This is a genomic window from Methylobacterium sp. E-041, assembly GCF_022829665.1.
Taxonomy (GTDB): Bacteria; Pseudomonadota; Alphaproteobacteria; order Rhizobiales; family Beijerinckiaceae; genus Methylobacterium.
The window spans coordinates 1-54505 of record NZ_JAKSYQ010000076.1 but is presented as its reverse complement, the minus strand read 5'-3'; the positions used below and the strand labels follow the sequence as shown (position 1 = coordinate 54505).

The window sequence follows — 54505 nt, the reverse complement described above, 5'->3', positions numbered from 1 at the left end:
TGGCTCCGGCCGGGCGAGATGCTCGACGGGCTCGGCATGGCCGAGACGACGCCGGGGCCGCTGATCATGGTCACGCAGTTCGTCGGCTTCCTCGCCGCGTTCCGCAATCCGGGCAGCCTGCCGCCGCTGCTCGCCGGCACGCTCGGGGGCCTGCTCACCACCTGGGTCACCTTCGCGCCGTGCTTCCTCTGGATCTTCGTCGGCGCGCCCTACGTCGAGCGCCTGCGCGGCGACCGGGCGCTGGCCGGCGCGCTCTCGGCGATCACGGCGGCGGTGGTCGGGGTGATCCTGAACCTCGCGGTCTGGTTCGCGCTGCACACGCTGTTCGCCCGCCTCGAACCCGTCGCCCTCGGGCCGATCCGCCTCGAGCTTCCGGTGCTCGCGAGCCTGAATCCGTGGGCGCTCGTCCTCGCCGTCGCGGCGCTCGTCGCCGTGTTCCGGCTCAAGGCCGGCGTGATCCCGACGCTGGCGGCCTGCGCGGCGGCCGGCATCCTCCTGCACCTCGCCGGCCTGGTCGGATAGGCTGCGCGCGCGTCGTCGGGAACCGCGCCGCTGCGAAGGCGGCGACGCGGCTCAGGTTCACGTGCGCCGGCGATCACCAGCGATGATGCCAGCCGCCGTGGTGGCCGCCCCATCCGCGATGGCCGCCCCATCCGCGGTGCCAGCTGCCCCAGCCGACGTGACGGTGGCCGCCCCAGCGATGCCAGCGCGGGCCGTAGGCGAAGCGCCGGTAGCCGTAGAAGGCGGGGCGATGCACGAAGCGACGGTAGACGAACGGCCGGTAGCCGAAGTTCGGGCGGCAATAGCCGTAGAACCCGCGGTGGAATCCGGGGCCGCAGCCGTCGCGGGCCTCGGCGGCGCCGGCGCTCGCGCCGACGAGGCCGAGGGCGACGATTCCCGCCGCGACCGGGGTGGTGATGAACGATGCCTTCATGGAATCCTCCTGTGACGGGTGAGGGCCGGCGGCACGCCGCCGGCATCGGTCGTTCGTGACGGGTCGTCAGAAGCGGTTCGGCCGGCAGCGTCGGCCGGCCGGGCCGATGTGGAAGCCCGGCGGGCACGAGCGGCCGCGGACGTAGCCGCCGGCCTGCCCGCCGGGTCGGCAGCCGCCGTAGGGTCCGCGATGGCCGAACGGGCCGCAGCCGCCGTAGACCTGGACGATGGTCGCGTCCGGGCCGGCGAGCCCGGCGAGGGGAAGCGCCGAGGCCGGGGCGGCCGCGGCCAGGGTGCCGGCCAAGCTGCCGGCGAGGATGCAGGCGCCGAGACGTCGTCTCACCATTCGAGTCTCCTGGACATGGAAGGCGCGGCCCGTCCGGCCGCACCGGGATCTTCCGGGTTCGAACCCCGGAAACGGGGGATCAGGCGAGGAGGTCGCGCATCGGCGCGACGCCTCCGCTGCCCGGGAAGACGGTGTCGGCCAGCGCCCGGTCGGGGAGGCCGAGATGGTCGCGCAGGACGCCCTTCAGCACGGCGCGCAGGTCCGTGGTCGGGCGCAGGTCGCGGCCCTCGAGCAGGGCCGCGGGTGCGAGGCCCGGCCAGTCGGCGACGACCCGCCCGCCGGCCACCGCGCCGCCGGCGAGGAAGGCGGCCGCCGCGGTGCCGTGGTCGGTCCCGTCGGTGCCGTTGGCGTGCGCGGTGCGGCCGAACTCGGTGGCGACCGCGACCACGGTGTCGCCCCAGGCGGGGCCGAGCTCCGCCTTCAGCGCCGCCAGCGCGTCGTCGAGCGCCTTGAGGAGGTGGGCGAGGCGGCCCGAGGCCGGCCCCTCCGCGGCATGGGTGTCCCAGCCGTCGAGCGCCAGGGTCGCGATCCGCGGCCCGTCGGGGCGGGCGAGCATCCGCCCCGCCGCCGCGGCCAGGGTGGCGTAGATGCGGCCGGGACCGCCGACCGCTTGCCCCCCCTCCGGCAGCATCGCGTCGAGACGGTTGCTTTCGGCCAGCGCCGCCAGCAGGGCCGGATCGCGCTCGCCGTAGAGACGCTCCAGCCGCATCACCGTGTCGTCGAGCGGCGCGCGCAGGTTGCCGGGCGACCAGCTCATCACCGGGGCGGGCCCGCGCATCACCAGGGGCACCGTCGCGCCGCAGGCGAAGAGGTCGCGCCCGCGGGCCGGGCCGGCGGACGGCAGCAGGGCGGCCGCGCGATTGAGCCAGCCGGTCCCGCTGCCGTTCGGGCTCGGGGTGCCGTTCTCCAGGACGTCCTGCCCGTCGAAATGCGAACGCTCGCGATAGGGCGTCGCCACCGCGTGCAGCATCAAGGCCTCGCGGGCATCGAACAGCCCCTTGAGGAACGGCAGGTTCGGGTTGAGGCCGAACAGGCCGCCGAGCGGCAGCGCCGCGCCGGCGCCCGACGCCGGCAGCGCCAGCGGGCCGCGCAAGGCGGCATAGGCCGGATCGCCGATCGCCGGGAGGAAGGCGAGACCGTCGAGCGCGCCGCGCAGGATCACGAAGACGAAGCGCGGGTCGCGGGTCGCGGCCGAAGCGATCCGCGGCATCAGGCCGGCGGCCGCGAGCGTCGAGCCGGCGGCGAGCAGGCCGCGACGGGTCGGCAGGCTGCCGCAGGTCGGTGGGTTGAGCCGCATCGCGCTATCTCCGCTGGAATTCCGGGCTCATCAGGAGTAGGGCGAGGCCCTGCGCCCCGGTCTCGGCCCGGGCGATCTCGCGCCGGGTCGGCGCGGAGAGCAGCGGACCGAACGCGTCCTCGGCGAGCGCGACCGGGTTGCCGGCGGGCGGCGCCCGCTCGCAGGCCTCCGCGGCCCAATCGATCCGGGCCTTGAAGGCGTGCGGCGCGAGCCATTCGGCGGCGGCGTCCGGCCAGCCGCGGGGGCTCGGCGGAGCGAAGGTGCGCTGCCCGAAGGCGGCGAGCGCCCGCGGCACGCGGCCGTCGCGTCGGTCGGCACTGGGGACGAGCCGGAGCGCGCTCAGCACGAACTCGTAGGGCGTCTTGAACTTGCGCGGCGCCGGCTCCCACGCCTCCGGCGTCGCGACCAGCGCGGCGGCCATCGCGGCGAGATCGCCGTCGCCGTCGCGATAGGCGGCGGCGAGCCGCGCCACCGCGCTCTCGGGCGGATCGTCGGCGATGAAGTGGGTCGCGAGCTTGCGGGCGAGATGGCGGGCCGTCGCCGGATGGCGCGCGAGCGCGTCCAGCACCGCGTCGCCCTGCTCCAGGCCGCCCGGTTCGTAGGTCCGGCCGAGGATCGTCGCCGGGCCGGGCTCGTGCCGGCTCGCGGCGAACAGGAAGCGCCCGGCATCCGGCCGGTCGGCCCGCGGCGGCACCCAGCCCCGGCCGGTGAGAACCCCGGCCAGCGCCGTGACGTCGGCCTGGCCGTAGCCGCCGTCGACGCCGAGCGTGTGCAGCTCCAGCGTCTCGCGGGCGAGGTTCTCGTTGAGGCCGAGGCCGCGCCGTGCCCCGGCCGGCGAGCCGGGGCCGACGGAGCGCTGATTGTCGAGGTAGACCAGCATCGCCGGGTGGCGCTGCACCGCCCGGAGCATGTCGGCGAAGCGCCCGAGCACGTGCGGGCGGATCGCCTCGCGCTCGAAAGCGCCGGCCAGCACGCGGACCGGCCCCTTGTCGCTCGAGACCGCGAAGTGGTTGGCGAAGAAAAGCGCCAGCCGCTCGACGAAGCCGGCCTCCGTCGCCGCGCCGTGCGCGAGCCGGGCCTCGACCTCGGCGCGCTCGATGGTTCGCCGGACCTGCCCGGGGTCGGCGGACGGCGGAGGCGCGGGCTGGGGGGGCGCAGCCGGCATCGAAGCGGGTTCGGCCGCCGCCCGGTCCCGCTTGGCGTTCCGGGCCTGCGCGAGGCTGCGAGCCGCCGCATCGGACGGCAGGAGCGCGGGATCGTCGATCAGGGCCGCCGCGGGCTGGGACAGCTGCGCGGCGAGCCATCCGCGGGGATCGCCGGCGATGCGGGCGGTCTCGCCCGGCCGTGCGCCGATCCCGAACCTGTTGAGTGCAAGGACCGCATCCGTGGTCATCGCTTCGATCCCTCGCGGCGCGCCGAACCGGCGGCCTGGATCGGACCTTCGCGCCCGCCTGTCGCGCAACGATCCCAGGTTCGAAGACTTTCTTGCCGAGCTGTCGCAGGCCCGGCGGGCGGTTACATCTTGCGACGTTGTTTCCGCGCGGTCCGGCCGGCCCGGCCGCTAGGATCGGCCGGCGGAAGGCCCGACGACGAAGGCTCGACGACATGGACGCTGCCCACCTGCTGGTCGTCGACGACCACCGCGACATCCGCGATCCGCTGGCCGCCTACCTGCGCCGGCACGACCTGCGGGTGAGCGTGGCGGCCGACGCCGCGGCGGCGCGGGCGATCCTCGGCACCAGCGCCATCGACCTCGTCGTCCTCGACGTGATGATGCCCGGCGAGGACGGGCTCTCGCTCTGTCGCCACATCCGCGAGGTGCACGACACGCCGGTGATCCTGCTGACGGCGATGGCCGAGCAGACCGACCGCATCGTCGGGCTGGAGATCGGCGCGGACGACTACGTGACCAAGCCGTTCGACCCGCGGGAGCTGCTCGCCCGGGTGAAGAACCTGCTGCGCCGGGCCGCCGCCCTGCCGCGCGAGCGCGCCGAACCCGGCGCGCGGCGCCTCGCCTTCGACCGCTGGATCCTAGATAGCGACCGGCGCGAGCTCGTCGACGGGGCGGGCGAGGCGGTCGTGCTCAGCACTGCGGAGTTCCGCCTGCTCGCCGCGCTGGTGCGGCGCCCGCGGGTGGTGCTGTCGCGCGACCAGCTCCTCGACCTGACGAGCGGCCGCACCGCCCAGGCCTTCGACCGCAGCATCGACAACCAGGTGAGCCGGCTTCGGCGCAAGCTCGAGCGCGACCCGACCCATCCCGAGCTGCTCAAGACGGTGTGGGGCGGCGGCTACGTTTTCGCCACCGACGTGCGGGAGGTCCGGTGAGCCGCCTCGTGCCGCGCTCGCTCGTCTGGCGGCTGGCGCTGCTCCTGGTGCTGGCGGTGGTGGCCGCGCAGGCCGCGGCCTTCGCGATGTTCGCGAGCGAGGCGACCCGCGTCGGGCGCGCCGCCGGCCGCACCCAGGTGATCGACCGCATCGCCATCCTCGTCCGCCTGCTCGATACGGTGCCGGCGGACGCGGTCCCAGGCACCATCGCGGCCTTCAACTCGCCCAGGCACCACTTCTCGATCGGCCCGGCGAGCCTCGTCCCCGACGGGGCGATGGACGCCGACGAGGCCCGGCTGGCGCACGGCCTCGACCGCCGCCTGCAGGCGGATGCGACCGAGGCGCGCCTGCTCCTGGTCAAGCGCGACTCGGTCAGGCGCGACGTCGCCGACGTCGCCGACGACGCGCCGGCCGAGGGGCGCCGGGCCAAGCCGGAGGCGCTCCAGGTCTCGGTGCACCTCGCCGACGGGCGCTGGCTCAACGGCGAGGCGCCGGTCGCGCTGCCGACGCCGCCCTGGATGCGCATCGGCCTGTTCCAGATCGCCGCCAGCGTCGTCGCCGTGCTCGCCGTGGTCGGTCTCGGGCTGCGCGGGGTGGTCGGGCCGGTGACAGCCCTGGCGCAGGCCGCCGAGGAGGCCGGGCGCGGCACGATGGTCGCGCCGTTGCCGGAATCGGGCCCCGCGGAACTGCGGACGATGACGATCGCCTTCAACCGGATGCAGGCACGGCTCCGGGCCTACGTCAACGATCGCACCCGGATGCTCGCCGCCGTCAGCCACGACCTGCGCACGCCGATCGCCTCGCTGTGGTTGCGCGCGGAGATGGTGGAGGACGAGGACCTCCGCGCCGGCATGGTGCGGACGCTGGGCGACATGAAGCGGATGGTGGAGGCGACGCTGTCCTTCGCCCGCGACGACGCCGCCTCGCAGGCGAGCGGCCCCCTCGACCTCGCCGAGCTCGCCCGCACGCTGGCCTCGGACCACGCCGCGCTCGGCCGCGACGTCACCCTGTCGGCCCCAGAAGCCCTTCCCTTCGCCGGCCGGCCCGACGCCCTGAGGCGGGCGCTCGACAACCTCGTCGAGAATGCGGTCCGCTACGGGCGACGCGCGCGCCTCGCGCTCGATCGCGACGGCGCGGACGTGCGCATCCGGGTCGAGGACGACGGGCCGGGCATCCCTGCCGACCGGGTCGAGGCAATGTTCGAGCCTTTCGCCCGGCTCGACGATTCGCGCAGCGACGAGACCGGCGGCACCGGCCTCGGGCTCGCCATCGCGCGCTCGGCGATCCGCGCGCATGGCGGCGAGATCCGGCTGCACAACCTGCCGCAAGGGGGCCTGCGCGCGGAGGTCGTCCTGCCCGGGGCGGGACGCTGACGCCGGTCGCGGCGTTCAGCCGGTCTCCGGCGCCGCGCGCATGAAACCGAAGTCGCAGCCCGCGTCGGCCTGCTCGACCGTCTCGTAGAGCAGGCGCGCGTAGCCGCGGGCGGCCCAGGCCGGGCGCTCGGCCGGACCTGCGTCGGACCGGCGCCGCTCCAGCTCGGCGTCGTCCACCAGGAGATCGATGCGACGGGCCGCCGTGTCGAGGCGGATGCGGTCGCCGGTGCGGACGAGCCCGAGCGGGCCGCCGTCGGCCGATTCCGGGGTGACGTGCAGCACGATCGTGCCGAAGGCGGTGCCGCTCATCCGCGCATCGGAGATGCGGACCATGTCCTTCACCCCGGCGGCGAGGATCTTCTTCGGGATCGGCAGGTAGCCGGCCTCGGGCATGCCGGGCGCGCCCTTGGGGCCCGCATTCTGCAGGACGAGCACGTCGTCGGGGCCGACGTCGAGGTCGGGGTCGTCGATCCGCGCGGTCATGTCGGGGATCGAGGCGAACACCACCGCGCGGCCCTCGTGCTGCAGCAGCGCCGGGCTCGCGGCGCTGTGCTTGATCACGGCGCCCCGCGGCGCGAGGTTGCCGCGCAGCACCGCCATCGCGCCCAGCGGCTTGATCGGGTTGTCCCGCGACCGGATCACCGTCTGGCCCGGGACGTCCTCGGCCGCCGCGGCCACGTCGCGGAGCGTCCCGCCGGCCACCGTCCCGGCGTCGAGGTCGATCAGGTCCCCAAGCTGCGCCATCAGCTTCGGGACGCCGCCGGCATGGTGGAAATGCTCCATGTAGTGGTCGCCGGACGGCTTCAGGTCGACCAGCACCGGCACCGCACGGCCGAGCCGGTCGAAGGCGTCGAGGTCGATTCCGTGCGGCGTGCGGTTGGCGATGGCGGTGAGGTGGATCAGCCCGTTGGTCGAGCCGCCGATCGCCTGGAGCACCACCTGCGCGTTGCGGAACGCGTCCGGCGTCAGGAGCTCGCTCGGGCGGGGACCGCCCAAGACCGCCATCTCGGCGGCGCGCCGGCCGCTGGCCTCGGCGAGGCGGATGCGCTCGGCGTGCGGCGCGGGGATCGTCGCCGACATCGGCAGCGACAGGCCGAGCGCCTCGGCGATGCAGGCCATGGTGCTGGCCGTGCCCATCACCATGCAGGTGCCGACGGAGGGCGCGAGCCGGCCCTCGACGGCGGCGATCTCGGCCTCGTCGAGCTGGCCGGCGCGGTGCGCGCTCCAGAGCCGGCGGCAATCGGTGCAGGCGCCCAAAACCTCGCCCTTGTGGTGGCCCACCACCATCGGCCCGGTCGGGATCACCACCGTCGGCAGGTCGGCGCTGGCCGCGGCCATGATCTGAGCCGGAAGCGTCTTGTCGCAGCCGCCGATGACGATCACCGCGTCCATCGGCTGGGCGCGGATCATCTCCTCGGTCTCCATCGCCATCAGGTTGCGCAGGAACATCGAGGTCGGGTGCGCGAAGCTCTCGTGGATCGAGATGGTGGGGAACACCATCGGCATCGCGCCGGCGAGCATGACACCGCGCTTGGCCGCCTCGATCAGCGCCGGCACGTTGCCGTGGCATGGATTGAAGTCGCTGGCCGTGTTGGTGATGCCGACGATCGGCCGGTCGAGGGCGTCGTCGGAATAGCCCGCCGCCTTGATGAAGGCCTTGCGCAGGAACAGCGAGAACCCGGCATCGCCGTAGCTGGTGAGACCCTTTCGCAGACCCTTGCTCATCGTGCCGTTCCTCGCTCCGATCCAGGTTCACACACTCGGCGGCTCGCTTTCGGATCGGGGGCCGCCCGGCTCCCTCTCCCATGGGGAGAGGGTTGAAGTGAGAGGCGTGACCTCTCCGGAGGCTCACGCCCCTCATCCTGTCCTTCTCCCCCATGGGAGAAGGGACCCGCGCGATGTCACGGCTCCCAAGCGCCGTGTGCGCCCGCCTCCGCGCGCGCACCGCCAGCCGTCAGCGTTCCAGCGCGGCCGGGTTCACGAGGTTCCGCGGCCGCTCGCCGGACAGGATCCTGAGCATCTCCTCCACCGCCCCGAGGCCCATCGCGCGCAGGCTCGTGGCGGTGGTTCCGGCGACGTGCGGCGTCAGCAGCAGGTTCGGGCAGGCGTGGAGCGGATGGTCGGGCGCCAGCGGCTGATGCTCGAACACGTCGAGCGCCGCGCCGCCGAGCCGGCCCGCGTTCAGCGCCGCCACCACCGCGTCGGTCACGACGATCGGCCCGCGGGCGACGTTGATCAGCACCGCACCCGGGCGCATCCGCCCGATCACCGCGGCGTCGACCAGCCCGCGCGTGGCGTCGGTGAGCGGGCAGGCAATCACCACCGCGTCGCTGCCCGAGAACAGCGTCGCGACGTCCACCGGCTCGACGAGCCCGCCATGGTCCGATGCGGTCCGCGACGCCCCGAGCACGCGCAGGCCGAAGCCGTGGCGGGCGATTCCCGCGACGCGGCGGCCGATCTCGCCCATCCCGAGGATGCCGAGCGTGGTGCCGCCGATCTCGGCGAGGTCGTTGGCGCGGGTCTTGGCCGCGAGCCAGCCGTCCCGGCGCAGCCCGGCATCGACGTCGGCGAGCCGCCGCCGCAGGGCGAGGAGGGCGGAGAGGACGTACTCGGCCACCGCCCCGGTGTTGCTGCCGGGCAGGTTCGCCACCGGGATCCCGCGGGCGGTGGCGGCCGCCAGCGGCACGAAGTCCAGCCCGACGCCGTGGCGGACGATGCCGCGAAGCTTCGGCGCGTGGTCGAGGATGTCGTCGGGCAGCTGCGCGCGCACGATCATCCCGGCGGCGTCGGGGGCGAGCGCACGCAGGGAGGACGCCGCCGTGTCGGGGGCGACGACGACGCGGGCATGGGGCGCCAGCATCGCGACCGCGTCGGGGTGGATCGGGTTGGTGAGGAGGACGAGGGGCAGAGGGGTCAAGGAACGGCCTTTCTCGCCTTGGGCAACTCAGCCCGTGAAGCGCGCCAGCGTGACCGCCGTGTCGCCGTAGGTCCGCCGTTCCAGGTCCGTGAACCCCGCCGGCAGAGCGACGACCGCGTCGGCGGATTCCTCGATCACCACCAGGGCGTCGGGCGTCAACCAGCCGCCCTGCGCGGCCGCCGTCAGCGCTGCGGGCGCCAGGTCGCGGCCGTAGGGCGGATCGCAGAACACCAGGGAGAAGCGACCGGTGGTGCCCGAGAGGCCGAGCTTGGTCGCGTCCCGCCGGAACAGGCGGGTGCGCCCCTCGGCGCCGAACTGCTCGATGTTCTCGCGGATGACGCCGCGCGCCTCCGCCCCCTCGTCGACCAGCAGCGCGTAGGCCGCGCCGCGGGACAGGGCCTCGAAGCTCAGCGCGCCGGTGCCGGCGAACAGGTCGAGGATGCGGGCGCCCGGCACCGCGTCGTCGTAGGCGTGGGCCAGAACGTTGAACAACGCCTCCCGCAGGCGGTCCGAGGTCGGGCGGATCGCGTCGGAGCGCGGGGTGGCGAGGCGCCGGCCGCGCCAATCCCCGCCGACGATCCTCACCGCCCGCCGCGGCCGGGCGGACGGCCGCCGCCGGGCCGGCCGCCGGGCTTCGCACCGAACCCGCCGGACGGCTTGCCCCCGAACCCGCCGGGCTTGCCGCCCGCCGGACGACCGGCCCCGCCGCCGGGTCGGCCCTGGCCGCCCTTGAACCCGCCCTCGCCGCGCGGCTTGAAGCTGCCCTCGACGCGGCCCTTGTAGCCGGTCTCGCGCTCGCCGCCGGGCTTGCCGCCGAAGCCGCCCGACGGCTTTCCGCCGAAGCCGCCGGGCTTCGCACCGAATCCGCCGGGCTTGCCGCCGAACCCGCCGGGTCGATCGCCCGGCTGCCCGGCCGGCTTCTTGCCCTGGTAGCCGCGCCCCTCCGGGCGGGCGCCCTCGGCGCGGCCGCCGTCCCGGCGCTCACCCTGGTACCCGCGCGATTCACCGCGGTCGCCGCGCGGGCGCTCGCCGGTCTCCTGCCCGCGGAACCCCGTGCCGCGATCGCTGCGCGGGGGCCCGCGATCCGCGCCCTCGTTGAAGCGCGGGGTGTAGGGCCGCTCCGGGCGGGCGCCCGCGTCGCGGTCGTCGCGCCGGCGCTGCGGCTTCGCGCCGTTCTCGTCGCGGGCGTAGCGGCGCTGCGGCTGCGCCTCCTCGGCGGGCGCCGGGCTCGCCGACAGCCGCTCGACGAGGACGCGCCGGTCGCCGGTGTTGATCGCCCCGACGCGCTCGCGCCCGCGGCTCTCGGCGGCCGCCGCCCGCTCGGCCTTCGGGTCGGCGCCGCGGCGCGGCACCTTGAAGGGCCGGAAGCCCTCCGGATTGTCGGATTCGCCGGCGCGCCAGACGGACCGGCGCGGACCGGCGCCCATGCCGCCGGTGGGCACGCGGGCCGGCGCGGCCGGGCGCACCGGGCGCCCGCCGGAGGGCGCGCGGCCGCGGGGCGCCTCGTCCCGGCGCGAGCGCTCGGCCTGGGCCTCCTTCTTCGGCCCGCCGAAGGGCGCGATCGGCTCGCGCACCGGGCTCTCGAAGTCGACGCCGGCCTGGCTCGCGAGGCCCTTGCCGAGCTGCTCCTTCAGAACCTTGGTCTTGATCTCCTCGGTCAGCCCGACCTCGAGGTCGCCGAGCTGGAACGGCCCGAACGACAGCCGGATCAGCCGGTTCACCGACAGGCCGAGATGCTCGAGGATGCGCTTGACCTCGCGGTTCTTGCCCTCGCGCAGGCCGAGCGTCAGCCAGACGTTGTCGCCGCTGGCGCGATCGAGGGTCGCCTCGACCGGGCCGTATTCCATGCCGTCGATGGTCACGCCCTTGCGCAGCTGGTCGAGCTCCATCTGCGTGATGTCGCCGAAGGCACGCACGCGGTAGCGGCGCAGCCAGCCGGTATCGGGATGGGCGATCACCTTGGCGAGGCCGCCGTCGTTGGTCAGCAGCAGCAGGCCTTCGGTGTTGATGTCGAGGCGGCCGATGGCGACGACGCGCGGCATCTCCTCGGGCATCACCTCGAACACGGTCTGGCGCCCTTCCGGGTCGCGCGCCGTGGTGACGAGGCCGCGCGGCTTGTGGAAGATCCAGAGCCGGGTGCGCTCGCGCGTCGGCAGCGGCTCGCCGTCGACGGTGATGGCGTCGGAATCCGTCACGTTGATCGCCGGCGTGTCGAGCACGCGGCCGTTCAGCGTGATGCGGCCTTCCGCGATCATCGCCTCGACGTCGCGGCGCGAGGCGATGCCGGCGCGGGCGATCGCCTTGGCGATGCGCTCGCCCTCGTAGGTCTCGGGCGCAGCGGGGGCGGCCTTCGCCGGCGCGGTCTCGGGGGCCGCGATCTCGGAAGCCGTGGCCTCCGGCGCGGCGGCCTCGAGATCCTCGAGCTCGGCCTCATCGACGGGGGCCGACGCTGCCGGGGTCGGCTCGGCCGCGGCCGGGCGGCGGCGCAGGGGGGCGTCGCCGCCGCGCTCCTTCGAAACCTTCTCCTTGGCCGGGCGCTCGTTGGCGTGCCGGTCCTTGGGTCGGTCGCGGGCCACGCGCTCCCGCGGCGCCTCGTCGTCCGCGGACCGGACGTTGGCGTCGGTGGCCGGGCTCCAAGGCTCTTGACGGGAAGGCTCGTCCTGAGAGGCCGCCTCACGGCGTGCGGGCTCGGCGTTCGCCGGGGTCTCGGGCGCCTGCGTCGTCTCGGGACCGCGGACGGGCTCGTCCGCGGAGGGGGTGGTCGGATTGTCGCTCATCGGCAAGCCCATAACAGAGCGGGCCCCGCCGCGCGAGACGGATCGTCGCTCAGGGGCGTCCGGCCAGCAGGCCGAGCCCGAAGCCGACGAAGATCGCACCGGTGGCCCGGTCGAACAGGCGCCGCAGCGCAGGCCTGGCGAGATGGCGCGCGAGCTGCCGGCCGCCGAGGGCGTAGACGGCATACCAGAACGCCTCGGCGGCGGCGAAGGTCGCGACCAGGATCGTCAGCTGCAACCCCTGATCCGCGGCGGGATCGATGAATTGCGGCAGGAACGCCGCCGCGAACAGCAGGAGCTTCGGGTTGCTCGCCCCGATCAGGAACCCGCCCCGGAACAGGCCGCCGGCGGAGGGGGCGATCGGTCCCGTTCCGACCTGCGGCACCCCGCCGGCCCCGCGCCACGCCTGAATCCCGAGGAGGACCAGGTATGCGACGCCGGCATAGCGCAGCCCTGCGAACAGGTTGGGCGAGGCGGCGAGCACGGCGCCCAGCCCCGTCGCCGAGGCTCAGAGCACCAGCACCACGGCCGACAGGCACCCGGCCATGGCGAACAGGCTGGCTCCGAGGCCGAAGCGAAGGCTGCGCGTCATCACGTGCAGCATGTTCGGGCCGGGGGTGCCGGAAAGCAGGAAGACGGCGCAGAGGAAGAGCGCCCAGGTTTGGGGATTCATGGACCGGACAGGGTGAGGTGAGGGCACCTGAGGCTACGCCCGCACGCGTTCCAATGCACCCCGGCACGCGAGAAGGGCGGCCCGATCCGGGCCGCCCTTCTCACAACGCAGAACTAGTCCGGCCGGTCAGAGCCGCGGCGCGCGTCCGCGCATCACGCCGAACACGGCGGAGACCAGGAACAGGGCGATGGCCACGAAGAAGACGATCTTGGCCGCCTCCATCGCCGTCCCGGCGATGCCGCCGAAGCCGAGGAGCGCCGCGACCAACGCGACCACGAGAAAGGTGATGGCCCAACCGATCATGCAGACCTCCTGGAAACGAATGCGTTGATGCAAGGCCGGGGGACGCACCGACCGGCCGACCGAACCCCGATGCGGAACGAAACCCGCATCCGCACCGGGGGATGCGTTGCTGCGAGGCTTACTTGCCGACGGCCGACTTCACGTCGCCCTTGACGCCTTCGGCCTTGCCCTTGGCTTCCTGCGCGGCGCCGTCGGCCTTCAGGTTCGCGTTGTCCGTCGCGTTGCCGATGCCCTGCTTGGCCTTGCCGACCGCCTCGTTGGCGGCGCCCTTGATCTTGTCGGTGGTGCTGCTCATCGCCGGCTCCTCATCCTGAATGCGGCCGTGCCGCGTTGGATGAGAAACGGCCGGCCCCAGCTGAATGTTCCGCCGATTAACATTGATCGGATTGGGGTCGATGTGTCGGCCGGTGCGGCGCGCTTTGCGGCGGCGGTGCCGGCGGCTAGGAACGTCCTCGTGCCCGACTCGATCCCTCCCGCGAAGACGTCGCCGTTCGATCTCGCCTTCTCCGCGGCGCGCCGCGCGGCGGAGGCCGGCGAGGTGCCGGTCGGTGCCGTCATCGTGCGCGGCGGCGTCGTGCTGGCGGTGGCGCACAACCGGCCGCGGGCGCTGAACGATCCGACGGCGCATGCGGAGATCCTGGCGATCCGCGCCGCCTGCGCCGCCCTCGGCGACGACCGGCTGCCGGGCTGCGACCTCTACGTGACCCTGGAGCCGTGCCCGATGTGCGCGGGCGCGATCGGCTTCGCGCGGATCCGGCGGCTCTATTACGGCGCCGCCGACCCCAAGGGCGGCGGGGTCGAGAACGGCGCCCGCGTGTTCAATCATCCGACCTGCCACCACGCGCCGGATGTGTATGGCGGCTTCCGCGAGGACGAGGCGGCGGCATTGCTGCGCGCCTTCTTCCGCGAGCGGCGGGACTGACCCGTCGCCCCTGCGCGCGAACCGGCCCCGCCCGCCCGACGTTGCCCCGTCGGACAACCCGGAAGCCGCCTCCATGAGACCGACCTATCATCGCGCCCTGATCGTCGGGGCCGGCTCGGGCCTCAGCGCGGCGCTCGCCCGGCAACTCGCCGCCGACGGCCTGCGGGTTGGGCTGGCGGCCCGCGACGTCGGCAAGCTCGACGCGCTCGCCCGCGAGACCGGCGCGGCGGTCCACGCCTGCGACGCGAGCCGGCCGGACGACGTCGAGGCGCTGTTTGCCGCGATCGAGCCGGCGCTCGGCGGCCCGCCGGACGTGGTGGTCTACAACGCCAGCGGGCGCGTGCGCGGCGCGATCGCGGAGCTCGACCCGGCGGCCGTCGCCCAGGCGCTCGCCGTCTCGGCCTTCGGCGGGTTCCTGGTGGCGCAGGCGGCCGCCCGGCGCATGCTGCCGGCCCGGCACGGCGCGATCCTGCTCACCGGGGCCTCGGCGAGCGTGAAGGGGTTCGCCGGCTCGTCGGCCTTCGCCATGGGCAAGTTCGCCCTGCGCGGCCTGGCCCAGAGCCTGTCGCGCGAGCTGCAGCCCCAGGGCATCCACGTGGCCCACTTCGTCATCGACGGCGCGATCCGGAACCCGGCCCGCGCGCCCGAGGCGCCGGATGCCCCCGACAGCCACCTCGACCCGGAGGCCATCGCCCGCAGCTACCGCGACGTGCTGCGCCAGGATCGCAGCGCCTGGACCCAGGAGCTGGAGCTGCGCCCCTGGGTCGAGCGGTTCTGAGAGACCTGCGGCCTCACCCGTGCCGCAGGTCGCCCACCGGCGCCGGCGGGGGCCGGAAAGGTTGCGCGGTCGCGGGGATCTTGAACGGCAGGACGTTCGAGGGACGCTCGTCCGCGACCGGGGGCGACGGCCGCCGGCGGCCCAACCGGAGGATCAGGCCGACCACGAGCCGGCTGCAGCCGCGCGCGGCGTGACGCTGCGCCCGGCTTCGCGTCCAGATCGGAAAATCCTGGCGGTTTCGCATGTCGGGCTCCCTCGTCAGGCTCGGACACGAGAGAACACCGCGATTCCGATGACCCGCACATCACCCGTTTGGGGGATGCCCCCGGCGATCGGTAAACGGCCGCGATGGGTCGGCTCAGGCCGGGTCCGGGCGCGCGGCGACGGCCTCGATCTCGACGAGGTAGCCGTGGTGCAGGCCCGGCACCGGCACCACGGCGCGGGCGGGGCGGGCCGCGCCGAACATCTCCGCGTAGATCCGATCGAAGGCCGGCCAGTTCTCGACGCCGACCAGGTAGGCGGTGACCTTGAGCACGCGCTCCGGGCCGCATCCGGCCGCGCCGAGGATGGCGAGCACGTTGGCCAGCGCCTGCCGGGCCTGCTCCTCGAACGGGCGGTCGAAGGTATGGCTGCCGTCGGGGCGGGGCCCGAGCTGGCCCGAGACGAAGACGAGGTCGCGCCATGCCGTCGCCTGGGCATAGTGCCCGGCGGGCTCCGGCACGGCCTTCGTCGCGATGCGCTCGATCGGATCTGTCATGGGGAGGATCACCAGCCGGCGATGCGGGGCCACGTGGCGGAGACGCGCCCGGCGGCGTCGAGCACGTGGTAGCTTCCGTGCTGCGCGGCGGTGGCGCAGGCATGGTTGGGCAGGATGCGCAGGCGCGCGCCCAAGGCAAGGTCCGGCAGCGCGGCTGCGGATCCGGGGCGGAGGGCGACGATGCCGTGCTCCTGGTTGGCGTCGCGCACGATCAGGTCGGGGTAGGGCGTCCCCGCCGGATCGCAGACGATCCCGTAGCCCTGGTCGACGGCTTGGCGCGCGGTGCCGCGGTCGCGCGACAGCGCCATCCATCCGGCGTCGACGATGATCCAGCCCTTCGCGCGCTGGTGCCCGATCACCGTCGCCAGCACCGACAGGACGATGTCCCCGGTTGCGCAGGTGCCGATGCCGGCCTGGAACAGGTCGCCGAACATGAAGACGCCGGCCCGCACTTCGGTCACGCCGTCGAGCGCCTCGGCGAACCGCGCGGTCGGGGTCGAGCCGATGCTGACCACGGGGCAGGGGAGGCCGGCGGCCCGCAGGTGCCCGGCCGCCGCGACGCCGGCCGCGCGCTCGGCCTCCGCCGCCGCCGCGATCCGCTCAGGCTCGCTCAGGCCGTAGCTGTCGCCGGCATGCAGCAGCGCCCCGCGCAGCACCGCGCCCCCGGCGACGAGGACGCGGCCGATCGCCGTCAGCGTCCCGGCGTCGTCCGGCGCGACCCCCGAGCGGTGCCCGTCGGCGTCGACCTCGATCAGGACGGGCAGGGGCGCGCAGACGGGATCGCGGTTGGCCGCCACCCACGCCGCGACGGCCTCGGCCTGCGCCACGCTGTCGAGGATGATCGCGAGGTCGGCCCCGTATTGCCGGCGGATGCCGCCGACCCGATCGAGCTTCTGCGGCGCGATGCCGACGCCGTAGGTGAGGTCGGTCACGCCGCCCTCGGCGAAGTAGGCGGCCTCGCGCAGCGTCGAGACCATGGCCGGCCCGCGCGGGCCGGTCATCGCGCGGCGCGCCACGTCGAGGGACTTCGCCGTCTTGAGATGGGGCCGGAAGGCGACGCCGAGGCCGGCGAGCCGCGCCCGCATCCGCGCGACGTTGGCGGTCAGGCGCGCCTCGTCGAGGAGCAGGCAGGGGGTGTCGAGGGCGGCGAGCGAATCCGCGGCGACGTCGGTGACGGCCATCGCGACCCCTTTCCGATTCCGGTCCCGGCCTTCTAGGCAGATGCCGGGCGCAGGGCTAGGTGGTCGAGACCGTCGCCCGGCCTCGGAGAACCGCCATGACAGACGCGAACGCCGTCATCCTCCGCGCGTTCGGCGCCCCCGAGGCGATGCGCCTCGAAGCCGTCGACCTGCCCCCGCCCGGACCGGGCGCGGTGCTCCTGCGCCAGACCGCGATCGGCTTCAACTTCATCGACGTCTACCAGCGCAAGGGGGTCTACCCGCTGCCGCTGCCGACCGGGCTCGGCCACGAGGCCACCGGGCGGATCGAGGCGCTGGGCGAGGGCGTCGCGGGGTTCCGGGTCGGCGACCGGGTCGCCTATATGAACGCGGGGCTCGGCAGCTACGCCGACCGGCGCGTCGTGCCGGCGGACAAGCTGGTGGCGATCCCCGACGCGGTCTCGGACGAGGACGCCGCCGCCCTGCTGTTCAAGGGGATGACCGCGCAGTACCTGCTCCGGCGCACCCACGCGGTCCAGCCGGGCGAGGTGGTGCTGGTCCATGCCGCGGCCGGCGGCGTCGGGCAGATCCTGTGCCGCTGGGCCAAGGCGCTCGGCGCCACCGTGGTTGGCACCGCGGGATCGGCGGAGAAGTGCGCGGTGGCGCGCGAGGCCGGCTGCGACGTGGCGATCGACTATTCGCGAGGGGGCTGGCCCGAGGCACTGCTCGCCGCCACCGGCGGCCGCAAGGCGCGGGTCGTCTACGATTCGGTCGGCCGCGACACCTTCCTGCATTCGCTCGACCTCGCCGCGCCCTTCGGCCTCGTGGTGCTCTACGGCGCCGCCTCCGGGCCGGCGCCGGCGATCGAGCCGGAGCTGCTGAACAAGAAGGGCTGCCTCTTCCTCACCCGCCCGTCGGTGTTTCCGCACAATGCCGACCCCGCGGACCTGCGGGCCAACGCGGCCGAGGTCTTCGCCGCCATCGCCTCGGGGGCGATCGTCGCGCGCATCGGCGCGCGGTTCCCGCTCGCGGAGGCGGTCGCGGCGCACCGCGCGGCGGAGGCACGCGAAACGACGGGATCGATCCTGCTGCTGCCGTGAGGCACGCCGCCCGTCAGGTCGCCCGCACCACCACCTCGACCAGGTTCGGCGCGCCCGACCGGATCCCGTGCTCGATCGCCGCCGCGATGTCGGCCGCCCGGGTCACGCGCCGCGCCGGCACGCCCATCGAGGCGGCCAGCGCGACGAAGTCGATGCGCGGATCGACGAGGTCCATGGCGATGAAGCGGTTGGCGCGCACCGACGCGTAGTGGGATTGCGACTTCATGTAGTTCTTCAGGATGTTGTACTCGGCGTTGTTGATCACCACGAAGGTCACCGGCAGCGCTTCGTGGGCGGCGGTCCACAGCGCCTGGGGCGAGTACATCGCCGCGCCGTCGCCGACGACGCAGACCACCGGCGCGCGGTCGAGGCCGAGCGAGGTGCCGACCGAGGCCGGCATTCCCCAGCCCAGGACGCCGCCGCGCATCGAGGCGTACTGGTGCGTCTTGTCGCTGTGCAGGAAGGTGCGCAGATGCGCCATCGTCGCCGGCGCCTCATCGACGATGGCGGTGTCGGCGCCGACGGCGCGGGCGATCTCGCGGGCGGCGACCAGCGGCGCGATCACCGGGTCGGCGAAGGCGGCATCGGCCGCCTCGGTCAGCTTTCCGCGACGGGCCGCGTAGATCCGCGCGGCCGCGACCCGCAGCTCGGCATAGGCGTCGGCCCGCTCCGCGAGGCGCGGCCTCAGGAGCGGCAGCAGCGCGTCGAGGGAGGCGCGCACGTCGCCGACCATCGAGAGGGTGGTTTCGTAGGTGCGCCCGAGGTCGCGCACGTCCGCCGAGAGCTGGAACACCTGCGTGCCGGCCGGCACCGCCGAGCCTTCCGTGTAGAGCACCGTGATCAGCGACTTGCCGCCGAGCGCGAACACCGCGTCGTAGGCGCCGAGGATGCCGGCGATCTCCGTGGCCTTGGTCGGCAGGTTCCCGGCCCAGAGCGGATGCGCGGTGGGGAAGGGGATGTGGGCCGGCCAGGACGAGCCGTAGACCGGCGCGCCGAGGAGGTCGGCGAGCGCCACGGCCTGGCCGGAGGCGTCGCTGGCGTCGATCTCGTCGCCGGCGATGACGGCTAGGCGCCCGGGCGCCACCGCGGCGAGGTGGTCGGCGAGCCGCTCGAGCGAGCCCGCCACGGCGCAGCGGTCGATCGTCGAGACGCCGCCGGCGGGCGCGGCGGTCATCGCCTCCATCACGTCCATCGGCAGCGACAGGAAGACCGGGCCCGAGGGCGCGGCCGAGCAGTCGTGGAAGGCGCGCCGCAGCAGGATCGGCAGCTGGTCGGCGTTGGTGACCTCGCGCGCCCACTTCACGGCGGGCGTGGCGAGGCTGACGAGGTCGCCGAACAGCAGCGGATCGGTGATCGCGTGACGCGAATCCTGCTGGCCCGCCGTCACCACCAGCGGCGTGCCCGAGACGTGGGCGTTGATCAGGTTGCCGAAGCCGTGGCCGAGGCCGCCGGCGGTGTGGAGGTTGAGGAAGGCGGGCCGGCGCGCGGCATGCGCGTAGCCGTCGGCCATCGCCACCGCACTCGCCTCCTGCAGCGCCAGCACGTAGGCGATGTCGGGGGTCTCGGTGAGCGCGTCGATCAGCGGCAGCTCGGTGGTGCCGGGATTGCCGAAGATGTAGCGAACCCCCTCCGAGCGCAGCACCTCGAGCAGCACCATCGCCCCTCGGCGGCTTCCGAGCGCGTCCACCGTCGCAATCGCCATGGCCGTCCTTTCCGTCCCGTCGCGCGGCCGAGGCTACGCCGATGGCCGCACGGGGCAACCGCCCGGCGCGGTCAGAGCGCCAGGTGGGCCGCGACCGCCGAGGCGGCGCGCACCGCTCCCTGCGAGGCGCCCGTCGCGTAGCGGATCGCGTGGCGCGCGACGCGGTTGCGCACCCGGCGGACCGCCCAGGGCAGGGCGGTCTCGGTGGCGAGCGCGCGGGCGTAGAGGCTGGATCGCAGGCTCGCCGCGTCGCAGGCGACCTTGACCGGGTCGGCATAGAACGCGGCGACCTTGTCGGCACCCATGCCGGGCGTCGCGAGCCAGCCCGGCAGGTGGGCGTCGGCCAGTTGCCGCACGTCGGTCAGCACCTTGCCGATCCCGGTCCCGGGAATCGGGCACGCGGTCTGGAACGCGTCGCCGACGAGGACCACCCCGTCGCGGACGTGGCCCTCGGCCCGCATCAGGTCGATCGGGCGCACCTCGACCGAGCCGGCGACGGCGAGGTCCGGGCAATGGGCCGCGAGCCCCGGCATCAGCGCGCGCAGGGCCGCCTCCGGCTCGGCGCGAAACGCCTTCGCCCAGGGGGCGTTCGGCTGCTGGTAGCCGAACAGGTTCGCCCGCATGGTCTCGCCGAGCGGGAACAGCGTCAGGTAGGCGTCGCGCCCGCCGAACCGTTCGGAGAAGTAGGTCATCGCCTGAAACGGGAAGGCGTCGCGCGGCGCCGCCATGTCGAAGCCGACGGCCAGCGAGTGGCGTTCGCCGATCACGCGCCGGACGATCCCGGCCTTGCGGCGCAGCACGTCGCCGAGCCCCGTCGCCAGCACCACGAGGCGGCCGGCGAACCGGCGCCCGTCGCCGAGGGTGACGACCTGCCGCTCCGGGCCGAGATCGAGGTCGGCGACCCGGCCGACGGTGAGCAGCCCGGCGGGCAGGTCGGCCCGCAGGGCGTTGATCAGGTCGGGATAGGCGGCGCCGTACTCGGTGTTGCGCTCCCAATGCGCGAGGCTGCCGAAGCGCACGACCCGGACGGTGTCGGTCCTCGTGGTGCACCCGCGAGCGGCGGCGCCGAACCCGAGGGACTCGAACAGCGACATCTGCGCGGAGCCGTACTTCTCGGCGCGGAAATCGTGCGGGTGGACGGCGTGGGTGTCGATCAGCGCGACGCTGCGGCCGTCGCGGGCGAGGCGGCCGGCCAGGCAGGTTCCGGCCAGGCCGGCGCCGATCACCACGACATCGAAGCAGTCCGTCTGAGCAGGCATGGCGAGCACATCCCTCCGGCAGGGGCGCCTTCGACACGCCCGCGCGGTACAGAAGTCGCAACCATCCCGAAAAGAAGATCCTTGCGTAGTTCTTCGCGATCAACCCTTCGTGACCAGCGAGAAACATCGTGGCAATGTTCTACCGAAGGTAGAGATCGCGTCGCGCCTTCATCGACGACGACATGGTGCGGTCTGTTCAGGCGTCGCGACCGTCGCGCAAGTGCGTCACGAATTCCTGCGCGAAGGTCGGCAAGCCTTCGTAGCTGCGCAGGCACAGGGTCAGGGCGCGCGTCGCCCACGGCTCGACCAGCGGCACGACGGCGATGTCGAGGCCGCGGGCGACCCGCCGGGCCATGCTCTCGGGCACGATGCCGACGCCGACGCGGGCATCGACGAGGCGGCAGACGGCGTCGAACCCGCGCAGCTGCACGCGCAGGCGCATCGGGCGTCCGACGCGCGCCGCCTTGTCGGCGAGAAACCGGGTGAGCGCGCTCGCCCGGTCTAGGCCGACGAGGTCGTGCGCCAGCACCTCGGCGAAGGCGACCGCCCCGCGCCCGGCCAGGGCGTGCCCGCGCGCCGCCACCAGCACGAAGCGGTCCTGCCGGAACGGGAAGGTCTTGAGGTCGCCGGTGTCGACCGTGCCCGACAGGATGCCGAGGTCGGCCTGCCCGTCCGCGACGAGGCCGACGATCTCGTCCGAGGTGTGCTCGTCGATCTCGACGCTGACCCCGGGGTTCTTCGCTAGGTAGGCGGCCAGCGCATCCGGCAGGAATTCGGTGAGCGCGTTGGTGTTGGCCAGGACCCGGATCTGCCCGACCGTGCCGCCGGAGAAGGCCGAGAGCTCGCCCTGCATCCGTTCGATCGCGGCGATCAGCCCGCGGGCATGCGCCAGCAAGGCCCGCCCGGCCGGGGTCGGCGTGACGCCGAGACGGGTGCGGGTGAGCAGGGCGGCGCCGAGCGAGGTCTCCATTGCCCGGATCCGCGTCGAGGCGGCGGCGAGCGCGAGGTTCGCGCGCGCCGCCCCGTGGGTGATCGAGCCGGCCTCGACCACGTGGCGGAAGAGGGTGAGGTCGGACAGGTCGAAGCGCATCATCGCCCGGCTTCCTTACGCGGGCCGCGAAGCCGCTGCCGGCGCCACCGCGATGCACGAGCGACTGCGAAACGCGCGCTCCCAACGCTCAGCCTTCGCCGATCGCGAAGGCACCATCAAGGAAATCCGTATTGCGAACCGTTCCAATCGGGCCCCTAACCATCGGGCGGATCGAACAGGGTAGGGGCAGGGCGGCGTGGGTGGCGGGACGACGATCTGGGCGACCGGCGCGCTGCTCGTGCTCTGCATGGGCCTCTGGGCGACGGCGCTGCTGCCCGAGATCGTCACCGCGCTGCTGTTCTTCGCCCTCGCCATGCTGCTCAAGCTCGGCACGGCGGCGACGGTGTTCTCCGGCTTCGCGGCCTCGGCCTTCTGGCTGGTGATGTCGGGGATGGTGGTCGGCCTCGCGATGACGCGGACCGGCCTCGGCGCACGCCTGGCGCAGGGGCTGAGCGGCCGGCTCTCGGGCTCCTATCCGCGCCTCGTCGCCGGGCTCGTGGGGTTCAGCTTCCTGCTCGCCTTCGTGATGCCGTCGAACCTCGGGCGCATCGCGCTGATGATTCCGGTGACCCTGTCGCTTTGCGACGCGTTCGGGCTGGCGCCCGGGCGGAAGGGCCGGATCGGCGCGGTGATGGCGGTCGGGCTCGCGACCCCGATCCTGTCGGCGGCGATCCTGCCCGCCAACGTGCCGAACCTGGTGATGGCCGGCGCGGCCGAGCGGCTCCAGGGCCTGCACCTCACCTACCTGCCCTATCTCTGGCTGCACGCGCCGGTCCTGGCGCTGGTGAAGGGCGTGCTGCTCGTGGCACTCCTCGTGACGCTGTTCCCCGACCGGCTCGAATCCGGTGCCGCGGCGCTGCCGGCCCTGCCCCCGGCCTCGCCCGCCGAGCGCCGGCTGGCCGCGATCCTCGTCGGCACGCTGGCGCTATGGATGACCGACGGGCTGCACGGCATCGCCCCGGCCTGGGTCGGGCTCTCGGCCGCGGTGATCTGCCTGATGCCGCGGATCGGCGTGCTGCCGGCGGACGCCTTCGCGCAGGTCTCGCTGCGCACCTGCTTCTACATCGCCGCGCTGCTCGGCCTCGTGGCGGTCGTCAACGAGACCGGCTTGGGCGAGCGGCTCGGCCACGCGCTGCTGGCGGTCGCGCCCCTGAGCCCGGGCGCGACCGTGCAGAACTTCGCGGTGCTGACCGGCGTCGCCACGGCGCTCACCCTCGTGGTCACGGCTAACGGCGCGCCCGCGCTCTACACGGCGCTGGCGGGCGAGATGGCGCAGGCCAGCGGCTGGCCTGTGCTCGACGTGGTGATGGTGCAGGTTCTCGGCTACGCGACGCTGTTCTTCCCGTATCAGGCGCCGCCCATCGTGTTCGCACGCGAGCTCGGCGGCGTGTCGCTGAAGGACGCGACGCGCGCGACCTTCGCCTACGGGGTCGCGACGCTGCTGGTCGCCGCGCCGCTCGACTACCTCTGGTGGCGGCTGATCGGGCGACTGCCATGAGAAGGATACGTGTCGCGAGAACGGCGCCCGCCGTGCCCGGCGGCAGGCGATATCCCGACGAAATCGTCATCTCCGTCCTGCCATGCCGCATTGCGGCGAAACGCTCGGGCCTCTAGCGCTACAGATTAGAGACGGTCCAATTCCAAGATCGACCCGGTTCCGAGAACGACACGAGGCCTCCCGCACGATGGCACCCACCGCACGCCCCACCGTCGCCCAGCCGCTCTCGCCGCATCTCCAGATCTATCGCTGGACCTGGACGATGGCGATGTCGGTGTTCCACCGCGTCACCGGCACGGCGCTCTACGGCGGCACCGCGCTCGTCGCGATCTGGCTCGTGGCGCTCGCCTCCGGCCCGGCGGCCTACGCCTGGGTGGCGTGGTTCTTCGGGTCCTGGATCGGGCGGATCGTGCTGTTCGCCTACACCTGGATCCTGCTGCACCACATGCTGGGCGGCCTGCGGCACTTCGTGTGGGATGCCGGATACGGCTTCGACCGCGACAAGCGCATGGCGCTGGCCCGCGCCACCCTGATCGGCTCAACGACGCTGACCATCGTCGTCTGGGCCGTCGCCCTTCTGGCGCGCTGAGGAGTTCCCGCCATGGCCAAGGCCAAGATCCTTCAGAACCCGCAGGTCTCGATCCGCACGCCCCGCGCCCGCGTCCGCGGCCTCGGCGTCGCCCACCACGGCGTCGGGCATTGGTGGATGCAGCGGCTGACCGCCGCCGCCAACGCGCCCTTGATGCTCGCCTTCGTGGTGATCATCGCGCTGATGGCCGGCCGCTCCTACGCGGAGGCGGTGGCCCTGGTGTCGCACCCCTTCGTCGCGATCGTCCTGATCCTCGCCGTGACCTCGGTCGCGATCCACATGCGTCTCGGGATGCAGGTGATCATCGAGGATTACGTCCACAGCCCGGGGCTGAAGATCGCCGCGGTGTTCGCCAACAACTTCTACGCGGTCGTCGTGGCCGTGGCCTGCCTCTACGCGATCCTGCGCGTGGGGCTCGGCCGCCTCGTCTGACCTGCCACTCGCGATCTTGAAGGAGCCTTCCATGGCCGCCAACGGACAGAACGGGCAGGGACCCGCCTATCCCATCACCGACCACACCTTCGACGTGGTGGTCGTCGGCGCGGGCGGCGCGGGCCTGCGCGCCACCGTCGGCTGCTCCCAGGCGGGCCTGCGCACCGCCTGCATCACCAAGGTGTTCCCGACCCGCTCGCACACGGTGGCGGCGCAGGGCGGCATCTCGGCCTCGCTCGGCAACATGGGCCCGGACGACTGGCGCTGGCACATGTACGACACCGTGAAGGGGTCGGACTGGCTCGGCGACCAGGATGCGATCGAGTATCTCGTGCGCAACGCTCCCGCGGCCGTCTACGAGCTCGAGCACTGGGGCGTGCCGTTCTCGCGCACGGAAGAGGGCAAGATCTACCAGCGCCCGTTCGGCGGCATGACCACCGATTACGGCAAGGGCACCGCGCAGCGCACCTGCGCGGCCGCCGACCGCACGGGGCACGCGATGCTCCACACCCTGTACGGGCAGGCGGTGAGGAACCAGACCAACTTCTTCATCGAGTACTTCGCCCTCGACCTGATCATGGACGACGAGGGCCGCTGCCGCGGCGTCATCGCCATGGACCAGGCCACCGGCGAGATCCACCGCTTCCGCGCGCAGATGGTGATCCTCGCCACCGGCGGTTACGGCCGCTCGTACTTCTCGGCGACCTCGGCCCACACCTGCACCGGCGACGGCAATGCCATGGTGCTGCGCGCCGGCCTGCCGCTGCAGGACATGGAGTTCGTGCAGTTCCACCCGACCGGCATCTACGGCGCCGGCTGCCTGATCACCGAGGGCGCCCGCGGCGAGGGCGGCTACCTGACGAATTCCGAGGGCGAGCGCTTCATGGAGCGCTACGCCCCGTCGGCCAAGGATCTCGCCTCGCGCGACGTGGTCTCGCGCTCGATGACCATGGAGATCCGGGCCGGCCGCGGCGTCGGCAAGGGCGGCGACCACATTTTCCTGCACCTCGACCACCTCGACCCGGCGATCCTCCACCAGCGCCTGCCGGGCATCTCGGAATCCGCCAAGATCTTCGCCGGCGTCGACGTCACCAAGGAGCCGATCCCGGTGCTGCCGACGGTGCACTACAACATGGGCGGCATCCCGACGAACTATCACGGCGAGGTGCTGACCTTGCGCGACGGCAACCCCGACACCGTCGTGCCCGGCCTGATGGCGATCGGCGAGGCGGCCTGCGTCTCGGTGCACGGCGCCAACCGCCTCGGCTCGAACTCGCTGATCGACCTCGTGGTGTTCGGCCGCGCCGCCGGCCAGCGCTGCGCCGAGATCGTCGAGCCGAACGGCCGGCCGATGGACCTGGCCAAGGATTCCGCCGACAAGGCGCTGACCCGCCTCGACCGCTTCCGCTACGCCGACGGCTCCACGCCGACCGCGGACCTGCGCCTCGAGATGCAGAAGACGATGCAGAACAACTGCGCCGTGTTCCGCACCGGCGAGGTGCTGGAGGAGGGCAAGGGCCTGATCCACAAGGTGTGGTCGGCATCCGCCGACATCCGCATCACCGACCGGTCGCTCGTCTGGAACACCGACCTGCTCGAGACCCTGGAGTTCGACAACCTGATCGGCCAGGCGGTCGTCACCATGGAATCGGCCGCCAACCGCGAGGAATCGCGCGGGGCGCACGCTCGCGAGGACTTCCCCGACCGCAACGACAAGGAGTGGATGAAGCACACCCTGTCGTGGCTCGACGAGAGTGCCCACCGGGTGAGCATCGATTACCGCCCGGTCCACACCTACACGATGTCGAACGAGATCCAGTACATCGAGCCGAAGGCGCGCGTTTACTAAGCTGCGCGCTTCGGAAAGCCGATCGGCGGGACCGCGTTCCCGATGCGTCTTGCCGATCGTTGCTTCGATCGACTCTAGCGGAAGCCAACGACAGCCATGGCCGAATTCTCCCTCCCCAAGAACTCCCAGATCACCGAGGGCAAGTCCTGGCCCGCGACGACGGGGGCCAAGAACCTCAAGGAGTTCCGCGTCTACCGCTGGAACCCGGACGACGGGAAGAACCCGCGGATCGACACCTATCAGGTCGACCGCGACGATTGCGGGCCGATGGTGCTCGACGCGCTGCTGTGGATCAAGAACAAGGTCGACTCGACGCTGGTGTTCCGCCGCTCCTGCCGCGAAGGCATCTGCGGCTCCTGCGCCATGAACATCGAGGGCCAGAACGCGCTCGCCTGCACCATGGGCATCGACGAGTGCCAGGAGCACGCGAAGGGCCGCAAGACCGCCGCGGTGAAGATCTATCCGCTGCCGCACATGCCGGTGCTGAAGGACCTCGTCCCCGACCTAACGAACTTCTACGCCCAGCACGCCTCAGTCGAGCCCTGGCTCAAGACCGACACCCTGGCGCCCGAGAAGGAGTGGCCGCAGACGCCCGAGGACCGGGCCAAGCTCGACGGGCTGTACGAGTGCATCCTGTGCGCCTGCTGCACCACCTCGTGCCCGAGCTACTGGTGGAACGGCGAGAAATTCCTCGGCCCGGCGGCGCTGCTGCAGGCCTATCGCTGGCTGATCGACAGCCGCGACGAGAACACCGGCGACCGCCTCGACGCGCTGCACGACCCGTTCAAGCTCTATCGCTGCCACACGATCATGAACTGCGCCAACACCTGCCCGAAGAGCCTGAACCCGGCCAAGGCGATCGCCGAGATCAAGAAGATGATGGTCGAGCGCACGGTGTGATCCGGCGGGGCGGCCGACTGAGGCCGCCCCGCCACACTCGGCCCGAAAAGCCTCGCGCGCGGGCCCTCCGAAGACCGTTCCCCGACCGGCCGCCTTGCGGGCATCGCAATTGCCCCGGACGCAAGGGCTCGCAAGGGGCGCCGCACGTGCGCCGGGGAAGCCGAGACCGATGCCGCGTCAGTACCGTTCGACGATCGCCCTCCTCGCGCTGGCGGCAGGGCTCGGCGCCTGCGCGTCCCAGCGCTTCGACGGACCCCGCGTCCGCGGGCCGGCACAGCAAGCCGCCATCGACAACATCGCCCCGGCGATGCCCTCCGGCGCCGTGACCTCGGCGCCGCTCGCGCCGCCGCCCGGCGCCACCGCCGCGCCGGACGAGGCACCGATCGGCGCGCAGGCGTCGATCGCCCCGCCGGCCTCCAACGTCATCCCCGAGCCGGTGGTCGCCCCGCCCCCGGCCCCGCCGGTGGTGGCGAGCGGGCGCGCCTCGGTGGTCGGCGCCTGGGACGCCAAGGACGCGACCGGCGGAAGCTGCAAGGTGACGCTCTCGAGCGCGCCGGCCCTCGACCTTTACAAGGCCTCCGCCGCCGGCTGCCCGAACAAAGATCTGGCCAAGGTCACGGCCTGGGATTTCCGCGACGGCGAGGTCTACCTGTACCAGCAGGGCGGCACGGTGGCCGCCCGCCTGCGGCAGGGCGGCGGCGCCCTCGACGGCGCGCTCACCAAGTCCGGCGCCTCCCTCGCGCTGGTGCGCTGAACCGGGAGGGCCCGCGCACCGGGGCTACGGGTTCACCCGCAGCCCGAGCAGGAAGGTGTTGTCGGAAAAGCTCGCCGTCGCCGCCGTGCTGGTGATCTCCTGGTAGAGGTAGGTGCCGCGCAGCGTCAGCCAGCGGTTGAAGCGGTAATCGAGCCGGGCGGTGGCCGAGAAGCCGGTCTCGCGGATCGACACCCCCTGGTAGTCGTTGCGGAGGTAGGCGCCGCCGACGATGATCGAGAGGTTGCGCAGGAGGTCGTGCTGCACCTCCAGCGTCGCCGTCTGGGTCAGGATGCCGCTGGAGCCGGGGACCGTCGTCTCGGTGACGCCGGCCTGCGCGTTCAGGCGCACGGTGGTCAGCGGGGTCGCCGCCCAGACCAGGGCGGCTGCGAGGATCGGCGCGTCGAGGCCGCGCAGGCTCGGGTCGACGTAGGTGCGGTGCTGAAGTCCGCCCGAGATCTCGCCGCTGATCGAGCGGGTGAAGTTCACGGTCGCGCCGACCGAGGCGGCGATGCCGTCGGAATCGCGGCGCAGGCCGCTGGTGTCGCGGCGCAGGTCGTAGACCCGCGTGTCGGCGAGCAGCTCGACGAAGGGGCTGATCTCCGGCGTCACCTCGTAGGCCGTGCGCAGGCGCATGCTGTACTGGTTCTGGTTGCGGTCGGCCTGGCTGATCACCGTCCCGTCCGACAGCCGGGCATCCTCGAACTCGGAGCGGTCGACCGAGCCGCGCAGGGACACCGAGAGCCGGTTGAAGGTCTCGGTCGCGCCGAGCGAGGTGCCGTAGGTCGCGACGATCGGCCGGTTGGTCGCGGTCACGGCCTGGAGGTTGGGGCTGCCGGTGCGTTGGGTGTCGACGAGGAAGCGGGTCTCGGCGTCGATCCGCAGGTCGCGGTTGGCGTCGATCCGCAGGCGCACGGTGCCGGCCGCGTTCGGGCGGCTCGCAGCCTCGTTCTCCGGCGTCTCGAGGTAGCCGGCGCGCAACTCGCCGGCGAGCTCGCTCCGCGACCAGTCCGAGCGGAAATTCAGCTCCCCCTCGCTCCGGAGCGCGACCGAGCCCTTGGCGAGCGACGGCGTGGTCTGGTCCGGGTTGGTGTCGTAGCCGAGGCTCTGGGTGAAGGACGGAAGCACCGTGAAGCTGCCGAGCCTGATCCCGAGCGGCGCGTAGGCGTCCTCGGTGGCGATCGGCCGCCGCAGGCTGTTGGTCAGCAGCGCCCCCGGCGTGAGGACGCCGCTCAGCGGGTTGATCAGCGGCAATCCCGGCGCCTGCGGCCGCGGCGCCTCGGCCGGCAGCGGCACGCCGACCACCGGGTTCTGGATCACCGGCGAGAGCCGCAGGGCCGGCGCGGGGATCTGGGTGACATCCTGGGTGTAGCGCTTGGTCGCCGTCCCCAGGCGCCGGGGCGGCGCCGCGCGCTGACGCAGCAGGCTGATCGGGGCGCGGTTGTTGGTGCCGGACGTGGCGCCGCCGGTGCGGCTGCCGGAGGAGCGGACCCGGGTGTCGAGATTCGAGGCGCCGGCTTCGGCCCCGGTCGGCCCCGACAGGCTGGCGCCGCCGGAGGTGAGGCCGCCGGAGGATTCGCCGCCCGCCGCCTCGCCGGAATTGCCGTTGCCGAGGCGGGGCGGGCCCTCCGACAGGCGGTTGCGGCGCAGCACCGGCAATCCGTCCTGGCCGGGATCCTGTCCGATGCCCGGGTTGTCGGGCTGGCCGGCGACGGGGCTCAGGGATTCGAACCGCGTTGCCTGCGCCTGCGCCGGGCCGGGGAGGGCGATCGCGACGGCGGCCGGCAGGCCCGCGAGCAGCAGCGCGAGGCCGCAGGCAAGGCCCGCCTCCCGTCGCGCATGCCCCTCGCCCTCCAAGCCCAGCACCGGATCCCGACTCCCCTGGCTGGGCGCGTGCGAAGACGACCGTCGCACCGCTTCCGCGTGGTTAACGAAGGCTAGCCGGGCGTGGTTAATGCAGCGTCAACGGCACGGGGCGGCGGAGCATCGGAGGAGACCGGATCCACCGGCGGATCGCCGCCGCCGATGGATCGAGGCGCGGGCAGGGTCTATAAGCGGCCGGACATGTCCGCCCCGCAGCCCGTCCGCCGTCTCGACCCGGTCCTCGTCGACCGCATCGCCGCGGGCGAGGTGGTCGAGCGGCCGGCCTCGGCGGTCAAGGAGCTGGTCGAGAACGCGATCGATGCCGGCGCCCGCAGCATCGCGGTGACGATCGAGGCCGGCGGCCGGCGGCTGATCCGGGTGGTCGACGACGGCGCCGGCATGTCGCCGGACGACCTGCTGCTCGCCGTCGAGCGCCACGCCACCTCGAAGCTGCCGGGCGGCGACCTGACCCGGATCGACACGCTGGGTTTCCGCGGCGAGGCGCTGCCTTCGATCGGCGCGGTCTCGCGGCTGTCGATCACCACCCGCACGGCGGACGCGGATTCGGGCGCGGCGCTCACCGTCGAGGCGGGCCTGCGCGGCGCGGTGCGCCCGGCGCCGGCGGCGCGCGGCACCCGGATCGAGGTCACCGACCTGTTCTCGGCGACGCCGGCGCGGCTGAAGTTCCTGAAATCCGACCGCGCCGAGAGCGCGGCGGTCTCCGACATCCTGCGCCGGCTCGCGGTGGCGCAGCCCGCGATCCGCTTCACGCTGACGAGCGAGAACGGCACGCCGCTGGTGCTGCCGGCCCTCGCCGGAGCCGAGCCGGACGACGCGACCGCGAGCCTCGCCCGGCTCGCGCAGGTGCTGGGATCGGACTTCGCCGCGAACGCCCTGCCGGTGGCGATGGCGCGGGAGGGCTTCTCGCTCACCGGCCATGTCGGGCTGCCGACCTTCCACCGCGGCGCGGCCAACCACATCCACTTCACGGTGAACGGCCGGCCGGTGCGCGACCGCCTGCTGCTCGGTGCGGTGCGCGGCGCCTACGCCGACACCCTGCGCTCCGACCGTCATCCGGTGCTCGGGCTGGCGATCGCCTGCGAGCCCGGCCTCGTCGACGTCAACGTCCACCCGGCCAAGACCGAGGTGCGGTTCCGCGATCCGGGGCTGGTGCGGGCGCTCGTCGTCAGCGCGATCCACGAGGCGCTGCGCCGCGGCGGGGCGCGGGCCTCGACCGGCGTGGCGGCCCGCACCCTCGAGGCACTGCGTCCCTCGGGCGGCATCCCGTTGACGCAGCATGGCGGGACGGCGAGCCCGAGCCTGTTCCAGAGCGCGCGGACCGGCCTGTTCCGCCCGGGCACCCCGTCCGTCGCGGCCCCGTCCGGCTTCCACCGGCCGGCGCCGGATCGGCCGCACGGCTTCGGCGAGGCGGCGCAGGCACCGCTGGCGCCGGACGGCGCGGCCGACGCCTTTCCGGATCCGATGGCCGACCTGGCGCCGCCCGCGGCCGACCTGCGCAGCCTCGATGGCGCCGAGGATGCCCTCGACCATCCCCTCGGCGCCGCGCGGGCGCAGCTGCACGAGACCTACATCGTCGCGCAGACCCGCGACGGCGTGGTGATCGTCGACCAGCACGCGGCGCACGAGCGCCTCGTCTACGAGCGGATGAAGCGCGAGCGCGCGGCGGGCGGCATCCTGCGCCAGGGCCTCTTGATCCCCGACGTGATCGAGATGGCGCCCGAGGCCGCCGAGCGGCTGGCCGCGGCCGCCCCCCAGCTCGACCGGCTCGGCCTGTCGCTGGAAGCCTTCGGCCCCGGGGCGGTGCTGGTGCGCGCGATGCCCGCGGCTTTGGCCGGCGCCTCGGTGCGCGACCTCGTCGCCGACATCCTCGACGCGCTGGACGACAGCGGGGTCGAGGAGGGCGGGGCCGGGGCCCTGGAGGACGGCCCGCTCGGGCGGCGCCTCGACGCGGTGCTGTCGCGGATGAGCTGCCACGGCTCGATCCGCGCCGGAAGGCGCCTGCGCCCGGAGGAGATGAACGCGCTCTTGCGCGCCATGGAGGCGACGCCGAATTCCGGCCAGTGCAACCACGGCCGCCCGACCTACGTCGCCCTCGGCCGCCACGACATCGAGCGGCTGTTCGGGAGACGCTGAGCGGGGTGGCGCCCGGTCAGTCCGGGATCGCGAACCCGATCGACTGGCACAGGATCGCGACCATCGTCACGCCGCCGGCGACGAGCCCCATCCGGTCCGGGCGCGCGGGCGCCGACGGCGCGGCGCCGAGACGCAGCTCGTCCTCGTAGCGTGCCAGGATCCAGGCCTGCAGCGACGGTGCGGTCAGGGCGAGCCAGGCCCACAGGCCGATCGCCACGAAACCCAGGGCCTGTCCGCCATAGGTGAAGACGTCGTCGATCATGGCGCTCTCGGAGCGAGCACCCCCTCGCCGCGAACCTAGCCCAGCCGTCCGGCACCTGGAAAGCCCGGTCGGGGTTCGACCGCGTCGCCGACGCGCCTTTCGCGTGCGCTCGCACACGGATCGGCCTATGACACGCCCGACATCCGAATAACCCGGCGCCTTCCCGATGACCGCACTCGCAGATCTGTCCCCCGCCGAACTGGCCGCGCGCTACGCGCAGGCGCAGGGCGCCTACGAGGCGTTCCGCGCCCGCGGGCTCAAGCTCGACATGACCCGGGGCAAGCCCTCGCCCGAGCAGCTCGACCTCGCGTCGGGCATGCTGGCGCTGCCCGGCAACGGCGACCACACCACGGCGTCGGGGGAGGATGCCCGCAACTACGGCGGCCTGCAGGGCCTGGCGGAGGCGCGCGCGCTGTTCGGGCCGGCGCTGCTCGGCGTGCCCGCGGAGCAGGTGGTGGTGGCCGAGAACGCGAGCCTCGCCGTGATGCACGACTGCATCGTCTGGGCGATGCTGAAGGGCGTGCCGGGCTCGGAGCGCCCGTGGTCGCGCGAGGAGGCGCCGGCCTTCCTCTGCCCGGTGCCGGGCTACGACCGCCACTTCGCCCTGTGCGAGGAATTCGGCATCCGCATGCTGCCGGTGCCGATGACGCCGGACGGGCCGGACATGGAGGTGGTCGAGGCCCTCGTCGCCGACCCGGCGGTGAAGGGGATGTGGTGCGTCCCGAAATACTCGAACCCGTCCGGCGAGATCTATTCGGAGGAGACCGTCCGGCGGCTCGCCGCGATGAAGGCCGGCGCCCCGGACTTCCGCCTGTTCTGGGACAACGCCTACGCCGTCCACCACCTCACGCCCGAGCACCACGCGATCCCCGACATCCTGGAAGCCTGCCGGGCGGCCGGGCATCCGGACCGCGCCTTCATCTTCGCCTCGACCTCGAAGATCACGCTCGCCGGCGCGGGGCTGGCCTTCTTCGCCGGCTCCCCCGACAACGTGCGCTGGTACCTCGCGCGGGCGGGCAAGCGCACGATCGGCCCGGACAAGCTGAACCAGCTCCGGCACGTCCGCTTCCTGCGCGACGCGGCGGGGCTCACCGCCCACATGGAGCGCCAGCGCGAGCTCCTCGCCCCGAAGTTCTCCGCCGTCACCGAGGCGCTCGCGCGGCACCTGACCGGGACGGACGTGGCCTGGAGCCGGCCCGAGGGCGGCTACTTCGTCAGCGTGGACGCCGGCGTCGGCACCGCCGAGCGCATCGTCGAGCTGGCCAAGGGCGCCGGCATCGGCCTGACGCCGGCCGGCGCGACCTTCCCCTACGGCCGCGACCCCCGCGACGCGGCGCTGCGGCTGGCGCCGTCCTATCCGAGCCTGTCCGAGGTCCGGGAGGCGGCAGAAGGGATCGCGCTCTGCATCCTGCTCGCCGCGCTCGAATCGGAGCGGGCGGTGCGCGCGGCGCCGCAGGAATGAGCGGCCTGCTCCGGGCGGCCGGCTTCCTCGTCCTGGCGGCGACGCTGCCGGCCTGCGCCGCGCCGCGCGCCGCGCGCGTCGCGTCCTGCGACGGGCTGACCGCCGCGATGATCCGCGCCACCGGCGCCTCGCTCGCCGGCCGCGCCGGCACGCGCGCGGTGTTCCGCGCGACCGATGCCGAGCGCATGAGCCTCGATTGCCGGGCGCCGGCGCGGATGGTGTTCGCCTCCCGAGACCGCGAGCCGGAGCGCGGCTTCTACGAGCTGATCGGCCGGGCGGCGCGTGCGCTCGCCGGCGCGGACGCCGAGACCGCCGAGGTGCTGGCACGGCAGGTCCACCAGGATTCGCTGCTGGCCGACGCACCGCGCCAGGGCGTCGCCGGCAAGGCGGCCCTGCGCTGCGAGACCGGGCCGCGGGCCGACGCGCTGGCCGGCGACCTCACCGTCTGCGTGCTGGTGCCGAACCGGCCGCCCGCCCTGCGCCGCAAGGCCGGACTTTCGCGGGAGGCTCCGGCGGGCTAAGCCTCCGGCCATGCCCGATTCCACCGACAGCCCAACGCCCAGGACCGTCCGCGCCGGCACGGTCGCCTTCGGCAACCACCTGCCGCTGGCGCTGATCGCCGGCCCGTGCCAGCTCGAGAGCCGCGACCACGCGCTCGAGATCGCGGCCGCGCTGAAGGAGATGGCGGAGTCCCTCGGGATCGCCCTGGTGTTCAAGGCCTCGTTCGACAAGGCGAACCGCACCTCGGGCGGCGCCGCCCGCGGCATCGGGTTGTCCGGCGCGCTGCCGATCTTCGCCGAGATCAAGGCGCGCTACGGCCTGCCGGTGCTCACCGATGTGCACGATGCCGGGCAGTGCGGGCCGGCGGCCGAGGTGGTCGACGTGCTCCAGATCCCGGCCTTCCTGTGCCGGCAGACCGACCTGCTGCTGGCCGCCGCCGCCACCGGCCGCGTGGTCAACGTGAAGAAGGGCCAGTTCCTCGCACCCTGGGACATGCAGCACGTGGCCGCCAAGGTCACCGGGGCCGGCAACCCGAACGTGATCGTCACCGAACGCGGCGCCTCGTTCGGCTACAACACCCTGGTCTCCGACATGCGCAGCCTGCCGATCATGGCCGCGGTGACGGGCGGCGCGCCGGTGGTGTTCGATGCGACCCACTCGGTGCAGCAGCCGGGCGGGCAGGGAGGAAGCTCGGGCGGCGAGCGCCGCTTCGTCGCCGTGCTGGCGCGGGCCGCCGTCGCGGTCGGCGTCGCGGGTGTCTTCATCGAGACCCACCCCGATCCCGATCGCGCCCCCTCCGACGGCCCCAACATGGTGGCGCTGCGGGACATGCCGGCGCTCGTGTCCGAGCTCCTGGCCTTCGACCGGCTGGCCAAGGCGCACGCGTAAGGCTCAGGACGTGGTCGCCGCCACGAGGACGTGCGCGCGCAGCGGCTGCGACAGGACGTGGCGCCCGCCCGCATCCGTCTCGGCGGCGGCCGCGAAGGCGTCGGCGATCGCCGACGCGTTGTCGCGGATCGCGGCACGCCGCGCCGGATCGACCGCCGCCACGCGCTCGAGGAAGGCGTCGCGGTCGGCGAAGGCCTCGCGGCGCACGAACCTCGTGTCGGACAGGCAGAGGAACGCCCCGGCCGCGATCGCTGCGGCGATGGCGCCCTGCGCCGCGGCGCGGATCGCGGTCTCGTCCTCGACCGGCTTGAGCGCCGAGAAGAAGCTGCCCTCGGCCAGCGGCTCGACCACGACGATCCGGCCGCCCGGTGCGACGACCCGGGCCGCCTCGTCCAGCGCCGCGCGCGGGTCGGGAACGTGGTGCAGGGCGTTGAGGATGACCGCGCCGCCGAAGGTCCCGTCGGAGAACGGCAGGGCCTCGGCGGAGCAGATCTCGAAGGCGCAGTCCGGCGCCCGGCGCCGGGCCGCCGCGACCGCCGCTTCGCCGGGGTCGATCCCCGTCACCCGCGCGCCGTGGCCGGCCAGCGCAGCCGACATCGCCCCGGGGCCGCACCCGATATCGACGATGCGGCGCCCCGCGATCGGCGAGAACGCGTCGAGGACGAGCGAGAGGGTATCCATGGGGCAAGGTCCGGTCCGGGCGTTCCGGAGCACCATCGCGGGGCGGCCGGCACGGTGCAACCGCCGCGGGGCCGCGAGCGGGAACGCCGCGATCATCCGGCTGCAGCGGCCCGCGGGTTCTGTCGGGGCGTTACGAACGCGCCGCTTCGTGATCGCGAGATCAATCGTCGCGCCTGTTCACCCGTCCATCCCCCTGATAGTTTCCCGCTCATCACACGCATTCGGTTCTCGCAGCAGGCATCCATCACCGGAGGTCCTGATCGGCGTCACCTGCGACCGAACGATCATTCCCACGGAAGAGCGGATGCCGTATCTGTGGGATAAAATCCCACGGATATGTCCCGCAATGCCGCGCTTCACCATCGACCTGCATGACGGCGCGCACTTCGTGCGCGACACCGAAGGCTTCGATCTGCCCGATGCGGATGCCGCGCGCGAGAAGCTCGTCCGGATCATGTCGAAGATCGCGCAGGGCTTCGCGGCCGTCCCCGAGCGCCAGGACTACCTCGCTGTGGTCCGCGACGAGCACCGGAAGGTCGTCTTCCGGGCCCGTCTCTCGCTGGACATCGAGACGTTCGACGTCGGCTGAGCGCGGAGGACGGACCCTCGCGCGGCGCCGGCCGGGCATCGGCGCGTCACCGCGGCGTCGCGGGGCCGGCGGCCGAGCGCCTGGCGATGTCGACGACCTGCTCGGGCGTCGGCGGGTTCGCCGGGTGGTGGCTCAGGCACAGCGGCGTCCGCAGCTTGACCGGGCGGCCGGAGCCCTCGGTGGAGAAGTAGAACTCGCCCGCTCCGAGCTTGCCGATATCCGCCGCCGTCCCGCCGCTGGCGGCCAGGATCTCCTGGGCCGCCGCGATGGTCGCGGGCGCGCTCTGCCGACCGAAGACCTGCGTCGTGCAGTTCGAGACCACCTGATTGTGGATGCCGCGCGGCACCTGCGTCGCCACGATCATGCCGAGCCCGTACTTGCGCGCCTGCGCCACCAGCTTGATGCCGCTGCCGAGGCTCAGCGCCTGCCGCTGCGCGGGCAGGAAGGTCTGCGCCTCGTCCACCACGTAGAGCAGGCCGCGCGGCGACGGGTTGCGCTTGACCCAGCCGAACAGGGCCATCTGCAGCCGGTTGACGAAATCCTCCCGGGCCGCGTCCGATCCGAGGCCGGCGAGGTTGATCACGGAGATGCGGGTGCGGTCGCCGCCGAAGAACAGGATCGCGGGATCGAGTGCCGCGCCCTCGGCCTTCAGCAGCGGGTTCGTCGCCACCGCGGCGTGGAGCTGGTCGGCCATGCCGGCGGCGAGCTTGCCGGCCTCGCGGATGCGGCTCACGTCGTCGGGCAGATCGGCCAGGAGCGCGGTGAAGGCCGCGAGGTCGCCGCCGCCGTCGGCCGCGAACAGGCGGAGCGCGTCGGCGAGGACGCCGCGTTGCAGCTCCTTCTTCGCGCCGGCGAGCGGCCCCAGCGTCTCGGCGGCCATCTCGACGGCCTGCTGGCGCTCGTCGCGGTCGTCGCCGAGGCCGCGAAAATCCGGCATCGCCGACAGGAACACCGGGTTGCCGGCATGCACCCCCGGCGTCCAGACCACGACCTCGACCCGGGCCCGGTAGACGCGGGCCTTGGCGTCGTCGTCTGCGGTGAACCGGCCCGGCCGCTCGGGCCAGGCTTCGCCGAGGCGCGACAGGTCGTTGTTGGGATCGATCACGATGGCCGGAATGCCGGCCAGCGCCGCCTCCTCGACGAGGCGGCGCAGCAGCACGGTCTTGCCCGAGCCCGAGCCGGCGATGATCGCGGTGTGGCGCGGCAGCAGCCGGATCGGCAGGGTCACGGGCTCGCCGCCCGCGCTCATGCGATGACCGATCGGGATCTTGGACGGCGCCGCATTCGCCTCCCCGTTCGGACGCGGGCGGTCCTCGCCGCGGTCGGGGCGTAGCCTCAGCGGCGCGTGACCCGCCCCCGCCGATGCGGTCTCGCGCGGCATGCCGGGGGGGGCCTCCACCGCGGACGCCGGGGAGCGGCGCGGGCCGGCATCCGGCTCGCCGAGGCCGGCCCGCTGGAAGAGGGCGGTCGCGCGCACGAAGCGCCCGGCCCGGAGCCAGGCCTCGAAGCGGTCGAGCCGCCCCTCCGCCGACGCCGCATCCCGCAGGTCGCGCAACGCGACGAAGGTGCGCAGGTCGTCCTCGTCCGGGTCGATCAGCACGCCGTTGGCCGCAGTGAACAGGTCAACCAGCTGCTTGGTCTTGGCGCCGCCCGGCACCGGCCCGCGCCGGACGATCAGCAACTCCCGCCCGGGCATGCGGGCCGAGATGCCCGAGGCGGTGAGCGCCGCCCGCAGCCGAGCCTGGAAGGCGATGGCGTTCTGGTGCAGCAGCGCGCGGTAGCAGACGTGCCGCTCGCGGTCGTTCTCGTCCCGGTGGGTCAGCGTGAGGCGGCCGTGCAGCGGCGGGATCCTCTGCTCCGGCTCGCCCTTGCTCGCCACGTCGAGGGCGTTGTCCGGGTCGTCCTCCAGCGCGTAGAGGTCGAAGGCCGCGCGCAGCACCTCGGCGAGGGCGTCGTCCTCCCCGTCGAGGAGGTCGCCGATCTCGGCTCTCGCCTTCGCGCCGGCGAGGTCGAAGAGCGTCTCGGACGTGTCCCGATCCACTTTCTCGATCCGCCCCGTAAGGTCGTCGCAGAGGGAGACCCGCCCCTCCGCCAGGCAGGCGCGGCGGAAGGCGTCGCACCGCATCAGGATCGTGCGCGGCATCATCCCGGCCTCGGCTGCCGCCGCGATCGCGGCCTCGCTGTAGGGCCAGGACGGGAAGGGCGGCGTGAAGCCGGCCTCGAGGCAGGCCGGGCGCATGCGCCCGACGATCAGCGCGGCGGCGGCCGTGCGATCGCTCATCCCGCGGAGGTAGATGTCGTCCGTGAAGCGGTGCCGCGTCGCCCCCGTGGTCCGCTCGCCGAGGCGGGCCCAGGATTCCGGGAGGCAGGTCACCACGGTCATGCTGCGGTCGCAGACGGTGTGGAGCTCGAGAAGGCCGGCGCCGAGCACCTCGGCGAGGCCCGCCGCCCCGTCGAGGTCGTCCGTGGCCGCGAGCCGGCTCGCCTCGATCACGCCGTCGATCTGGTCGATGGCGATGAGCGTCGGCCCGCTCAGCGCCATGATCCAGCACATGCCGCGCACAAGGTCGATCGGGGCCGGCGGCGGCGTCTTGAAGCCCAGCGCGGCCCGCTCGCCCGGGTCGGCGTCGTAGCCCTGAAGCCACGCATGCGCGAGGCCGACGGCGCTGAAATCCTGGGAGCGCAGCAGGCACAGGGCGCGGAAGACATCGAGGTGCTTCAGCGCCCGCGCCGCGTCGACGCTCATCAGGGCCCTGACCAGCACGTCGACGATGCGGCGCGCGTCCATGTTGGGAGTGTTGAACGCGGCCTCGACCTGGGCCTCGACCTTGAACCGGCGGGCGACGCCCGCCAGCACGGCGTCCGACTGGCGGCGCCCGTCCGGCATCGCCTGGAGCAGGGCCGTGACGAAGCTGAGCGCCGCGCTGCGCCAGAAATCGGTCAGGCCGAGCACGTCGAGGGGGACGAACCAGCCGCCCTGCCGCCAGACCTCGCGGCGCAGCTGCCCGACGGGATGGGTCTTGCCGATGCCGGGCTGGCCGACGAGGGCGCGTCCCTTGGCCCGCTGGTCGGGGGTGCGCGCCTCGGCGCGGAGGTCCGCGACCAGCGCCGGCACCAGGGCCTCGTTGGGGGCGCCGGTCGGCGGCGCGTCGATCCAGATGCTGTCGAGGGTGCGGACCCAGTCGAAATCGACACGGCGCAGGGCGTCGAGGGCGTCGCTCATCGGGCGGTCACCGGATCCAGAGGATGTGGAAGGGTTCGCCGGCCGGGCTGTAGGCGGCGGCGTGCTCGGCCGGCGTGAGGGCCTTCGGGTCGCTGAACTGGCTGAGGCGGGCGGTCGCGTCCTTCCGGAGGATGGCGGCAAGGCCCGAATCCACCGTGGCGCGGTCGAGGTCGGCGAGCGCCGCGCGCAGGTCGCTGAGCCGAACGGCCTCGGCGCGGGCGCCACCGGTGAGGTCGAGATAGGCGGCCTCGATGCGCGCGCGCAGCTGGCGCGGGCCGAGGGGCCTTCCCGCCTTCGGCGCGGCCTTTCGCGGGGCCGCCGCCCGGCGCTTCGGAGCCGCCTTGGTCTCGGGAGCGGGTTCGGGCGCAGTTTCCGGCGGGGAGCCGACCAGGTCCGCCAGCGTCTGCCCGGTCGCGGCGAGGTGGCGATCGATGCGCCCGAGCCAATCCCGAAGGACGCGCAGGTTCGGCGGCAGCGGCGCCTGCAGGTTCCGCCCGGCCCAGTGCCAGCCCCGATCCGTCACCGAGAGGACGAACGACCGGCCGGCCTTCTCGACGGCGATCAGGCCCGCGGCGGCCAGGGCCTCCCGGTCCGGCTTCCTCACCGCCGGCACCAGCGTGCCTTGCGCGGCACGGCCGCAGCGCCCCAGGAGGCACCAGAGAACCAGGCTCTGCGTCGGCGTCGGCTCGCTCATCGAAACCCCTTCAGCGCTCGCGCGCGCCGCACGACGGCGCGGATCTTCTCGATCGCCAGGCCCGGATCGGCCTCCACCTGCGCGTTGGTGAGGCGCAGCACGAGATAGCCGGCGACCAGGAGTTCGTAGTCCCGGTGGCGGTCGGCGTCGAAAGCCGCCGCGGCGCGGTGCTCGGGTCCGTCGAGCTCGACCACGACGCCGCCCGCCTCCCACAGCAGGTCGACCCGGGGCACGAACCGGCCGCCGCCGAGCAGCACGCGGGCGTTGCCCTCGAACAGGCCGGCAAGGTCGGCGTCGCGCGCCAGCGCGTCCTCCATCCGCCGCTCCACGGCACTGGCAGGGTGGGCGCGGGAGCGGGCCGGGATGAAGCGCACCGCGGCGGCGACCGGCTCGCGCAGAACCTCGTACGCACCGTAGAGAACCCGGTCGAAGGGCGGCATCGGGGGCGGGGCCGCCGGCAGCGCGACGACCAAGGCGGCGCCGCAGGCGGCGCACCGCTCCAGCGCCTCGATCAGCGCGGCCGCGCGCACCGGGCTCGACGGATCGACCTCCGCGACGAGCGCGACGCCCGCCGGATCGATCGTCCGAAGCAGCTGGGCGAGCTCGAAACCCCGATCGAGATGCCGGAACCGCGGCGGGGCGCCGGCGCCCGCGCGCTTGGCCGCCGCCCTGAGCCAGGGGCGGGACACGCGCAGGTCGTCGGGCGCGGCATCGGCAGCCGCGTCGAGGCCGTGCCAGTCGGGCCACCGGGAAAGGGCGAGGTCGGCGAAGTCGTCGAGCAGGCGATCGAGCACGGCCTCGGCCGTCCGCGCCGCATCGGCTTCGAGGAACAGCACGCCCCGCTCCGCCGCGCCCGCCGCGTCGAGGGCGGCGCCGACGCCGTCGCACCCGATGCCGACGAGGACGAGCCGCTCGCCCGCCCGCAGACCCTGAATCGTCCGCCCGAGCTCGCCGAGCGGCAACCGCCGGCGCGGCGCATCCCCGCATCCGGCGGCGTCGGCGCGATCGGGGATCGCGCTCACGTCCGAAGGCTCATGCCGACGCTTCCGCCCCCGCGTTTCCGCAACCTTTCAACACGGATCGACGGCTCGGCGCTACCGTATCGTCACCGTGAGGTTGCGGACCGCCCGTGTCCCGATGTCGCGCGGCGGGTGCCTGCCGATCGGTGTCCGCATCCGCCGAGGCCGGTGCCTGCCCCTCTCCGGGCGGAACCGCGCCGTCGCGGGGCCCGAGCCCTCGCGCTTGATCGCGCGGGTCGGCGCGGCGATGATCGCGGCCATGTCCGACATCGGTGATCCGCCCGCGGCGCGAACGGCGCCGCTCGTCTCGACCCGGGCGGCGACGTCGATCGTGATCGCCGACATGGTCGGGGTCGGCGTCTTCACCAGCCTCGGCTTCCAGGTCACGGACATCACGTCCGGCTTCACGCTGCTGCTGCTGTGGTTCGTCGGCGGCGTCGTCGCTCTGTGCGGGGCGTTCAGCTACGCCGAGCTGGCGGCGATGTTTCCCCGCTCCAGCGGCGAGTACAACTTCCTCACCCGCGCCTACGGCCCCGCCTTCGGCTTCATGGCCGGCTGGCTCTCCGCGACGGTCGGGTTCGCCGCGCCGGTGGCGCTCGCGGCGATGGCGTTCGGCCAGTATGCGCAGGCGATCCTGCCGGGGACCCCGCCCTTGCCCCTCGGCCTCGCGGTCGTCTGGGGGGTGACCGCCATCCGCCTGGTCGGGGGCCGCCACGGCGATGCGATCCAGGTCGGCTTCACGCTGCTGAAGCTCGCGCTGATCGTGCTCTTCATCGTCGCGGGCTTCGCCGGCGGCGGGGGCGGGTCGACCGACTTCGCGCCGAGCGCCGCCGACCCGGGCCAGATCTTCAGCGCGAGCTTCGCGGTGAGCCTCGTCTTCGTGATGTACGCCTACACGGGCTGGAACGCGGCGACCTACATCGTCGGGGATCTGGCCGATCCGCCGCGCAGCCTGCCGCGGGCGCTGTTCGTCGGGACGGGCGTCGTGCTCGTGCTCTACGTCGCGCTGAACGCCGTGTTCCTCTACACGACACCGACCGCGGAGCTCGCCGGGCAGATCGAGGTCGCCCTGATCAGCGGGCGCCACGTGTTCGGCGAGGCGGGCGGGCGGCTCGTCGGCATCCTGATCTGCCTCGGCCTGATCCCGACGATCAGCGCCATGATGTGGATCGGGCCGAGCGTCACCGTGGCGATGGGCGAGGACGCGCCCTTGCTGCGCGTGTTCGCGCGGCGCGCCCGCACCGGCGTGCCCGTGGCCGCGACCCTGCTGCAGGCCGTCGTCGCGAGCCTGCTGCTCCTCACCCGCAGCTTCGAGGCGGTGCTGGAGTTCATCCAGTTCAGCCTGATCCTGTGCTCGTTCCTCACCGTCCTCGGCGTGATCAGGCTTCGCGTCACCCGGCCCGACCTGCCGCGGCCGGTCCGCGCCTGGGGCTATCCGGTCACGCCGCTGATCTTCCTCGGCGTCACGCTGTTCATGCTGGTCCACCTGGTCGCCTCGCGACCGCTCCAGTCGCTCGCGGGCTTCCTCTTGATGCTGGCCGGCCTGCTGCTCTTCGTCGTCGCGGACGGGCTGGCCCGGCGCAGGGACCGGACGCCGATGCGATGAGGCTGCTCCATCCCGAAGCCGATGCGTGCGACGCGAGGCCGGCCGAGGCCGCTCACCGCCCCCGAGGCGCGATCACGGCGTCGAGGCGGCACCCGGCTTGGTCGCGCGCAGCACGTCGAGCCGGTACTCGGCGGTTCGCGACTGCGCCAGCACCCGCGCGAAGCCCTTCGCACCGGCGATGAAGCCTTCGGCCGCGTCGTCGCCGGAAAGCGGGTAGTGGGTGACGCCGAGCCAGTGCACCAGCACGATGTCGGCCTCGGGCAGCACCGCGTTCTCCACCCGTGCGACGAGACGCGCGAGATCGGCCCGGTCGAGGTAGTAGGCCACCTCCGAGATCACGATTAGGTCGAACCGCCCGTCGGGCCATTGCCCCGGAACGGCGGCGAGCTGGAAGCGCGCATTCGCGCAATCGGCGCAGCGGGCGCGGGCCGCCTCGATCACGGAGGGAACCACGTCGAGCCCGACCACGGCATCGCAGCGCTGGCAGAGCTGGTGCGTGAACACCCCGATCGAGCAGCCGACATCGAGGGCGGACGCGTAGCGGGGCCGGGGCAGGGCGGCGAGCGTCGCCTGGTACTTGGCACGCTCGTAGGCGCTCGAGGCGAACTGCCAGGGATCGGCCTCGGTGGCGTACATGCCCTTGAAGTAGTCGGTGTCGAGGGACTTCGCGCGCCGGCCCGTCTCCGTCACAGCCGACCCTCCCGCCTCGCTCTCCGCACCCGCGGCGGCCGTCATCCCGAGCAGCGTGCCGGCGACGACGCCGCCCCCGGATCGCAGCAGGCTCCGGCGTGACGGTCGCTTGCAGTCGCGCACGATGAACCTCACCCCGTCCGTAGGCCTGTGATGAGCGCAACCGCATCCGCCCGGGACAGTTCCGCCGGAGCCCGCCCGCGTCAGGACGGCCCGATCGACAGCTCATGCCCGATCGACGGCCTGTGCCGGGAGCGTGAACGAGGAACATCGACGCGGCGCATCCCGTTGAGACAGCCGTATTATGGGAGAAAACGCATGGTCGACGTCGCGCAGATCAAGGAACACGCCGAGGTCGTCGGCTCGGACGGAGCCCACGTCGGCACGGTCGATCACGTCGACAAGGGCGAGATCAAGCTGACGAAGAAGGACGCGGCCGCCGGGGGCCTGCACCACTACATCCCGGTCGATTTCGTCCAGGCGGTCGAGGGCGACACCGTCCGCCTCGACCGGCCGGCCGAGGAGGTCAAGCGCGAGTGGTCGACGTCCTGACCCCATGGGATCCGCGGCGCCTGGGCGTCGCGTTCCGTCCCCGCACAGGTCCGAACCCGGTGTCCACGGCGTTCGGCGCAACGGGCGACGAGCCCCCGGCCAACCGCTGCCGGGCTCCGTCATCGACTCCGATGAGCGACCGGGAATGGCATCAACCGTGTTGAGCCGCAATGTCCGATGACGATGCCGAGGCGTTTCTGCGCGAAGTCCGCGCGGCGCTCGCCACCGCTCGCCCCGAGGAACCGTCCCTCGACAGCCTGCAGCGCCTGATGACCTGGCTGCAGACCACCGAGATGGAGGAAGCCCCGCCCGAGGCCGGCCGCGACGGCACGGAGGACGGGGAGGACGCCGTCCCCGAAGTCTCGGAGCCGTGATAGACGATCCGGACGGAAGGGCCGGCCCAAGCGTCGCGCCAGGCCCGGGGAGGCGACCCTGCCCGAGGGGGCAGGCAGGGCCGCCGCAGCGGATCGGGCAGATCTGCTGGCTGCCGAGGCAGTCAAGGCATGGTGCGGCAGACAGGTTGCCGAAGAATGACCGAACGGCGTTCGAATCGGACCGAAGTCGCAGAACCCGCGCAAACGCGTCGATCAACGATCCGTGTGGGGCGGAACGCCGGGCTGGGCGGATCCGTTTCAGCCGCCTCACGGGAGCGTACCATCATGAAGCTCGGTCTCGCCGCCTCGCTGGTCGCCAGCAGCCTTCTCCTCGTCGCCCCCGCACGTGCGCAGGGCACGGCGAACGCGCCCGGCGCGGTGCCGGGGTCGGCGGCCACCGCACCGGCGGCCAATCCCACGGCACCGGGGAGCAAGCCCGCGGCCCCGAAGGCGGATCGCACCGCGCGATCGAAGGAATGCTCGATGCAGGCCGACAAGCAGGGCCTGCACGGCAAGGCGCGCAAGGCCTTCCGGAATTCGTGCAAGCACGGCCGATCCTAATCCGGTCCTCCGGCGCGCCGCCTTGATCCCGCTCTCGCCGACCGTGCGTCCGCGACGTCGGCCCATCGGTGATGAGGTCGGCCGGATGCGGCTGTCCTTCCTCGGTGCCTGCATCCTGCTCGCCCTCGGCGGCTGCCAGGATCCGAAGCCCGGCCCCGCCGGCCCGGCCGGGCCGAAGGGCGACACCGGCCCGCCCGGCCCCCGAGGGGACGCGGGCCTCACCGGCGCGACCGGGCAGCGCGGCGCGACCGGCGACAGGGGCGAGCGCGGCGAGCCCGGTCCCGTCGGCCCCGCCCTCGACGGCCTGGTGCGGCAGGACGTGCTGTGCCGGCGCGACGAGATCCTGATCGGCGCCTATTGCCAAGGCTACGCGGTGCTTCCCTCGGTCACGATCACCGACGGCATCGCCACCGTCGGATGCATGGACCTGCAGTCCAAGCCCGCCAAGAACGCCCGACCGGTCGCGACCTGCCTGAAGAAGCCATGAGCGACCTCCAGTTCTGGCTCTTCCTCGCGGCCGCCATCCCCATCCTGCTCCTGCCGGCTGGGATCGCGGCCTGGAAGGGGCGCAACCTCTGGCCCGTCATCGCCCTGAGCCTCGTGTTCTGGCCGGGCGCGCTGGGTTTGGCCCTGCGGACCAGGCGGCGGTGACGGCGCTGACCGGTACTGCCGTGCATGCCCCCGGCATCGAGCGGACGACGCCGTTGCGCAGCATGCGCCGCGATGGTCCGCGGCGCCCTACCGGATGATTTGCCTGCCGGCCGATGCGGACGATGCTGGCGGACCCGGGATCACCGAGCCGCGGTCGCGCTCGCGGATGAAGCCGGCGACCGCCTCCGATTGCAGCGGCATCGAGAGGCGCTCGATGTGCGGGTCGTGCGCGAGCGCCTGCGTCGTCGCCCGTACGTTGGCGTAGGGGTTGCCCTCGGCGCGCTTCAGTAGGAAGGCGCGCGTCGATCGATGACGGCATCGAGTTCACGCATCCGTTCGCGAGACGGCGAGGGTTCGGTGCCGCTCCCGATGTTGCCGATGATGTCGCGGGATCGGACGAAGGACAGAAGGTCAGGAGCCTTTTGAAGAGTAGAATATAGTTCGCCAGCGGCCCCAGATCGGAGATCGTCTTTCTGGCTCGCCGTCTGCATTAAAAATTCCCTCTCGTTGACTTCGGGCGAGGCCGGGCGGATTTTTCGCAGCCCTTCCCGGTCCCGTCCGGCAGGCGTCGGACGCGCGTCCTCGCTCGGGTCGACCGCTTCGGGCGGCTGCACGCGCCATCGCGGCGCGCGGCACCCCGGCCTTCGAACGCCCGAGCGATCAGGAGAGTCCCATGAGCCATCTCCCGCCCGATGCCGTCGAGTTCATCGGCTTCGCGGCTCCTCGCCTGACCTCCGAGATCCATCCGGCGGAGGGTCCGGCGATCGACCGGGACTACCTCGACCGCCTCGCTCAGGCGCACGAGGCCGGCGGCTTCGACCGCATCCTCGTCGCCGCCTACTCGACGGCGCCGGACGCCCTGCTGATCGCGTCCCGGATCGCGGCGGTGGCGCGACGGATCGGGCTGATGATCGCCCATCGCACCGGCTTCACCGCGCCGACGGTGGCCGCCCGGCAATTCGCGACGCTCGACCAGCTCACCGGCGGCCGCATCGCCATCCACGCGATCAGCGGCGGCGACGATCGGGACCTGGCACGCGACGGCGATCACCTGAGCAAGGACGAGCGCTACGCCAGGACGCGGGAATTCCTCGACGTCGCGCGCCTGTCCTGGACCGCGGAAACGCCGTTCGACTATTCCGGCAGCTTCTACCAAGTCGAGCAGGGGTTCTCGGAGGTGAAGCCGGTGCGGGCCGACGGCATCCCGGTGTTCTTCGGCGGCGCCTCGCCGGCGGCGCTCGACGTGGCCGGGCGCCATGCCGACACCTACGCCCTCTGGGGCGAGACGCTGGATCAGGTCCGCGACCTCATCGCCCGCGTCCGCGCCGCGGCGGCCCCCTACGGCCGGAATCCGCGCTTCAGCCTGTCGTTCCGGCCGATCCTCGCCGACACGGAGGCGGCGGCCTGGGCGCGGGCCGAGGCGATCCTCGCCAGGACCAGGGCCGTGCGCGCGGCCAGGGGCCTCGGCCCCGCGGCGACCCCGCAGAACGAGGGCGCGCGAAGGCTCCTCGCGGCGGCCGCGAGCGGCACCCGCCTGGACAAGCGCCTCTACACGGCGATCGCCGCCGAGACCGGCGCGGCCGGCAATTCCACCGCGCTCGTCGGCACGCCCGATCAGGTCGCCGAGGCGCTGCTCGACTATCACGACCTCGGCGTGCGCACCTTCCTGATCCGCGGCTTCGATCCGCTGGAGGATGCGATCGGCTACGGTCGCGACCTGCTGCCGGCCTTCCGCGCGCAGCTCGCCAACCGCTCCGCCACCGCGGACGCCGCCTGATGCGCGCGCTTCTGACGGTTCTCGCGCTCCTCGTTGCCCTGGTCCCCGCCCGGGCCGAGGACGTCCTCCGGGTCGGCGACCAGCGCGGCAACGCACGCGCGCTGATGGAGGCCGCCGGCGTCCTCGACGGGCTGCCCTACCGGCTGGCCTGGAGCGAGTTCCCGGCCGCCGCCCCGTTGCTCGAGGCCCTGAACGCCGGCGCGATCGATGCCGGCGGCGTCGGCGACGCGCCCTTCACCTTCGCCGCCGCCGCGGGCGTTCCGGTCAAGGCCTTCCTCGCCTTCCGGAACCGCCAGGACGGGCTCGCGATCCTGGCGGCGGCGGATTCGCCGATCCGCACGGTCGCCGACCTCAAGGGCAGGCGCATCGCGACGAACCGCGGCTCGATCGGGCATCAGGTGGTGCTCGCGGCCCTGGAGGAGGCCGGGCTGCCGGCCGATGCCGTCACCCTGAGCTTCCTGCCGCCGGCCGACGCCAAGATCGCCCTGGCCTCGGGCAGCGTCGACGCCTGGGCGACCTGGGAGCCCTACACCTCCACCGCCGAGCTCGCGGGCCTGGTCCGTGTCGTGCGCGACGGCAACGGCATCACGCCAGGCCTCAGCTTCGCCGTGGCGAGCGACGCCGCGCTGAAGGGCAAGCGTGCGCTGCTCGCCGATTTCGGGGAGCGGCTCGCGCGGGCCCGGGCCTGGGCGCTCGCCGACCCCGCCCCCTACGCGAAGGTCTGGTCGAAGCTCATCGGCCTGCTGGAGGCGGTGCCGCTGCGCTGGTTCGGCCGGGCGCAGTACCGCAACGTCCCGATCGACGAGGCCGTGATCGCCGACGAGCAGGCCAACATCGACCTCTACGTGCGCGCAGGCCTGATCCCGAAGGCGCGCGCGCCGCGGGCCGAGGCGATCTTCGACACGGGATTCCCACAACCGGCTGCGTTACGCTGATCGGCCGACGAGCAGGATTCGAGCGATGCACGATCACCACGACGACCCGCACGACCACCCGCACGCCCAGGCCGAGCCGGGTCCGGGCGCCGAGCGCTGGAAGCACGACGGCGTCCGGGTGATCCCCGGCGACAGGCTCGACGCCAACACGGCGCAGACGCCGGGCATGTTCCGGCAGGCGGCGATCAACCATGCCCGCGTCGGCGCGCAGAAGATCTGGGCCGGCACCGTGGCGATCGAGCCCGACGCCAAGACCGGGGTGCACCATCACGGCGCGCTGGAGAGCGTGATCTTCGTGCTGTCGGGGCGCGCCCGGATGCGCTGGGGCGACCGGCTCGAATACGTCGCCGAAGCGGGCCCCGGCGACTTCATCTTCGTTCCGCCCTACGTGCCGCATCAGGAGATCAACGCCTCGCCCGACGAGACGCTGCAATGCGTGCTCGTGCGCTCCGACAACGAGGCGGTGGTGGTCAACATCCCGGAGGTCGAGCCGGTGGAGCGGCCCGAGACCGTCCACTGGATCGATCCGATCCACAAGCATCCTTGAGGCCCGGCGCCGCGAGCGCTGAAACGGCGCAGGTCGCGGCGCGTTCTGCAATGCGGGCACCCGAGAGGCCCAGCGCGACATTCACCATCGGCCGGCGGGGCGGGACACCTTGAGACAGGACACGATGCGCCTCGGCGCGTTCTTCTACGCCACCGGCCACCACGTGGCGGGCTGGCGCCACCCGTCGAGCGAGGCCGACGGCGGCCTCAACCTCGAGCGCTATGTCGGCTGGGCGCAGCGGGCCGAGGCGGCGAAGTTCGACCTCGTCTTCCTCGAGGACGGCTCCGGCATCCGCGACTCGAACCTGCGCTCGAGCGAGCGGACCGCGCGCTCGGCGCATTTCGAGCCGGTGACGCTGCTGTCGGCGCTGGCCGCCGTCACCAGCCGGATCGGGCTCGTCGCGACCACCTCGACCAGCTTCAACGAGCCCTACAACGTCGCCCGGCGCTTCGCCTCGCTCGACCACCTCAGCGGCGGCCGGGCCGGCTGGAACCTCGTGACCTCCACGACCGACGCCGAGGCCGCCAATTTCGGCGAGGCCGGCATCGCCCGCCACGGCGACCGCTACGCCCGGGCCGAGGAGTTCGTCGACGTGGTGCTGGGCCTGTGGAACACCTGGGACGACGGCGCCGTCGTCATCGATCGCGCCAGCGGCCAGTTCTCGAAGCCGGACGGCTTCCGCCCGCTGAACCATCGCGGCACGCATTTCGAGGTGCGCGGACCGCTCAACATCGCGCGCACGCCGCAGGGCCAGCCGGTGGTGGTGCAGGCGGGCTCGTCGGGGCCGGGCAAGGATCTGGCGGCCCGCACCGCCGAGGTCGTGTTCACCGCCAACCAGACGCTCGCGGAAGCGGTCGAGTTCGCCGGCGACCTCAAGGCGCGCCTGCCGCGGTTCGGCCGCGAGCCCGGCGACCTCAAGGTCATGCCGGGCCTGTTTCCCGTCGTCGGGCGCAGCGAGGCGGAGGCGCGGGCCAAGTTCGAGGCGCTGCAGGACCTGATCGACCCGGTGGTGGGCCTCGCCCTGCTCGAGCGGATGGTCGGCGGCTTCGACCTCTCCGGGTTCGATCCCGACGGCCCGGTGCCGGAGCTGCCGGAGGCCGAGGGCGCCAAGTCGCGCCAGCAGCTGATGTTCGACCTCGCCCGCCGGGAGGGGCTGACCCTGCGCCAGCTCTACCTGCGGATCGCCGGGGCGCGGGGCCACTCGCAGATCGTCGGCATGCCCATGCAGGTCGCCGACGAGATGGAGGCCCGCTTCCGCGCCGGCGGCGCCGACGGCTTCAACATCATGCCCGCGACCCTGCCCGGCGGCCTCGACGACTTCATCGAGCTGGTCCTGCCGGAGCTGCGCCGGCGCGGCCTCGTCCGGACGGAGTACGAGGGCCGCACGCTGCGCGCGCATCTCGGCACGCGTCCGCCCGCGGGCTTCGGCCCGGCGGCGCCGTCCGGCTCGGGCAGCGGCACGAAGGAGGGACGATGAGCCGGGACCGACGCCTGCATCTCGGGGCGTTCATGCGCCCGCTCGGCATCCATACCGCCTGGTGGCGCTATCCCGGCGGGTACCCGGACGCCAACTTCAACCTCGAGCATCTCGTCCACTTCGCCCGCCGGCTGGAGGCGGCGAAGTTCGACGCCTTCTTCATGGCCGACCATCTCGCGGTGATGAACATGCCGCCGGCGGCCTTGCGCCGCTCGGCCACCGTGACCTCGTTCGATCCGCTAACCCTGCTGCCGGCGCTCGCCATGGTCACCGAGCGCATCGGGCTGATCGCCACCGCCTCGACGACCTACAACGAGCCCTACCACGTCGCCCGCAAGTTCGCCTCGCTCGACCACATCTCGAAGGGCCGCGCCGGCTGGAACCTCGTCACCTCGGGCAATCCCGACGAGGCGCACAACTTCGGCCGCGACGCGCATGTCGAGCACGCCACCCGCTACGCCCGCGCCCGCGAGTTCTTCGACGTGGTGACCGGCCTCTGGGACTCGTTCGCCGACGACGCCTTCCGCATGGACCCCGGGAGCGGGCTGTTCTTCGACCCCGACAGGATGCACGTCCTCGATCACCGCGGCGCGTTCCTGAAGGTGAAGGGCCCCCTCAACGTCGCCCGGCCGGTGCAGGGCTGGCCGGTGATCGTGCAGGCCGGCGCCTCCGAAGCCGGACGGCAGATCGCCGCCGAGACCGCCGAGGTGGTGTTCGGGTCGAGCTCCACCCTGGAGGCGGGCCAGTCGTTCTACGCCGACGTGAAGGGACGCATGCCGGCGCTCGGCCGAGACCCGGACCACCTCAAGATCCTGCCCGGCGCCTTCGTGGTGCTGGGCGGGACCGAGGACGAGGCCAGGGCCAAGAAGGCGCGGCTCGACGAGCTCGTCCATCCCGACAGCGGGCTCGCCAACCTCTCGGTGCGCCTCGGCGTCGACGCCTCGGGCTTCGCCCTCGACGCGCCGCTGCCCGAGATCCCCGAGACCAACGCGAGCAAGAGCGGGCAGGCACAGATCGTCGACTACGCCCGCAGGACCGGCGCGACGGTGCGGGAGCTGGCGCGCAAGGTCGGCGGCTACGGCGGCCTTCAGATGGTCGGGACCGCGGCACAGGTCGCCGACCGGATGGAGGAGTGGCTCGACGGCCGGGCCTGCGACGGCTTCAACGTGATGTTCCCCTTCGTGCCGGAAGGCCTCGACGACGTGGTCGACCGGCTGGTGCCGGAACTGCAGCGCCGCGACCTGTTCCGCCGGGACTACGAGGGGACGACCCTGCGAGACCATCTCGGCCTGCCGCGCCCGGGCAACCGCTTCTTCGCCTGAGGGCGCCCCCGGCAGACGATCCATCCCGGCACGCCCGTGCGTCGGTCCGAGGCGGATCGAAGCGCCGGGCAGCACCGCACGCCCGGATCGCCTCGACAAACCGGACGAAACGCCGTCAGATCGGCGCTCGAGAACCGCGCGGGGTCCCAGGTCGCACGCCAGAAGGAGCGACCGGCGAAGTCCCGTCGGCGATCCGGGAGGAGAGTGCGATGCGTCGGAACGCGCTGCTGTCGGCCCTGGCCGTCGCCACGAGCCTGTCCTGCATCGGCGGGGCCGCCGCCAAGCCGCTCGCCTTCACCGGCATCCGGCTGATCGACGGCCTGTCGGCCGAGCCGGTCGCGGATGCGGTGCTGGTCGTCGACGGCGACCGCATCGTCGCGGCGGGGCCGCGCATGGCGGTCGCGGTGCCGTCCGACGCCGAGATCCGCGAACGGCCCGGGCACACGATCATGCCGGGACTGATCTCCGATCACTCTCACGTCGGCATCGTAAGGGGCGTCGACGTCGGCGCCCGGAACTACACGCGCGAGACCATCCTCGCCCAGCTCGAAGCCTACACCGCCCGGGGCGTCACCACGATCATGGCGCTCGGGCTCAACGACGCGATCATGCCCGAGATCCGTGCCGAGGCGCATGCGGGTCTCATCCCCGGCGCCGACCTGTTCGGCGTCGACCGCGGCATCGGGGTGCCCGACGGCGGCCCGCCGCAGGCAATGGTGCGCGTCAGCCCGGATCAGCTCTTCCGCCCGGCGAACGCCGACGAGGGCCGCGACGCGGTCCGCGCGATGAAGGCGCGCGGCACCGACATGGTGAAGCTCTGGCTCGACGATTTCGGCGGCTCCGTGCCGGCCAAGATGCAGCCTTCCGTCTACGCGGCGGTGATCGACGAGGCCCATCGCCTCTGCCTGCGGGTCGCGGCCCACGTCCACGATCTCGAGGACGCGCGGGCCGTGGTCCGGGCCGGGGTCGACGTGCTGGCGCACGGCGTCCGCGACAAGCCGGTCGACCCGGACTTCGTCGCGCTGCTGAAGGCGCACGACACCTGGTACATCCCGACCCTGGCCCTCGACGAGGCGACCTTCGCCTACGCCGACGCGCCGGCCTGGGCGCAAACGCCCTTCGTCCGGACGGCGCTCGCGCCCGACCTCAAGGCGCGGTTCGACGACCCCGCCTGGCAGCGCGACACCCGCGCGAGCGCCAAGGCGCAGGCCGCGCGCGCCTCGCTGGCCACGAACCTCGCGAACCTCAAGGCGCTCCAGACCGCCGGCGTCTGGATCGGGTTCGGGACCGACAGCGGCGCGGCTCCCGAGCGCGTTCCCGGCGTGGCCGAGCACCGCGAGCTGGCGCTGATGGTGCAGGCCGGGTTCACGCCAATGGAAGCCCTGACCATCGCGACGGCGCGGGCGGCCGACCTCCTCGGCCTCGCCGACCGCGGCCGCCTGGAAGCGGGTCGCCGCGCCGATTTCGTCGTGCTCGCCGCCGATCCGTCCGAGGACATCGCCGCTAGCAGGCTGCTGCAGAAGTCGGTGGCGTTGCGGCATTGGAGATGATTCACTCTGCCTGAGCGAGGGGGAGTGTCGGGATGCGCGGGCGCGAGGCGGCTTCGGCCAACCTGTTCAGCTACGTGCGTCTGGACGAGCGTGTGCCGGCCGATCACCCGCTGCGGCCGATCCGGGCTTTGGCCGACGAGGTCCTGGCCGGACTGAACGGGCGCTTCGAGGTGCTGTATTCCCAGATGGGGCGGCCCTCGATCCCGCCGGAGACGCTTCTGCGGGCGACGCTGTTGCAGGCGTTCTTCTCGGTGCGTTCCGAGCGGATGCTGATGGAGCAGATCGATTACAATCTGCTGTTCCGCTGGTTTGTCGGGCTGGAGATCGATGCCGCCGTCTGGCACCCGACGGCGTTCACGCACAACCGCGACCGCCTGCTGGAGACGGAGGTGGCGCACGCCTTCCTGGCGGGGCTGCTGGCGCTCAAGCCGGTCAAGCGCCTGTTGTCGAGCGACCACTTCTCGGTGGACGGCACGATGATCGAGGCCTGGGCCTCGATGAAGAGCTTCCGGCCCAAGGACGGCTCGAGCGAGCCCCCGGGACTGGGCCGCAACGGCGAGCGCGACTTCCGCAAGGAGAAGCGCTCGAACGCGACGCATGCCTCGACCACCGACCCGGATGCCCGGCTCTACCGCAAGGCGGACGGCCAGGAGAGCCGGCTGTGCTACCTCGGCCACGCGCTGATGGAGAACCGCAACGGCCTGGTGGTGGATGCCAGCCTCACCTACGCCACCGGCACGGCCGAGCGCGAGGCGGCCCTGCTCATGCTCGACCGCCGCCCGCGCCGGCACCGGATCACGTTGGGCGCTGACAAGCTGTTCGATGTGGAGGCTTTCGTCGGCGACCTGCGGGCGCGGCAGGTGACGCCGCACATCGCGATCAACGGGGCGGTGTCGAAGACCGGCAAGGTCCGCAAGACCGCCGTCGATGGCCGCACGACCCGCCATGCCGGCTATGCGATCAGCCTGCGTTGCCGCAAGCGGATCGAGGAAGCGTTCGGCTGGATCAAGGCACAGGCCGGGTTGAGGAAGGTCAAGCTACGCGGGAAAGCCAAGGTCGAAGCGCTGTTCACCTTCGCGGCGGCCGCCTACAACCTCGTGCGCCTGCCCAAGCTGTTGGCATCACCTGCGGCTTGATCCTGGGGCAGATCGCCCCCGACCGCCGCCGGGGCGGTCGAGCGACGGCTCGCCGAGCAGACACACCCATCCAAACGACGAAAATCCTCCTCGCAATCGCAACAATGCGACTTCTGCAGCAGCCTGCTAGATGTTTGGTCCCGGCATTTGGTGGAGCGGGTTTGACCTGAAGCGACCGGGCTCGGCGGACCATGCTTTGCAGATGGCCTCGTAGGGCGTGAGACCCCGCAGGGTCTTCAGGCGGCGGCCAAAATTGTAGGCGCTCA

General features: G+C 73.2%; 56 protein-coding genes and 1 pseudogene (1 of these 57 cut by a window edge). 30 read left to right on the top strand and 27 right to left on the bottom strand.

Going from position 1 to position 54505, the window contains the following annotated elements:
• Nucleotides 1-522: the final stretch of a chromate efflux transporter gene (gene chrA, locus MKK70_RS07175; RefSeq protein ID WP_405043208.1), read on the top strand. The gene continues 891 nt to the left of window position 1, outside the view; the window shows 522 of its 1413 coding nt (coding positions 892-1413); the start codon falls outside the window, past its left edge; its stop codon occupies nt 520-522.
• Nucleotides 523-595: 73 nt separating this feature from the next.
• Here chrA and MKK70_RS07170 read toward each other — a convergent pair whose 3' ends face one another.
• The 4 genes from MKK70_RS07170 to MKK70_RS07155 all read right to left on the bottom strand — a co-directional run bounded on the left by MKK70_RS07170 (nt 596) and on the right by MKK70_RS07155 (nt 3969).
• The gene (locus MKK70_RS07170) at nt 596-934 is read right to left on the bottom strand and encodes a GCG_CRPN prefix-to-repeats domain-containing protein (protein WP_243946577.1); all 339 of its coding nucleotides are present in this window, start codon (nt 932-934) and stop codon (nt 596-598) included.
• 66 nt (nt 935-1000) lie between these two features.
• A complete protein-coding gene (locus MKK70_RS07165) occupies nt 1001-1279 on the bottom strand; it encodes a GCG_CRPN prefix-to-repeats domain-containing protein (protein ID WP_243932851.1) in 279 nt (92 codons plus the stop codon).
• 79 nt (nt 1280-1358) lie between these two features.
• On the bottom strand, nt 1359-2576 hold the full coding sequence (locus tag MKK70_RS07160) for a DUF1501 domain-containing protein (protein WP_243946575.1): 1218 nt from the start codon (nt 2574-2576) through the stop codon (nt 1359-1361).
• Nucleotides 2577-2580: 4 nt separating this feature from the next.
• Nucleotides 2581-3969, bottom strand: a complete 1389-nt coding sequence (locus MKK70_RS07155; protein ID WP_243946573.1) for a DUF1800 family protein — start codon at nt 3967-3969, stop codon at nt 2581-2583.
• A gap of 212 nt (nt 3970-4181) precedes the next feature.
• Between MKK70_RS07155 and MKK70_RS07150 the strand changes: the two genes are divergently transcribed.
• Both MKK70_RS07150 and MKK70_RS30820 read left to right on the top strand, forming a co-directional pair.
• Entirely contained in the window at nt 4182-4901 is a 720-nt protein-coding gene (locus MKK70_RS07150) for a response regulator (protein WP_243946572.1), read from the top strand.
• Nucleotides 4898-6274, top strand: coding sequence for an ATP-binding protein (locus tag MKK70_RS30820; protein WP_243946570.1), 1377 nt, complete (start codon nt 4898-4900; stop codon nt 6272-6274). Before MKK70_RS07150 ends, MKK70_RS30820 begins: the two co-directional genes overlap by 4 nt.
• A 15-nt stretch (nt 6275-6289) precedes the next feature.
• On the opposite strand, the gene MKK70_RS07140 is transcribed toward MKK70_RS30820, so the two are convergent.
• The 8 genes from MKK70_RS07140 to MKK70_RS07105 form a co-directional block, all read right to left on the bottom strand.
• Nucleotides 6290-7999, bottom strand: a complete 1710-nt coding sequence (locus tag MKK70_RS07140; RefSeq protein ID WP_243946568.1) for an IlvD/Edd family dehydratase — start codon at nt 7997-7999, stop codon at nt 6290-6292.
• A gap of 229 nt (nt 8000-8228) precedes the next feature.
• Nucleotides 8229-9191 (bottom strand): NAD(P)-dependent oxidoreductase, encoded by a 963-nt coding sequence (locus MKK70_RS07135; protein WP_243946566.1) that lies wholly within the window; start codon nt 9189-9191, stop codon nt 8229-8231.
• 27 nt (nt 9192-9218) lie between these two features.
• Entirely contained in the window at nt 9219-9776 is a 558-nt protein-coding gene (rsmD, locus tag MKK70_RS07130; protein WP_243946565.1) for a 16S rRNA (guanine(966)-N(2))-methyltransferase RsmD, read from the bottom strand.
• The gene (locus MKK70_RS07125; protein WP_243946563.1) at nt 9773-11968 is read right to left on the bottom strand and encodes a pseudouridine synthase; all 2196 of its coding nucleotides are present in this window, start codon (nt 11966-11968) and stop codon (nt 9773-9775) included. Before MKK70_RS07125 ends, rsmD begins: the two co-directional genes overlap by 4 nt.
• Before the next feature lie 49 nt (nt 11969-12017).
• Nucleotides 12018-12458 (bottom strand): LysE family translocator, encoded by a 441-nt coding sequence (locus MKK70_RS07120; protein ID WP_279603558.1) that lies wholly within the window; start codon nt 12456-12458, stop codon nt 12018-12020.
• Nucleotides 12459-12473: 15 nt separating this feature from the next.
• Complete coding sequence (locus MKK70_RS07115) at nt 12474-12638, bottom strand: hypothetical protein (protein WP_243946559.1); 165 nt, start codon at nt 12636-12638, stop codon at nt 12474-12476.
• A 126-nt stretch (nt 12639-12764) separates the two neighbouring features.
• On the bottom strand, nt 12765-12941 hold the full coding sequence (locus tag MKK70_RS07110) for a DUF1328 domain-containing protein (protein WP_147729528.1): 177 nt from the start codon (nt 12939-12941) through the stop codon (nt 12765-12767).
• A 118-nt stretch (nt 12942-13059) separates the two neighbouring features.
• Nucleotides 13060-13236: a CsbD family protein gene (locus MKK70_RS07105; RefSeq protein ID WP_147729527.1), complete on the bottom strand. Its 177-nt coding sequence runs from the start codon at nt 13234-13236 to the stop codon at nt 13060-13062.
• 159 nt (nt 13237-13395) lie between these two features.
• Between MKK70_RS07105 and MKK70_RS07100 the strand changes: the two genes are divergently transcribed.
• Nucleotides 13396-13863, top strand: a complete 468-nt coding sequence (locus MKK70_RS07100) for a nucleoside deaminase (protein WP_243946556.1) — start codon at nt 13396-13398, stop codon at nt 13861-13863.
• Nucleotides 13864-13936: 73 nt separating this feature from the next.
• Nucleotides 13937-14641, top strand: a complete 705-nt coding sequence (locus MKK70_RS07095) for an SDR family NAD(P)-dependent oxidoreductase (RefSeq protein ID WP_147859137.1) — start codon at nt 13937-13939, stop codon at nt 14639-14641.
• A gap of 13 nt (nt 14642-14654) precedes the next feature.
• Here MKK70_RS07095 and MKK70_RS07090 read toward each other — a convergent pair whose 3' ends face one another.
• From MKK70_RS07090 to MKK70_RS07080, 3 genes are all read right to left on the bottom strand, one after another.
• Nucleotides 14655-14885, bottom strand: a complete 231-nt coding sequence (locus MKK70_RS07090) for a hypothetical protein (RefSeq protein ID WP_243946555.1) — start codon at nt 14883-14885, stop codon at nt 14655-14657.
• 114 nt (nt 14886-14999) lie between these two features.
• A complete protein-coding gene (locus MKK70_RS07085; protein WP_147729782.1) occupies nt 15000-15398 on the bottom strand; it encodes a RidA family protein in 399 nt (132 codons plus the stop codon).
• Between the two features lie 8 nt (nt 15399-15406).
• Nucleotides 15407-16579, bottom strand: coding sequence for an alanine racemase (locus MKK70_RS07080; RefSeq protein ID WP_243946553.1), 1173 nt, complete (start codon nt 16577-16579; stop codon nt 15407-15409).
• Between the two features lie 95 nt (nt 16580-16674).
• On the opposite strand from MKK70_RS07080, the gene MKK70_RS07075 reads away from it, so the two are divergent.
• Nucleotides 16675-17655 (top strand): quinone oxidoreductase family protein, encoded by a 981-nt coding sequence (locus MKK70_RS07075; RefSeq protein ID WP_243946551.1) that lies wholly within the window; start codon nt 16675-16677, stop codon nt 17653-17655.
• Nucleotides 17656-17668: 13 nt separating this feature from the next.
• Here the strand turns inward: MKK70_RS07075 and MKK70_RS07070 are convergent, their stop codons facing one another.
• From MKK70_RS07070 to MKK70_RS07060, 3 genes are all read right to left on the bottom strand, one after another.
• The gene (locus MKK70_RS07070; RefSeq protein WP_243946549.1) at nt 17669-19357 is read right to left on the bottom strand and encodes a thiamine pyrophosphate-binding protein; all 1689 of its coding nucleotides are present in this window, start codon (nt 19355-19357) and stop codon (nt 17669-17671) included.
• Between the two features lie 71 nt (nt 19358-19428).
• A complete protein-coding gene (locus MKK70_RS07065) occupies nt 19429-20616 on the bottom strand; it encodes an FAD-dependent oxidoreductase (protein ID WP_243933829.1) in 1188 nt (395 codons plus the stop codon).
• A 196-nt stretch (nt 20617-20812) separates the two neighbouring features.
• Nucleotides 20813-21709 carry a LysR substrate-binding domain-containing protein gene (locus MKK70_RS07060; protein WP_243946547.1) on the bottom strand — a complete coding sequence of 299 codons (897 nt, stop codon included), beginning with the start codon at nt 21707-21709 and terminating at the stop codon, nt 20813-20815.
• A gap of 193 nt (nt 21710-21902) precedes the next feature.
• On the opposite strand from MKK70_RS07060, the gene MKK70_RS07055 reads away from it, so the two are divergent.
• From MKK70_RS07055 to MKK70_RS07030, 6 genes are all read left to right on the top strand, one after another.
• On the top strand, nt 21903-23204 hold the full coding sequence (locus MKK70_RS07055; RefSeq protein ID WP_147843279.1) for an SLC13 family permease: 1302 nt from the start codon (nt 21903-21905) through the stop codon (nt 23202-23204).
• A 187-nt stretch (nt 23205-23391) separates the two neighbouring features.
• Nucleotides 23392-23793 carry a succinate dehydrogenase, cytochrome b556 subunit gene (sdhC, locus tag MKK70_RS07050; RefSeq protein ID WP_147843280.1) on the top strand — a complete coding sequence of 134 codons (402 nt, stop codon included), beginning with the start codon at nt 23392-23394 and terminating at the stop codon, nt 23791-23793.
• Nucleotides 23794-23805: 12 nt separating this feature from the next.
• Nucleotides 23806-24225: a succinate dehydrogenase, hydrophobic membrane anchor protein gene (sdhD, locus tag MKK70_RS07045; RefSeq protein ID WP_147727560.1), complete on the top strand. Its 420-nt coding sequence runs from the start codon at nt 23806-23808 to the stop codon at nt 24223-24225.
• Nucleotides 24226-24256: 31 nt separating this feature from the next.
• Complete coding sequence (gene sdhA, locus MKK70_RS07040) at nt 24257-26074, top strand: succinate dehydrogenase flavoprotein subunit (RefSeq protein WP_243946545.1); 1818 nt, start codon at nt 24257-24259, stop codon at nt 26072-26074.
• 96 nt (nt 26075-26170) lie between these two features.
• Nucleotides 26171-26974, top strand: a complete 804-nt coding sequence (locus MKK70_RS07035) for a succinate dehydrogenase iron-sulfur subunit (protein ID WP_147727562.1) — start codon at nt 26171-26173, stop codon at nt 26972-26974.
• 169 nt (nt 26975-27143) lie between these two features.
• The gene (locus MKK70_RS07030; RefSeq protein WP_243933827.1) at nt 27144-27728 is read left to right on the top strand and encodes an AprI/Inh family metalloprotease inhibitor; all 585 of its coding nucleotides are present in this window, start codon (nt 27144-27146) and stop codon (nt 27726-27728) included.
• A gap of 24 nt (nt 27729-27752) precedes the next feature.
• Here the strand turns inward: MKK70_RS07030 and MKK70_RS07025 are convergent, their stop codons facing one another.
• Entirely contained in the window at nt 27753-29591 is a 1839-nt protein-coding gene (locus MKK70_RS07025; protein WP_243946543.1) for an outer membrane beta-barrel protein, read from the bottom strand.
• 198 nt (nt 29592-29789) lie between these two features.
• Between MKK70_RS07025 and mutL the strand changes: the two genes are divergently transcribed.
• A complete protein-coding gene (mutL, locus tag MKK70_RS07020; protein ID WP_243946541.1) occupies nt 29790-31742 on the top strand; it encodes a DNA mismatch repair endonuclease MutL in 1953 nt (650 codons plus the stop codon).
• A 16-nt stretch (nt 31743-31758) separates the two neighbouring features.
• Here the strand turns inward: mutL and MKK70_RS07015 are convergent, their stop codons facing one another.
• Nucleotides 31759-32004, bottom strand: coding sequence for a hypothetical protein (locus tag MKK70_RS07015; protein WP_147844588.1), 246 nt, complete (start codon nt 32002-32004; stop codon nt 31759-31761).
• Between the two features lie 166 nt (nt 32005-32170).
• Between MKK70_RS07015 and MKK70_RS07010 the strand changes: the two genes are divergently transcribed.
• Genes MKK70_RS07010 through kdsA form a run of 3 tightly spaced genes read left to right on the top strand, consistent with a single transcriptional unit; the run spans nt 32171 to nt 34855 of the window.
• On the top strand, nt 32171-33466 hold the full coding sequence (locus tag MKK70_RS07010) for an aminotransferase class I/II-fold pyridoxal phosphate-dependent enzyme (RefSeq protein ID WP_243946538.1): 1296 nt from the start codon (nt 32171-32173) through the stop codon (nt 33464-33466).
• Nucleotides 33463-33987, top strand: coding sequence for a hypothetical protein (locus MKK70_RS07005; RefSeq protein ID WP_243933823.1), 525 nt, complete (start codon nt 33463-33465; stop codon nt 33985-33987). Before MKK70_RS07010 ends, MKK70_RS07005 begins: the two co-directional genes overlap by 4 nt.
• Nucleotides 33988-33997: 10 nt before the next feature.
• The gene (gene kdsA / locus MKK70_RS07000; RefSeq protein ID WP_243935832.1) at nt 33998-34855 is read left to right on the top strand and encodes a 3-deoxy-8-phosphooctulonate synthase; all 858 of its coding nucleotides are present in this window, start codon (nt 33998-34000) and stop codon (nt 34853-34855) included.
• A gap of 3 nt (nt 34856-34858) precedes the next feature.
• Here kdsA and MKK70_RS06995 read toward each other — a convergent pair whose 3' ends face one another.
• Nucleotides 34859-35536 (bottom strand): class I SAM-dependent methyltransferase, encoded by a 678-nt coding sequence (locus tag MKK70_RS06995; RefSeq protein ID WP_243935833.1) that lies wholly within the window; start codon nt 35534-35536, stop codon nt 34859-34861.
• 346 nt (nt 35537-35882) lie between these two features.
• Here MKK70_RS06995 and MKK70_RS06990 point away from each other — a divergent pair, with 346 nt between their 5' ends.
• A complete protein-coding gene (locus tag MKK70_RS06990; RefSeq protein ID WP_147729487.1) occupies nt 35883-36125 on the top strand; it encodes a DUF6894 family protein in 243 nt (80 codons plus the stop codon).
• A 46-nt stretch (nt 36126-36171) separates the two neighbouring features.
• On the opposite strand, the gene MKK70_RS06985 is transcribed toward MKK70_RS06990, so the two are convergent.
• Genes MKK70_RS06985 through MKK70_RS06975 form a run of 3 tightly spaced genes read right to left on the bottom strand, consistent with a single transcriptional unit; the run spans nt 36172 to nt 41064 of the window.
• The gene (locus MKK70_RS06985) at nt 36172-39348 is read right to left on the bottom strand and encodes an ATP-binding protein (protein ID WP_243946536.1); all 3177 of its coding nucleotides are present in this window, start codon (nt 39346-39348) and stop codon (nt 36172-36174) included.
• A gap of 7 nt (nt 39349-39355) precedes the next feature.
• Nucleotides 39356-40042, bottom strand: coding sequence for a hypothetical protein (locus MKK70_RS06980; protein WP_147729365.1), 687 nt, complete (start codon nt 40040-40042; stop codon nt 39356-39358).
• Nucleotides 40039-41064 carry a DUF559 domain-containing protein gene (locus MKK70_RS06975; protein ID WP_243946534.1) on the bottom strand — a complete coding sequence of 342 codons (1026 nt, stop codon included), beginning with the start codon at nt 41062-41064 and terminating at the stop codon, nt 40039-40041. The genes MKK70_RS06980 and MKK70_RS06975 overlap by 4 nt, the downstream gene beginning before the upstream one ends.
• Nucleotides 41065-41320: 256 nt before the next feature.
• Here MKK70_RS06975 and MKK70_RS06970 point away from each other — a divergent pair, with 256 nt between their 5' ends.
• On the top strand, nt 41321-42667 hold the full coding sequence (locus tag MKK70_RS06970) for an APC family permease (RefSeq protein ID WP_243946532.1): 1347 nt from the start codon (nt 41321-41323) through the stop codon (nt 42665-42667).
• A 72-nt stretch (nt 42668-42739) separates the two neighbouring features.
• On the opposite strand, the gene MKK70_RS06965 is transcribed toward MKK70_RS06970, so the two are convergent.
• Nucleotides 42740-43402, bottom strand: coding sequence for an SAM-dependent methyltransferase (locus tag MKK70_RS06965; protein WP_243946705.1), 663 nt, complete (start codon nt 43400-43402; stop codon nt 42740-42742).
• A gap of 273 nt (nt 43403-43675) precedes the next feature.
• On the opposite strand from MKK70_RS06965, the gene MKK70_RS06960 reads away from it, so the two are divergent.
• The 5 genes from MKK70_RS06960 to MKK70_RS06940 all read left to right on the top strand — a co-directional run bounded on the left by MKK70_RS06960 (nt 43676) and on the right by MKK70_RS06940 (nt 45495).
• Nucleotides 43676-43909, top strand: a complete 234-nt coding sequence (locus tag MKK70_RS06960; protein ID WP_243933815.1) for a DUF2171 domain-containing protein — start codon at nt 43676-43678, stop codon at nt 43907-43909.
• A 170-nt stretch (nt 43910-44079) separates the two neighbouring features.
• Nucleotides 44080-44283 carry a hypothetical protein gene (locus tag MKK70_RS06955; protein WP_243946530.1) on the top strand — a complete coding sequence of 68 codons (204 nt, stop codon included), beginning with the start codon at nt 44080-44082 and terminating at the stop codon, nt 44281-44283.
• 285 nt (nt 44284-44568) lie between these two features.
• A complete protein-coding gene (locus MKK70_RS06950) occupies nt 44569-44844 on the top strand; it encodes a PsiF family protein (RefSeq protein ID WP_147728969.1) in 276 nt (91 codons plus the stop codon).
• Nucleotides 44845-44929: 85 nt separating this feature from the next.
• The gene (locus MKK70_RS30555; RefSeq protein WP_279603553.1) at nt 44930-45331 is read left to right on the top strand and encodes a hypothetical protein; all 402 of its coding nucleotides are present in this window, start codon (nt 44930-44932) and stop codon (nt 45329-45331) included.
• Complete coding sequence (locus tag MKK70_RS06940; protein ID WP_243946528.1) at nt 45328-45495, top strand: hypothetical protein; 168 nt, start codon at nt 45328-45330, stop codon at nt 45493-45495. The genes MKK70_RS30555 and MKK70_RS06940 overlap by 4 nt, the downstream gene beginning before the upstream one ends.
• Before the next feature lie 284 nt (nt 45496-45779).
• Here the strand turns inward: MKK70_RS06940 and MKK70_RS06935 are convergent, their stop codons facing one another.
• Nucleotides 45780-46109, bottom strand: a complete 330-nt coding sequence (locus MKK70_RS06935; protein ID WP_243946526.1) for a hypothetical protein — start codon at nt 46107-46109, stop codon at nt 45780-45782.
• A 59-nt stretch (nt 46110-46168) separates the two neighbouring features.
• On the opposite strand from MKK70_RS06935, the gene MKK70_RS06930 reads away from it, so the two are divergent.
• The 7 genes from MKK70_RS06930 to MKK70_RS06900 all read left to right on the top strand — a co-directional run bounded on the left by MKK70_RS06930 (nt 46169) and on the right by MKK70_RS06900 (nt 54239).
• A complete protein-coding gene (locus MKK70_RS06930) occupies nt 46169-47272 on the top strand; it encodes an LLM class flavin-dependent oxidoreductase (protein WP_243946524.1) in 1104 nt (367 codons plus the stop codon).
• Entirely contained in the window at nt 47272-48207 is a 936-nt protein-coding gene (locus tag MKK70_RS06925; protein ID WP_243946522.1) for an ABC transporter substrate-binding protein, read from the top strand. The genes MKK70_RS06930 and MKK70_RS06925 overlap by 1 nt, the downstream gene beginning before the upstream one ends.
• A 25-nt stretch (nt 48208-48232) precedes the next feature.
• Nucleotides 48233-48754, top strand: a complete 522-nt coding sequence (locus tag MKK70_RS06920; RefSeq protein ID WP_147726206.1) for a cupin domain-containing protein — start codon at nt 48233-48235, stop codon at nt 48752-48754.
• 109 nt (nt 48755-48863) lie between these two features.
• Nucleotides 48864-50231 (top strand): LLM class flavin-dependent oxidoreductase, encoded by a 1368-nt coding sequence (locus MKK70_RS06915; protein WP_243946520.1) that lies wholly within the window; start codon nt 48864-48866, stop codon nt 50229-50231.
• Complete coding sequence (locus tag MKK70_RS06910) at nt 50228-51553, top strand: LLM class flavin-dependent oxidoreductase (RefSeq protein ID WP_243946518.1); 1326 nt, start codon at nt 50228-50230, stop codon at nt 51551-51553. The genes MKK70_RS06915 and MKK70_RS06910 overlap by 4 nt, the downstream gene beginning before the upstream one ends.
• Before the next feature lie 209 nt (nt 51554-51762).
• The gene (locus MKK70_RS06905) at nt 51763-53103 is read left to right on the top strand and encodes an amidohydrolase family protein (protein ID WP_243946516.1); all 1341 of its coding nucleotides are present in this window, start codon (nt 51763-51765) and stop codon (nt 53101-53103) included.
• 32 nt (nt 53104-53135) lie between these two features.
• Entirely contained in the window at nt 53136-54239 is a 1104-nt protein-coding gene (locus MKK70_RS06900; protein ID WP_243946515.1) for an IS5 family transposase, read from the top strand.
• 126 nt (nt 54240-54365) lie between these two features.
• On the opposite strand, the pseudogene MKK70_RS06895 reads toward MKK70_RS06900, so the two are convergent.
• Nucleotides 54366-54505: pseudogene (locus MKK70_RS06895) on the bottom strand (IS481 family transposase); the annotation flags it as partial.

Coding starts and splice junctions, on each gene's coding strand:
- MKK70_RS06980 (WP_147729365.1), bottom strand. CDS start 40,042: ATGAGCGAGCCGACGCCGACGCAGAGCCTGGTTCTCTGGTGCCTCCTG.
- MKK70_RS06950 (WP_147728969.1), top strand. CDS start 44,569: ATGAAGCTCGGTCTCGCCGCCTCGCTGGTCGCCAGCAGCCTTCTCCTC.
- MKK70_RS07170 (WP_243946577.1), bottom strand. CDS start 934: ATGAAGGCATCGTTCATCACCACCCCGGTCGCGGCGGGAATCGTCGCC.
- MKK70_RS06925 (WP_243946522.1), top strand. CDS start 47,272: ATGCGCGCGCTTCTGACGGTTCTCGCGCTCCTCGTTGCCCTGGTCCCC.
- MKK70_RS06930 (WP_243946524.1), top strand. CDS start 46,169: ATGAGCCATCTCCCGCCCGATGCCGTCGAGTTCATCGGCTTCGCGGCT.
- MKK70_RS07125 (WP_243946563.1), bottom strand. CDS start 11,968: ATGAGCGACAATCCGACCACCCCCTCCGCGGACGAGCCCGTCCGCGGT.
- MKK70_RS06940 (WP_243946528.1), top strand. CDS start 45,328: ATGAGCGACCTCCAGTTCTGGCTCTTCCTCGCGGCCGCCATCCCCATC.
- MKK70_RS07095 (WP_147859137.1), top strand. CDS start 13,937: ATGAGACCGACCTATCATCGCGCCCTGATCGTCGGGGCCGGCTCGGGC.
- MKK70_RS06995 (WP_243935833.1), bottom strand. CDS start 35,536: ATGGATACCCTCTCGCTCGTCCTCGACGCGTTCTCGCCGATCGCGGGG.
- MKK70_RS07140 (WP_243946568.1), bottom strand. CDS start 7,999: ATGAGCAAGGGTCTGCGAAAGGGTCTCACCAGCTACGGCGATGCCGGG.
- MKK70_RS06990 (WP_147729487.1), top strand. CDS start 35,883: ATGCCGCGCTTCACCATCGACCTGCATGACGGCGCGCACTTCGTGCGC.
- MKK70_RS07105 (WP_147729527.1), bottom strand. CDS start 13,236: ATGAGCAGCACCACCGACAAGATCAAGGGCGCCGCCAACGAGGCGGTC.
- MKK70_RS07160 (WP_243946575.1), bottom strand. CDS start 2,576: ATGCGGCTCAACCCACCGACCTGCGGCAGCCTGCCGACCCGTCGCGGC.
- MKK70_RS07010 (WP_243946538.1), top strand. CDS start 32,171: ATGACCGCACTCGCAGATCTGTCCCCCGCCGAACTGGCCGCGCGCTAC.
- MKK70_RS06985 (WP_243946536.1), bottom strand. CDS start 39,348: ATGAGCGACGCCCTCGACGCCCTGCGCCGTGTCGATTTCGACTGGGTC.
- MKK70_RS07070 (WP_243946549.1), bottom strand. CDS start 19,357: ATGGCGATTGCGACGGTGGACGCGCTCGGAAGCCGCCGAGGGGCGATG.
- MKK70_RS06910 (WP_243946518.1), top strand. CDS start 50,228: ATGAGCCGGGACCGACGCCTGCATCTCGGGGCGTTCATGCGCCCGCTC.
- MKK70_RS30555 (WP_279603553.1), top strand. CDS start 44,930: ATGCGGCTGTCCTTCCTCGGTGCCTGCATCCTGCTCGCCCTCGGCGGC.
- MKK70_RS06960 (WP_243933815.1), top strand. CDS start 43,676: ATGGTCGACGTCGCGCAGATCAAGGAACACGCCGAGGTCGTCGGCTCG.
- sdhA (WP_243946545.1), top strand. CDS start 24,257: ATGGCCGCCAACGGACAGAACGGGCAGGGACCCGCCTATCCCATCACC.
- MKK70_RS07115 (WP_243946559.1), bottom strand. CDS start 12,638: ATGAATCCCCAAACCTGGGCGCTCTTCCTCTGCGCCGTCTTCCTGCTT.
- MKK70_RS06905 (WP_243946516.1), top strand. CDS start 51,763: ATGCGTCGGAACGCGCTGCTGTCGGCCCTGGCCGTCGCCACGAGCCTG.
- MKK70_RS07075 (WP_243946551.1), top strand. CDS start 16,675: ATGACAGACGCGAACGCCGTCATCCTCCGCGCGTTCGGCGCCCCCGAG.
- mutL (WP_243946541.1), top strand. CDS start 29,790: ATGTCCGCCCCGCAGCCCGTCCGCCGTCTCGACCCGGTCCTCGTCGAC.
- MKK70_RS07090 (WP_243946555.1), bottom strand. CDS start 14,885: ATGCGAAACCGCCAGGATTTTCCGATCTGGACGCGAAGCCGGGCGCAG.
- sdhC (WP_147843280.1), top strand. CDS start 23,392: ATGGCACCCACCGCACGCCCCACCGTCGCCCAGCCGCTCTCGCCGCAT.
- MKK70_RS07085 (WP_147729782.1), bottom strand. CDS start 15,398: ATGACAGATCCGATCGAGCGCATCGCGACGAAGGCCGTGCCGGAGCCC.
- kdsA (WP_243935832.1), top strand. CDS start 33,998: ATGCCCGATTCCACCGACAGCCCAACGCCCAGGACCGTCCGCGCCGGC.
- MKK70_RS07005 (WP_243933823.1), top strand. CDS start 33,463: ATGAGCGGCCTGCTCCGGGCGGCCGGCTTCCTCGTCCTGGCGGCGACG.
- MKK70_RS07060 (WP_243946547.1), bottom strand. CDS start 21,709: ATGATGCGCTTCGACCTGTCCGACCTCACCCTCTTCCGCCACGTGGTC.
- sdhD (WP_147727560.1), top strand. CDS start 23,806: ATGGCCAAGGCCAAGATCCTTCAGAACCCGCAGGTCTCGATCCGCACG.
- MKK70_RS07015 (WP_147844588.1), bottom strand. CDS start 32,004: ATGATCGACGACGTCTTCACCTATGGCGGACAGGCCCTGGGTTTCGTG.
- MKK70_RS07165 (WP_243932851.1), bottom strand. CDS start 1,279: ATGGTGAGACGACGTCTCGGCGCCTGCATCCTCGCCGGCAGCTTGGCC.
- MKK70_RS06900 (WP_243946515.1), top strand. CDS start 53,136: ATGCGCGGGCGCGAGGCGGCTTCGGCCAACCTGTTCAGCTACGTGCGT.
- MKK70_RS06920 (WP_147726206.1), top strand. CDS start 48,233: ATGCACGATCACCACGACGACCCGCACGACCACCCGCACGCCCAGGCC.
- MKK70_RS07065 (WP_243933829.1), bottom strand. CDS start 20,616: ATGCCTGCTCAGACGGACTGCTTCGATGTCGTGGTGATCGGCGCCGGC.
- MKK70_RS06955 (WP_243946530.1), top strand. CDS start 44,080: ATGTCCGATGACGATGCCGAGGCGTTTCTGCGCGAAGTCCGCGCGGCG.
- MKK70_RS07150 (WP_243946572.1), top strand. CDS start 4,182: ATGGACGCTGCCCACCTGCTGGTCGTCGACGACCACCGCGACATCCGC.
- MKK70_RS07035 (WP_147727562.1), top strand. CDS start 26,171: ATGGCCGAATTCTCCCTCCCCAAGAACTCCCAGATCACCGAGGGCAAG.
- MKK70_RS07030 (WP_243933827.1), top strand. CDS start 27,144: ATGCCGCGTCAGTACCGTTCGACGATCGCCCTCCTCGCGCTGGCGGCA.
- MKK70_RS07110 (WP_147729528.1), bottom strand. CDS start 12,941: ATGATCGGTTGGGCCATCACCTTTCTCGTGGTCGCGTTGGTCGCGGCG.
- MKK70_RS06965 (WP_243946705.1), bottom strand. CDS start 43,402: ATGACGGCCGCCGCGGGTGCGGAGAGCGAGGCGGGAGGGTCGGCTGTG.
- MKK70_RS07155 (WP_243946573.1), bottom strand. CDS start 3,969: ATGACCACGGATGCGGTCCTTGCACTCAACAGGTTCGGGATCGGCGCA.
- MKK70_RS06970 (WP_243946532.1), top strand. CDS start 41,321: ATGTCCGACATCGGTGATCCGCCCGCGGCGCGAACGGCGCCGCTCGTC.
- MKK70_RS07080 (WP_243946553.1), bottom strand. CDS start 16,579: ATGGCCGTCACCGACGTCGCCGCGGATTCGCTCGCCGCCCTCGACACC.